Raw genomic sequence first — 56,475 nt, 5'->3', positions numbered from 1 at the left:
AGTAATTCCGCGCAAACGCGTTCGGGGACTGGAAATGACCTATTGCTGCGGAATCCTGGTTCGGGACGGTCTGGTGATGATCGCCGACACCCGCACCAATGCCGGCCTCGACAATGTCTCGACCTTCCGCAAGCTGCACATCTTCTCCAAGCCCGGCGAGCGCATCATGGCGATCGCCAGCGCCGGCAACCTCGCCATCAGCCAGTCGGTGCTCTCCACGCTGACCGAAGGCCTGGAGGACCCCAACACGGGCGAGCTCGAGACGCTGATGAACGCGCCGACCATGTTCCAGGCCGCCCAGAGGATCGGCCGGGCCATCCGGGCGGTGCACGCGACCGAAGGGCCGGCGCTGAGATCCGAGGACGTGTCCTTCGACGTCTCCTTCCTGTTCGGTGGCCAGATCAAGGGCTCCCGGATGCGCTTGTTCATGGTCTACACCGCCGGCAATTTCATCGAGTGCACCACCGACACGCCCTACCTGCAGATCGGCGAGCACAAATATGGCAAGCCGGTGCTCGACCGCGCCATGCATTACGACGTCGAGCTCTACGAGGCGCTGAAGACCGGCCTGATCTCGATGGACTCGACCATGCGCTCGAACCTCGGCGTCGGCCTGCCGATCGACGTGCTGGTGGTGCGCGCGGACGCCTGCGAGGCCGACCTCAACCACCGCATCGAGGCGGGCGAGCCCTATTTCCACGACCTGCGCTCGCGCTGGTCGGCGGCGCTGCGCGCAGCGCATCAGAACATTCCGCGCCCGCCCTACAAGAACGAAAAAGAACCCAAAACCTGACAGCTCAACAGAAAAGGCAGGAAACGATGAGTGAAGCAAAAAAGATCGCCCTGGTGACGGGCGCCGGCACCGGCGTCGGGCGCGCGGCGTCGCTGGCATTGATGAACACCGGCTTCACCGTGGTGCTGGTCGGGCGCCGGCTCGACATGCTCGAGGAGACCGCAAAGCTCGGCCCCGCGGGAAAGAGCCTCTGCGTCACCGCCGACATGACCAAACCGGACTCCATCGCCGCCCTGTTCGACAAGGTGAAGGCGACCTACGGCCGCCTCGACGTGCTGTTCAACAATGCCGGCATGGGCGCGCCCGCGGTGAACTTCGAGGACCTCAGCCTCGAGCATTGGCAGGCGGTGGTGAACACCAACCTCACCGGCCCGTTCCTGTGCACCCAGCACGCCTTCCGCATCATGAAGGACCAGAACCCGCGCGGCGGCCGCATCATCAACAACGGCTCGATCTCCGCGCATGCGCCGCGGCCGTTCTCGGCCGCCTACACCTCGACCAAGCACGCCATCACGGGCCTGACCAAGGCCAGTAACCTCGACGGGCGCATGTACGACATCGCGGTTGGCCAGGTCGACATCGGCAATGCCGCGACCCCGATGACCGACCGCATGGTCAACGGCCCCGGCGTGCTACAGCCGGACGGCACGACCAAGCACGAGCCGCGCATGGACGCCAAGGCGGTCGGCGATGCCGTGGCCTACATGGCCAGCCTGCCGCTCGACGCCAACGTGCTGACCATGACGGTGATGGCGACCAAGATGCCGTTCGTCGGACGGGGCTAAATCAAAAACACGAAAACAACCCCATGCACAGTAGGGATCTCATTGATTTCCCTATGCTCTGTCCGCGACCGTGCCCCGGACGCTGCGCGGCATGAAATGACGCGCTGCCGAGCCGGGGCCCACGCTGCCCCGATCTCGTTCTTGGCCTTTCTGGGTCCCGGCTCTGCACCGCAACACTGACGCGTTGCGGCTTGTCCGGAACACGAGACCATCTCGCCCTACTCCAAACTCTCCACCTTCCGCAGGCTCGGGAACAGCTTCATCCAGAGCAGCGCCACTGCGACCGTGGCGACGCCGCCGAGCACGGCGGCCGGCATGGCGCCGAGCAGCGCGGCGGCCACCCCGCTTTCGAACTGGCCGAGCTGGTTCGAGGCGTTGATGAACAGGAAGTTGACCGCGCCGACCCGGCCGCGCATCTCGTCGGGCGTTGCGAGCTGCACCAGCGAGAAGCGGATCACGACGCTGATCGTGTCGGCGGCACCGAGCACCGCGAGCGACAGCACCGACAGCCACATCCAGGACGACAGCGCAAACACGATGGTGGCGAGGCCGAACACGATCACCGCCTGGAACATGCGTAGGCCCACATGCCTGGAGATGGCGTGACGCGCCAGCACCATGGTCATCAGCAGCGCGCCGACCGCGGGTGCCGCGCGCAGCACGCCGAGCCCGACCGGCCCGGCCTGAAGGATGTCGCGGGCATAGATCGGCAAGAGCGCAGTTACGCCGCCGAACAGCACCGCGAACAAATCGAGCGAGATGGTACCGAGGATCGCCGGATTGCTGCGAATGAAGCGGACGCCGGCAAAGATGTTGTCCGTCTCCGTCCCCTCCTTGGCGATGGCCTGCGGGCGGGGCCGGATGAAGCCGGTCAGGATCATCCCGACGATCCAGAACAGCACCATCACGGCATAGGCCAGATGCGGGGCAACCGCATAAGCGAAGCCACCGAGCGCCGGCCCGGTGATGGTCGCGACCTGCGCCGCGCCGCTGGAGACGGCGGTGGCGCGCTGGAGCGATCCCTGCGGCGCGATCGCCGGCAGCAGCGCCGCCGTGGTCGGACTCTCGAACGCGCCGGCGATCCCGAGCACGAAGGTTGCGAAGAAGATCTGAACCTCGCCGACCGCACCGAGATAGGTGATGACTGCGAGATAGAGCGCGGTCGCGGCTTCCACGAGCTGGCAGAGCTGGACCACGCGCTTGCGCTCGAAGCGGTCCGCGGCGTGGCCGGCGACGAACACCAAAAGCGCGGTGGGCAGGAACTGGACGAGGCCCACCATGCCGAGATCGAAGGCCGAACCAGTGAGATCGTAGATCTGCCAGCCGATCGCGACCGCCGCGATCTGGCTGGAAAAGCGCGACAGGCTGCGCGAGAGCAGGAAGAACAGGAAGGCGCGGTGGACGAGAAGCGCGCTGGCGCTGACTGGTGGATGTCCGGATATTGGCTGCTCTGGCATCGCCGCTTCGACCACCCCTTGGATCGTCTTTTGGGTCACCCTCGGACCGCTCGCCCCCGTGATATCGGAGCTCCCCGCGTGGCTGAGGCGGACCCGCTTGTCAACAATGCGAGGCGTCCCGGATCTGTCGGCATTGCCTTTGCAGCGCAGGCACGGCCATAATCATTGAGGGTTTGGGGACATCATGCTGCGCTTGCAATCGGCACTCGGCATTTTCGCATTGCTGTTGATCGCCTTCGCGCTCGCAGAGAACCGGCGCGCCGTATCGCTGCGACAGGCGGCGATCGGCCTCGTCGTCACCTTCGCCACCGCGATCACGCTGCTGAAGCTGCCGGTCGTCGCGCATGCCTTCGGCGCCATCAACGACGCGGTCGCTGCGATCTCGGCGGCCTCGCGCGCCGGGTCCGCCTTCGTGTTCGGCTATGTCGGCGGCGGCCCCCTGCCCTTCGATGTCAAAGTGCCGGGCGCCGATTTCATCCTGGCGTTCCAGGCGCTGCCGATCGTGTTGGTCATGAGCGTGCTGACGACGCTGCTGTTCCACTGGCGCGTGCTGCCGCCGGTCGTGCGCGGAATGGCCTGGCTGCTGGAGCGGACGCTCGGCGTCGGCGGCGCGGTCGGCCTGTCGACCGCCGCCAACATCTTCCTCGGCATGGTCGAGGCGCCACTGTTCGTGCGGCCGTATCTGAAGCAGATGACCCGCAGCGAATTGTTCCTGGTGATGACCGGCGGCATGGCGGGAATCGCCGGCACGGTGCTGGTGCTTTATGCGACGCTGCTTGCTCCCCTCATCCCCGACGCCGCCGCGCATTTCGTCATCGCCTCCGTGCTGGGCGCGCCGGGTGCGATCCTGGTCAGCCTGATCATGGTGCCTGAAACCTCCGACAAGCGCACCGGCGGCACGCTGGAGGACCCCGAGATGGAGGTATCCGGCACGATGGACGCGATCGTGAAAGGCACCACCGCCGGCCTCGAGCTGCTGCTCAACATCGTCGCCATGCTGCTGGTGCTGGTGGCGCTGGTCTATCTCGTCAACGCCATCCTCGGACTGCTGCCTGATATCGGCGGTGCCGCGATCTCCCTGCAGCGCTTGTTGGGGCTGGCGATGGCGCCGGTGTGCTGGCTGATGGGGCTGCCGTGGGATCAGGCCGTCACCGCCGGCAGCCTGATGGGCACCAAGACCGTGCTCAACGAATTGATCGCCTATGTCGACCTCTCGAAGCTGCCGGCCGGCGCGCTCGATCCGCGCTCGCGCCTGATCATGCTCTACGCGATGTGCGGCTTCGCCAATTTCGCCAGCCTCGGCATCATGATCGGTGGCTTGGGCGTGATGGCGCCGGAGCGGCGCGAGGAGATCAACGCGCTCGGGCTGAAGTCGATCGTGTCGGGGACGCTGACGACGTGCCTGATGGGCGCGGTGGTGGGGGTGTTGGCGTAGGTCTCACTCCGCCGTCATTGCGAGGAGCCCTTGCGACGAAGCAATCCAGACCGTTTCCGCAGATGCATTTCTGGATTGCTTCGCTTCGCTCGCAATGACGGGTGGAGAGATGTGTGCGCATTTACGGCGTCGCCCTACGCCTTCAACTCCACCGTCTTGAACTCCGCTGGCAGGATCACCTCCAAGAGCTCGACGTCATCAGAATAATCCAGGATCATGTGCTTGATCTTCGGCGGCTGGGTCCAGGCGCTGCCTTCTTTCATCAGCGTCTCGCCCTGCCCGTCCATGTAGGTCTTCACCCAGCCTTTGAGCACGTAGACCATCTGGAATTCGACGTCGTGGAAGTGCAGCTTCGAGACCTCGGCCGGATTGCAGGGGCCCTGCAGGCGGATCACATGGGCTTGCGCGAGACCGTGGGTCGCCTCTGCAATGCCGAGGTCGCGGTATTTCGCGTAGGCGCGCAGGCCGTCGGCCTTGAAGTCTTCCTCACGGTGATGGCTGATCGCGATGCGTTGCCGGGGGCGTGCCGCCTTTTTCGGAGCCGCGGTGCGTGCCTTCGCCTTCACCGCTTTGCGCGCCGACGATCGCGCTGCGACCTTTGCGCCGCTGCGCTTCTTCACCGCAGCCTTCGTTGCGGATCTTGATGCCTTTTGCTTGGCCATTGTCTGCCTCCCTGATCTGAGCCGCGCCCGCCGGACGGGGAACAACCCGAAGGCAGATTATCCAGTCTTGGACGAGGCAGCAATTGCGGGACGTCCGGCTCGTCACTCGAATATCCGATCAAATCGTAGCTTGTCCCAAGCTGTCGTGGCGACCGGCCGGCGTCTCGTATTGGTTCTGCCGCTGAATTAGTCTCGCCGCAGGATTCTTGAGGGAATTGATTCATGGGCGGCAGCGTAGGCCAGCGTGCATTTCAAAATGCCCGGCTGCAGAAACGACAGAAGGCCGAAGTGTTGCCGTTGCTCGGGCACGCACTCCAGTTGCACAAGATAGGACTTTTGCCGGAGGCTCAGACCGCCTATCGCCAAGTCCTGCAGCTCGCACCCATGCAATTCATCGCGCTGCACATGCTCGGCGTTTTGGAGTCGGATGCCAAGAACTATCAGCAAGCCGAAATCCTGCTAAGCCGGGCAATTGCCGCGGATCCGCGATCCGCCGATGCTCACATGAGCCTTGGCGTCGCCCTCAACGGGCTACGGCGTCACGAGGAGGCCCGCGCGAGCTATCGAAAGGCCCTCGCCCTGCGGCCTGACCACGCCCTGACCCTGTCCAATCTCGGCAATGCGAGTGTGGCCCTCGACCTTCACGATGAGGCGCTGCATAGCTACGACAAGGCGCTCGCACTTAATCCGGACCTTGCCGAAGCCCATAACGGCCGAGGTTGGGCGCTCTGCCGTCAGCGCAACTATGACGAGGCCGTCGCAAGCTTGAACCGCGCGCTGTCGATCAAGCCAAGCTACGCGGCGGCGCTCGCGAACCGCGCCATTGCTTTACGGGAGCTTCAGCGATTTGACGAAGCCCTGGCAGACGGCAATCGGGCCATCGCACTGGCACCCGACGACGCGAATGGGTGGCTCGCGCGGGCCGGTGTCCTGCTCCAGATCCAGCAGATTGCCCAGGCGTCGCACGATTGCGAGCAGGCCCTCGTGATCGATCCCGGTTCCATTCAAGCTCACTTGGTGCTGGGCCTTTGCCTCGCCGGACTTGGCCGGGTCGACGAAGCCCTCGCCAGTTTCGACAGGGCCCTCGACATCCAGCCTGACCTGCAGAGCGCGATCTCCAACAAGATATTCACGCTCGACTTTGCGGGGGACGCCACCGTCGAACGGCATCAGCAGGCTCGTCAGGTGTGGTGGGAGCGTGTCGGCGCGAAGATCGCTTCAGGAGCGGCGCGACCGCATGACAACAATCGCGATCCGGATCGCCGCCTGGTGCTTGGCTATGTCTCATCGGATTTCAACGCGCATTCGGCCGCGCTGATCTTCATGCCGGTCCTTCAACACCATGACCGGGCACAGTTCGAGATCGTGTGCTACGCCTGCTCCTCGAAGGTGGATGCGACGACCAGCCAATTTCGGGAGATCGCCGATCGCTGGCGCGACGCCTCGCAATGGAGCGAAGATCGCCTCGCCGCCGAAATCCGCGCCGACGGCATCGACATCCTGATCGATCTGTCCGGCCACACCAGAGGGAACCGGCTCGGCGTGTTTGCGCGCAAACCGGCGCCGATCCAGGTCCACGGCTGGGGCCACGGCACGGGCACTGGGCTGCCGACGATCGACTATCTGATCTCGGACCCGGTCGCGATTCCGCACGAGGTTCGGCATCTGTTTGCGGAGACCGTCGTCGACCTGCCCTGCTTCGTGACGCTGACGCCACTGCCGGCCGAGATTGCGCGGGCGCCAACCCCAGCGATCTCGAACGGCTTCGTCACCTTCGGCGTCTTCAACCGCATCAGCAAGATCTCGGACGAGGCAGCAGACGTCTGGTCCAGGATTCTCGAGCGCGTGCCGGGTTCGCGACTGCTGATCAAGGATGTCGCGCTGGACGACCGGCTGGTCCGCGAAAATCTGCTGGCGCGGTTCGAGGCCTGCGGATTGCCGGCCGAACGCGTCGAGCTGCTCGGCGCTACCTTGCGAGGCGAACATCTGGCATCGTTCAATCGCGTTGATATCTGCCTCGACCCGTTCCCGCAGAACGGCGGCGTCAGCACATGGGAAGCCCTGCAGATGGGCGTGCCGGTGGTCGCCAAACTCGGCAACAGCCTGCCCAGCCGTGCCGCCGGCTCCATCCTCACGGCGCTTGGCCTGCCTGACTGGGTCACCGACAGCCAAGAGGCCTATATCGACGTCGCAACGAGCCGCGCCTTGCAGATCGGCGAGCTCGACAAGTTGCGCCTCGAATTGCCTGACAGTATCCGGGCCGCAGCCGCCGGCAACCCGGCCTCATACGGGCGAGCGGTGGACGATGCCTATCGCGCGATGTGGCAACGCTATTGCAGCAACGGCGCCTGATTGCCGCACACGCGATCACGGGAATAGCGCATCAGCCGGACGCAGCCGCAACGGAGATCGTATAGGGTGGGCAAAGCGACTTGTCCGCCGAAGCTCAAAGAGCGAAGGCGGAAGCGTGCCCACCTTCCGCGCACGATCCATGGAGAGAGGGTGGGTGGGCACGGCGCTTAAGCGCCTTTGCCCACCCTACGAGACCGGTCTCCCTCAATGCAGCCGGAACACGCCGTCCACGGCGCGCAGCTCGGCCGGCTTGATCAGCTTGGAATGCGCCACGGTCACCGAATGGAGGGGGCCGTCGAGCTTCTCCTGCCAGAACGCCAGGAAATCCTTCAGCACCGGGAATTTCGGAAACATGTCGTAGTTCTGCCAAACGTAGGTCTGAAGCAGCGAGGGATGATCCGGCATCCGGTAGAGAATTTGTGCCGTCGTCAGCCCGTAACCCAGCATCTGTTTCCGGAAATCCTCGGAAACGACCCCATTCCGCAGTCCCATGCCAACCTCCTTTGCAGGAGCGCATTCAAGGGGCGGCTTGGTCGGTGTGCGCCTTACGAGCCACCCGGTACTGATGCGCTCACATGAGAGAAATGTGACGCAAACTGACAATTCATCTCAAGCCCAAAAGTTTAACAAGCTGTTGAAATTCAATGCGTTAGCAGCAGAGAACGCTCCGTGCTAATACGGGTGCGAGGCTCGGTTAACGATGGCGAGAGAAGCTGGCAATCCGCGCTTCCGAGTGCTGATTTTTTTGCTACAAACCCTTGCCCCCGCAAAATTCCTGTCCTATTTCAGCCTCGCCCGTGCTAGCACTCGCGGGCAACGATTGCTAACAATCTCAAAATCCTCAACTCGTGCAAATGTTTAGGAGGACTGCATGAAATTCCGTCCGCTTCACGACCGCGTCGTGGTCAAGCGCATCGACGCAGAAGAGAAGACCGCTGGCGGCATCATCATTCCCGACACTGCCAAGGAAAAGCCCTCCCAGGGCGAAGTCGTCGCCGTTGGTCCCGGTGGCCGCGACGAATCCGGCAAGCTGATCCCGATCGACCTGAAGGTCGGCGACCGCGTGCTGTTCGGCAAGTGGTCCGGCACTGAAGTCAAGATCGACAGCGTCGATCTCTTGATCATGAAGGAAAGCGACATCATGGGCGTCCTCGACGTCCCCGCTTCCAAGAAGAAGGCGGCCTAAGAGCCCCTCTCTCCCTCCAGTCAAACACCTCAAGGAAAAATCCAGATGGCAGCCAAAGAAGTCAAATTCTCGGTTGAAGCGCGCGACAAGATGCTGCGCGGCGTCGACGTTCTCGCCAACGCGGTGAAGGTCACGCTCGGTCCGAAGGGCCGCAACGTCGTGCTCGACAAGTCGTTCGGCGCTCCCCGCATCACCAAGGACGGCGTCACCGTCGCCAAGGAGATCGAGCTCGAGGACAAGTTCGAGAACATGGGCGCGCAGATGGTGCGCGAAGTCGCCTCCAAGTCCGCTGACGCGGCCGGCGACGGCACCACCACCGCCACCGTGCTCGCCCAGGCGATCGTGAAGGAAGGCGCCAAGTCGGTTGCCGCCGGCATGAACCCGATGGACCTCAAGCGCGGTATCGACCTCGCGGTCGAAGCCGTGGTTGCGGACCTGCAGAAGAACTCCAAGAAGGTCACCTCGAACGACGAGATCGCCCAGGTCGGCACCATCTCGGCGAACGGCGACCAGGAGATCGGCAAGTTCCTCTCCGACGCCATGAAGAAGGTCGGCAACGAGGGTGTCATCACCGTCGAGGAAGCCAAGTCGCTCGAGACCGAGCTCGATGTCGTCGAGGGCATGCAGTTCGACCGCGGCTACATCTCGCCCTACTTCGTCACCAACGCCGACAAGATGCGCGTTGAGATGGACGACGCCTACATCCTCATCAACGAGAAGAAGCTCTCCTCGCTGAACGAGTTGCTCCCGCTGCTCGAGGCCGTGGTGCAGACCGGCAAGCCGCTGGTCATCGTCGCCGAGGACGTCGAAGGCGAAGCGCTTGCGACCCTCGTCGTGAACCGTCTGCGTGGCGGCCTCAAGGTCGCGGCCGTCAAGGCTCCGGGCTTCGGCGATCGCCGCAAGGCCATGCTGCAGGACATCGCGATCCTGACCGGCGGCCAGGCGATCTCGGAAGACCTCGGCATCAAGCTCGAGAACGTCACGCTCAACATGCTCGGTCGCGCCAAGAAGGTGATGATCGACAAGGAGAACACCACGATCGTCAACGGCGCCGGCAAGAAGGCCGACATCGAGGCGCGCGTGGCCCAGATCAAGGCGCAGATCGAGGAGACCACCTCGGACTACGACCGCGAGAAGCTCCAGGAGCGTCTCGCCAAGCTCGCGGGCGGCGTCGCGGTGATCCGCGTCGGCGGCGCGACCGAGGTCGAGGTGAAGGAGCGCAAGGATCGCGTTGATGACGCGATGCATGCGACCCGCGCGGCGGTCGAGGAAGGCATCTTGCCAGGCGGCGGCGTCGCCCTGCTCCGTGCCTCCGAGCACCTCAAGGGCATTCGCACCAAAAATGACGACCAGAAGACCGGGGTCGAGATCGTGCGCAAGGCGTTGTCCTACCCAGCCCGCCAGATCGCAATCAACGCGGGCGAGGACGGCTCGGTCATCGTCGGCAAGATCCTCGAAAAGGATCAGTACACGTATGGCTTCGACTCGCAGACCGGCGAATACGGCAACCTGGTCTCCAAGGGCATCATCGATCCGACTAAGGTGGTTCGAGTGGCGATCCAGAACGCAGCCTCGGTTGCAGCCCTGCTGATCACCACGGAAGCCATGGTCGCCGAGCTGCCCAAGAAGGGCGGCGCCGGTCCGGCGATGCCTCCGGGCGGCGGCATGGGCGGCATGGACTTCTAAGTCCGACATTCAGAGCTCGACAATAAGAAGGCTCGGCAGCGACGCCGAGCCTTCGCCGATTTCCTTGCGGTCAGATGGGGTCCAATCCTGGCACACGGTATTGCGCGAGCGCGTCGAAGCCCGCGCCGCCCACAAATGTCAGGCGGCGAGTTCGAGGGGACACCGCGAGCGACTGGTCGAGCACGAGTATTTATCGTAAACGGATGTGCCTGGTCCAGAAATCCTGAAATCGCAGATTGAAGACGCGCGAAGGAGCATCAAAGACCTTAAGCTCAGCCTTGAAGCCTATGTCGAAACGCAAGATATGTTTAAGCGCGCTGGCGCGCCGATGGCATCGATCCCCGCTCCGGCAAGCCTGTCTGCATCCACGTGATCGACATTTGCCGTTTCGACAACGGGAAGCTTGTTGAACATTGGGGGGTACCAGATCGGTTGCACTACTGCACCAAATCGGAGCACTTTCGCCGCCACCGAGATAATTGGTTTCTCGCCATTTGAAAGCGCTCGGCATAAGCCCTTTTGGTCCGCAACGGGTCAATCGCGTCGGTTTGACAGGACACCGAGGGCTTCCGGTCAAGCCTGGTGAACAGACATGGTCAGCACTGATCAGTTGTCTCAAACGGGCCACAAGCAGAAGACACAACAGATCTGTATCTGCGCGTCCGACTAGCAATGCGGTTACGGCTAGCGGAAGGGGTCTAATTGAGACCGTCACGTTCCTTCTTGATGATCGCTCGCAGAGCGTCCGCGTACTCTTCGACAATGGCCAACCGATCCCGCTCTGACTCACCAATCGGCGTTTTTTCGATAAGGCCTTCCCATTCGCGCCAATGCGTTGGAAACACATGCACTGGCGAACCGGTCTGTGAATTCACCCAGCCCCGTAGCACGCGGCGGCAGGGGAAAACTAGCGCATGTACCTGACCGGCAGTGTCGATTACTGCGAGTTGTAAATTGCGATCAAACGGTGCCGTTGCCGTGGATTTCCACATGGCGTGCTCCCTATCTTATGCAGGCGGGAGCGCAATCGGTCTCTCAGCCACCGACGCTACGGGCTGAGTTTCGGCCGGTGATAAAACTCAGTATATCTGGTTTCGGCGGGGACCTGTAGAAATTGTTCCGCTCGATTTGATTTTCGCGCGCAGGCGATGACAAAAATCTTCAAGCACCGTCCTCAAGTTTTCGCAGCTTACAAGCAGCTGCTCCGCTTGTTCGCGGTCCGTTGTGCCGAAGGGGTGCCTATCCCTCATATCCCTGACATGGTTCACTCTTTCACGGCACTCAACCGCTCTTTTCTCGATAAATTCGAGATGTTCGAGGTCATGCGCGAGCTTATCCAACTCGGCGATTAGCAGCCTGGTAAGACCCGCTCGTTTGTCAGCAGTCAGATCACTGCCGTTCAGAAGGCCGATAAAGTGATCTACGTTGGCTCTGGCGATAAATCGGTGCATTGGACCCCCCGTGATCCACGCCTTTGATGCATTTTGAACTCAATCCGAAGGGTAGGAAATATATTTCTTGGTCACGTCGGCGTGACGGTACAAAAAAGGCCGCCATGGGGGCGGCGGCCCTTTGTCGCTATGGGTGGGTGCTCCGCACTCAGGGGGATGAGTGCAACGCCTTTGTAGGGGACATCGCAACGGTCGTTTTGAGCAGGATCAAATTCGGACGATCATGTCTGCTCGGGGTCAACGGGCGCCGTCCTGACCGCCGCCGGTCACGTCCGGTCTACCGCGACAACCAGACGATTTCAGAGCCGGTCTGGGCTTCGCGTTCGGGCCAGAAGAGACTCATGCATTGGGCAGATTGCGAGTTGAATGACAGCGCCCCAGTTCATCGCACTCTCGTGCCGTGGAGGAGCTGTTCACAGGATTCAACCTCACATCGGCCCATGACTTGTGCGATCGCTTCGTTTCGAAAACGGCGTCAGCGTGGGAAAGCAGGAAAGACTTCGAAACAAAATGTCAGGCAGCACGCTGCCATTCGGTTCCATAGGGCCGGTTTAGAAGGACGTCTCGGCGAGAGCTGCTTCGGGTGTTGGGCTATTTTTCGTCGGCGAGCCACTTCCCTCACGACTTTTGTTTCAGGCTCATGTACGTGATGTACCGTATTGGGGCAGCGTCAGCCGCGGCGTAAATTGTGCAAGGTAATTTCCGGCGGACAATTGAGTCGCACGGGAACGACGCTCGAGCCCGCACCAACGGAAGTATAGCCGGTCATATCTCTGTACTGCCAAGGCCCAGCTCCCATCCGTCTTGGCAGCACCGCCTCGAGCTTGATGGGAATGGAGCCGGGGAGACAAATCTGACCACCGTGGGTGTGTCCGCTCAGCATCAGATCAAAGTTGGCATGCGCAGCCTGACGATAGACCTCCGGTGTGTGAGACAACAAGATCGAGAACTCACCGCGGGGTATTGAGAGAGCGGCCTTTTCGATGTTGTCCACTCTGAAGAAATGTGCATCGTCGATTCCCGCCAGATAGATCCGCTGGTCATTGCGAACGATTGTTTCGCATTCATTGAGCAGCACGCGAATACCCATAGCTTCGAGCCCGGGGACCATTTGAATCGTGTCGTGGTTGCCAAGCACCGCATAGATTGGCTTTTTCAGATGAGTTGCCACTCGCGCGACACCATCCAGCGCGGGCTGGAACGGCCCAACAGTCCGCCCCCGATAATCGCCAGTTAGGACGCACACATCGTACTGCATGCTGCCAACGAGCTCGATGAGTTTGTTCATGGCAACTTCATTCATATCCACGTGAAGGTCGCTAACGTGGAGAATGGTGAAGCCCTCAAAGAGGGGCGGTAATGTCTTGAACCTCATTTCGTTTCGTTTGACGAGAATGCGTTCTGCGTTCTGTCGTGCACGCCAGTAGAGCCCTGTTGCCTTCAGAACATTTCGAATGATCCACTCGGCCCAAGATGAGTTTTCAAGGTGAAAGAATGTGAGGCCCTGGCCAAATACCTGAGCTTCGTGATCTCTCTCGATCCCCAATCGCTGCCTGGCATGGAGCGGCCCGAGACGGATCTCGAGTTTGCGCAGAATGTCTTCGTCCACCAGCTAGTCCTTTTGAACGGCCTGAGGATAGATATAGCGTATTCTCATGAGGCCAAGGTCAACCCGACAGTGGCTAATTCCCACGCTTCCGCTGAATGTCGCGTTGGGTCATTTGGCTCGTGCACTGCAGCAAACTGCATCGCTATTCGATCACGTCGGCGCAGCCGAGCAGTCGACTTCAGGTTAATGGATGAGGCTCGACCGTGGTGCCTTGGATGACCGGCGCAAGACGTTCCACTGAAAGGCGTCCACAATAGTCAATGAAGATCGAACTAACCTCGGGTGCAACTATAAGCTAAGCTGAAAAAATGCAATTTCTGCATATTTTGCAATTATTGGTTTTAATGACGTTGGCGAACGGCACACCGATCGTTGCAAAGAAGATTCTTGGCCCACGTTTTTCCTTCCCGCTGGATGCCGGCACCGTATTTTTTGATGGGAGGCCGTTGTTTGGGCCATCGAAAACCATCCGCGGTATTTTGATTTCAGTCCTCATCACGACAGCAAGCGCCTCGCTTATCGGTCTGGATCTTACGATCGGTGCAATCGTAGCAGGCGCGGCTATGGCGGGCGATTTGTTCTCCAGTTTCCTGAAGCGCCGCCTAAACTATCCGCCGAGCAGCCAGGCACTCGGGCTCGATCAGATTCCCGAATCCCTATTTCCGATGCTGGCATGCCGCGACGCGCTTTCATTGACGATCGCAGACATCGCGCTTGGCGTCGGAATCTTTTTTATTGGCGCGCTAATTCTGTCTCGTTTTCTATTCCGAGCCCACCTGCGCGACGAACCATATTAGCCCGCCGTTAGCCCGAACGAAGGCGGTGCAGGGTGATTTCTGGTGGACAGTTGAGACGAACAGGAACGACGCTCGATCCAGCACCCACAGAGGTGTAACCAGCCATGTCGTGATACTGCCAAGCTCCCGCCCCCATCCGTCGAGGCAAGACTGCATCAAGTATGATCGGAATAGATCCTGGCAGACAGATCTGCCCACCGTGCGTATGCCCGCTCAGCAACAAATTAAAATCGGCATGAGCCGCCTGACGATAGATCTCCGGTGTGTGTGACAATAAAATGGAGAACTCGCCATACGGAATCTGCAACGCAGCTTTTTCGATATCGTCGGCCTTGAAGCAGTGGGCGTCATCGATCCCGGCTAGATAGATTTGCTGATCGCCGCGCACAATCGCCTCACTCTCGTTGAGCAGCATGCGTATTCCCATGGCTTCCAGCCCTGGAACCATTTGGATGGTATCGTGGTCGCCCAGAACTCCATAAACGGGCTCCTTTAGATGCGCTCGCACTCGTGCGACGCCGTTCAAGGTTGCCTCGAACGGTCCAAAGTTCTTCCCCCGATAATCGCCGGTTAGAACACATAGATCGTAGCGCATGTCGCCGACGAGTTCGATCAGGCGCTGCATGGCAGCTTCATTCATGTCCACATGCATGTCGCTAAGGTGGAGGATGGTGAAGCCGTCGAAAAGCGGTGGCAACTCCTTGAACATAGCGTCGTTGCGCTTAACGAGAATGCTTCCTGTATTTCGGTGTCCGCGCCAGTAGAGACCGGTCAGCTTAAGTGCATTTCGAATGACAGAATGGACTGGATACCAGTTCCTAATGTGAAAGGAGAGGAGGCCCCGGCCGAAGATTTGTGCCTCGTGGTCCGTCTCGATACCCAATCGCTGTCTCGCATGGAGCGGTCCGAGACGCTCCTCCAATTTGCGCAAGATCACTTCGTCCATCGAACAAGTTCCTCCCAAATTGGCTCGACCTTCCATGGACGTGCGGTACCGGCGCACACGGTTGCAGCGACCTTGAGCATGCCTCGGTTGATATAGTCACCGAGATTGCAAAAGTCGGACTCTCCATTCCGCGCAATAGACATCGCGAATTCATAAACCATCAGCTCCGGTCTGCGTTAGTTTACCAGATCCCTTAAGCTTTCTCGTCCGCGAGCATGCAATGGTGGCTGCAGATCGGGGACGAATCTCGACAGGGAAGCGTCAGGGTCGGGCCGCATGGCGGCCTGACCCGTTATCTCGGGAAGGCAATGCCTACAAAAACAACACACAAAGGCCAAAACGCAAGAAGTCAAAAGTGAACTCGTTGCCGTCCTCCGCGGCATCGATGCTATCGGTGGCCACGCAAGACCTAATTAGTATGGTCGCAGTATCCGCCGTCACGCGCACAGCTCTGCTCGGGCTTCTTGCCGTCAAGCATTTTTGAAGAGCAGCATTCGCGTATGCGTTGTTATGGAAGAACTCGGGCAAGGCCGACGCCTGTTTTGATCCGCTTAGCGGACTTGTCAACATCCAGAGAAGACGTCAGCAATGGGCCAAAGCGGACGCTTGTCTCAGTTGCACGAAGAGGTGGCCACTGACGCGGCCTTACTTTCCTTATTGGTCAGGTAGACGGTGAAGTTCCCTCAATTCGATGTGCAGTGGAGCCTCACATCGTGTTTGCCGAGATTGCTTGATGGCCTGCCGGGCCTCACTGATTGCCTCGTCGGTCTCGGGGCTGAACGGCTCCGGCAAGACGCGCACGTCGGGCTGAAACAAGCTTGGCCCGTCCTTCTAGCGCCGAACGCGCAGTTATCGCGGATGCGCCCTCAGCCGAACCCTGAGGCCAGGATCGAGCCTTTCGTAGGAAGTTTCGCCTTCCAGCTGTTGGGCGAGTAGCTGCTCGATTCGCGAGCCCAGTCCGCCCGGGTCTGCTCCCTCAGGCAGGCCCACGCCATTGTCGGAGACCGACAGCTCGATGCCGCTGCCGCTCGAGAACGTGACCACTATGTGGCCGGGTCGGTCGTCGGGAAAAGCGTACTTATCGAGTTCGTCACCAGCTCGTTCGTGATCATGCCGATCGCGAGCGCGTGGTTGCTGGCAAGGTCGACGTCCTCGCACGTCACCTGGAACGCGATCGGTCCGAAAGGCGCCAAAGATTGGAAGACCTTCTCGACGACGTCGTTCAGGAAGTAGCGCATGTTCACCGAGCGGGAGTCCCGCGTAGGGGATAGGTGGTCGTAGACCTCCGCCATCACCTGCAGCCGACGGGCGGTGGCTGCCAGAGCGGCCCCGACTTCCGGACCGCCGTGCCTCGCCTCCAACCTGATTATCCTGCCGAGTATCGCTAGGTTGTTCTTGGTCCGGTGAGCCATCTTCTGAAGCATCAAGGCCTTCGTCTTGTCCGCCAGGACTACCCGGCGCAGTTCGGCGCGTTGGAATTCCGCGACGGCGGCCGTCCCGTTCGCAGTGATAGCGAAGAGAGCATTGGTCGCCAAATAGTCTATCCCGTTACTGCCGCCAAAGCTGACGTAGGCGCCGACGGCGACGGCTATGACCGCTGCGAATATTCCGGACCCGCGGTCGAAGATAAGGCCCGAGAGAAACACGCCCGGAAGCAGCAGGAAGTACCCCGGCGAGCCGGTCTGCATCTCCATCGCCATCTGCAGTACGGCGCAGGCCAGCATGATGCTCGCGGAGATGCCGTACCGGACGGCAGTGGGAAGCCGGTGCTCCAGAACCAGCGGGTAGAGCCTGTTCATGAATTGTAAAACCACCTGTCCCGGACAGCCGTTCCTCGCCTTGGTACTCCAGGTCTAAGCAACGACCCGTCTGCAAGCCTCCATCGGATACCGGAACGACAGACCTGTTAAGCCGTTCGACTGGTTGATGACGCAAGCGACGCCTTGAGAGCCAACAGTGAGCATACTTCTCGTCGAAGACGATCCTCTGATCCGCGAATTCGTCGTCGAAGCCTTGCGCGAGGCAGGCTATCACGTGATCCACGCGAGCACGGGAGAGGAGGCGCTGGCCTGGTGCCAACGCCGCGTCGCGGATGTGTTAGTCACCGACGTCAGGCTACCCGGACAGATCGATGGGTGGCAGATCGCGGAACGCTATCGGGAGCAGTATCCGCATTTGCCGGTTGTCTACGCGACCGGCTTCTCGCCCGTCCCACCACGCCCAGTCCTAGGCAGCCGCATCGTGAGAAAGCCCTTCCACCCGGACGAGATCGTGCGAGTTGTCAAGGAGCTCGGCGAGGTGAAGGGTGCACCCCCGGTTTAGCGATTCTACTCGCGGCCGCACCTTTCACCGATCTCAGCAAGGACGATGCGCGCAGATCTAAACTTCCCTGCGCACGCAGGAACGAAGGCGCCAGTGCCAGGTTTTCCCAATGCTCCTGCCCCAGGGGCAAACCCCGTACGGGCCCCAGCTCATAGCCCCCAGAGCTGGGGCCTTCATCTCCGGCAGGATGTCCTTCGGAAAAGCTTCACGGAAACCGCTCGCTGAGCACTATTCGTCGGCCGCGGCAGCGGCGGAATCTTGGCTGCCGAGCAACTTTAGCGCCGTCTCGATCTTCGCAAGCAGCGCCTGGATTTCGGCCCGCTCGTTCGGACCCGGATCGGTCTCGAGGCGCGCGAGCAACTGCTCCTTCTGATTCAGGAGCCTGGCGACAGCAGACATCTCATTCCCGCACAGATGGAGCAGACGTCGAAGGGGCCGCTCTTCGAGCGGCCCCTTCTTGATTCACCAGCTTCGGGTGCCGAAGCTGAAACCGATGCTCGGGCCACCGCCATAGTAGCCGTAGCCGCGATCGTAGTAGCCGGGGCCGCCATAGTAGCCGTAGCTTCGGCGGACCACATAACCGTCATCCCCGCCGTAGTAGCGCTGGACATAGCGGGGGCCGCGGGTCCGGTAGCAGCGGCCATACTCGTCACAGACGAGCCGGACCTGCTCAACGCCACCGAGCTCGGTCGACGCGATGGCCGCAGGCGCGAGGGGGGCGGCATTGGCGGATGCCGCCATTAGGGTCGCCGTGAGCGCTCCCAGCACAATGGTCTTCATGATTCTTCTCCATACGTTGCGAGATCAATCGATCTCTTCGATGACACGACGTTCGTGGGGTTCGACGATGTAGGTGCGGCTGTCCCGGTTGATGTACCGGTACTCGCGAAGGGTCGGAGCATCCCGATAGACCTCTTCAGGGAACGCCTCGATCTCCACGCCCTCCGGCACGCGCTCACCGGTCCGGATCTCGGTCCGAACCGAGCTGCCGGTGGTCACCCGCTTCTCGCGCTCGACCGGGCGCGCCTTGGCGTGCTTGCGAATGACTTCGCGATCGCGGTCGCTGAACGTTACCTTGCGCTGCTCGGTGCGCGCCGGGGCCGATGCGGTCGACCGGCCGGAGTACGGCAGGACCGTCACGATCTTGTAGGTCGACGGTTCGACGATGACGATCTCGTCCTTCACCAGCACGAAGTTGTAACCGCGGTACTGCGGCACGATCTCGACGACCTCGGCCGGCAGCGGCTGCAGGCGGACGTCGCGCGGGACGACGGTGCCCACCGAAAGTGAGAAGTTCACGTTGGCGAGCGGCTGCACGTTCAGGTGCGAGATCGACGCGCTGATGCGGGTCCGCTGCTGGTCGTTTATGTTCACCGACGCGTTCATGTTGGTGTTCGACGAACGGTCCGCCGTGTTCTGCTGATTGTTCGGCTGCTGGGCCGGGTTGGTCGAACCGCTACCTGACGGCGACTGCGCCTGGTTCGTGCTCGAGGACGGCGGGTTGGCGCTCTGCGTCTGGTTGTTCGTGTTCGAAGGGGTGTTGGTCTGCGCCTGGTTGGACGGCGTCGTGCTCTGGCTGGAGGGACTGGTCTGAGCCTGGTTGGTCGAATTGTTCGAGGCAGGCGCCTGCGTCGTGTTGGTGCCGCTGCCGGAATTGGACGACTGGCCCGCCGCCGTCTGACCGGTCGAGGACGGAGACTGGGCGGAATTCGTCGAAGGACTGGTCTGCGCGGATCCCGAAGACGATCCGGGCGACGTGGTCTGTGTCGACGGGGACGTCGTCGATGTGGAATCCTGCTGACGCTGCGTCGCGGACGGACTGGAGCTCGACGTGCTCGGAGAAGACTGCGCGAACGCCGAAGTCGCGATGGCGACCGCAGCGGTCGTGGCCAAGAATAAACGCTTGTTCATCTGAAACCTCCCAAATGTGGACGCCGATCAACCCTCGGCGCGGCCTTCGGTTCCGAATCGGGAAATCTCGGCAATTGGCGCGAGAGATCGAAGCGGAGTCCCCCCAAGACCGGAGATGCTGCTTCGCCGAATGGCAAGCGAGCGTTAACCAAGAGGCCGCCGCTGCGACGCGCGATCGGATGCTCGGGGGCCGGTGTCTCACGGGCTCTGGAGCATCGTGGCCGGCTGTGTATCTTTTGATACTTTCGCGGCCCGGCCGAGCTGCTACGACTTACCAACACAAAGCGGCGCGCGGCCCATGAAACGACTGAAGGATTCCTTCGGGGAAGTCGGCAACCCGACCTGTCCCAATTGCCGTGTAGCCATGACATGGTTTCGATCCGAACTCGTTCGGGACAATCCCACGACGCTGATCGCGCACCTCTTCGTCTGCCCCAATTGCAAGCGCGCCCAACGACAAGACGCGGACTTCGCGCCGGTCGTCGTGCCGCCTGAGAAGCTGGCCGCCCCGCGGCTTCCGGTAATCGACTGGGGTAAGCAGGCCACCTGAAAGCCCGACGTTCCATCGGCCTGAGGAAGCGCCCCACGACCGGGAATAAGTGGAACTTCGGCCGAGCCCGTCTCGTTAGCAGTGACTTACAAACCGCTTGAGGAGGACACCATGAAGAAGCTAATCGTATGCGGCGCTCTGGCCGCTTTCGCCCTCGGCACCCAGACCGCGAGCGCCGCCGAGTTCTACATCGTCCGCGACGCGACCACGAAGAAGTGCACCGTCGTCGACACCAAGCCGACGACCACCACCACGACGGTCGTGGGTAACGGCGTCTACAAGACCAAGACGGAAGCCGAGTCCGCCGTGAAAACCACCAAGGTCTGCACCGAGCAGTAATCGCTCGGCGGCTATTCTGACAAGCTATTGGAGAACATGCCTGTCTTGATTTTATGGGCCGTTCCCGCCGTGCTCGTTGTCGGCGGCGTCGGCTATTTCCTGGTTCACATGCACTAAGCGAACAGATTCTGACGAACGGCTCGTCCGGTACGCCGGGCGGGCCGCTTTTCGTTTCGGCCATCCCACGAACGATTTCCTCGACCGAGGTCACCTGCAAGCGACCAGTTCGCGATACCGGTCTTCGTACTCTCTCGCCATCCGACTGGCGACGAACCGCTCCTCGAATCGGGCGCGGACTTTTCTTCGATCCAAGCTGACGGCTTTCTCGATCGCCTCGATCGCCTGCTCCTCGCCGTCCACGATGAAGCCGGTGACGCCGTCCTCCACGACCTCCGGCACCGATCCGGAGCGATAGGCGATCACGGGCGTCCCGCACGCCATCGCCTCGATCATCACAAGGCCGAAAGGCTCGGGCCAATCGATCGGAAAGAGCAAGGCGGCGGCACCAGCGAGGAACGGTTGCTTGCGGACTTCGTCCACCTCGCCGATAAGCTTGATCTCTTCGCCGTCGATCTCAGGCTCGAGCTTCTTTTTGAAGTACGCCGTCTCCGCGCGAGGAGTTTTGGCCGCGATCCGCAGCGGCATCCGGACGACGCGAGCGATGCGTATCGCAGCTTCTGGCCCCTTCTCCGCCGTCAGCCGCCCCAGAAAGGCCAAGTACGAACCGCTTTCGAAGGAAGGCCGAAACAGGCCCTTGGGGAGCCCATGCGAGATCGTCGCCACCCAGTTCGCCTGCGGAAGGGGTCGGCGCTGGTTCTCGGAGATCGAGACAAAGGGGGCCTGTGGGAAAGCCCCGATCACGTCGGACAAGCCTGGAAGGTCGAGCCGACCATGCATCGTGGTCAGAAACGGCACGCCGGTCCGGCTCAGGACGGGCAGCGGCAACCAGTCGACATGGGAGTGGATCACGTCGAACTCGCGAGCGCGCCCGGCAATGGCCTCGATCAGCAGTGCGCAGGCGGCGCTCGGATCGACGCCCCTCCGCCCCAGCCGCAACGCGCGCGGCCACACCGCGTGGAGCCTGCCGGTCGTCTTCGAATCCCCGCTCGCGAACAGGGTGACGTCGTGCCCGAGTTCGACCAACGCATCCACCAGCCAGGCAATCACACGCTCCGTGCCGCCATACAGTTTTGGAGGAACGCTCTCGGCCAACGGGGCAAGCTGCGCGATCCGCATCGATCAGTCCCCAAAGACGACCCGCAAGCCGATCACGACGACCGCGGAGATGAGAAACGAGATCGCGAGTAGCGTCCAAAAGGGCCTTGTGCTTCCGCGAGCTACGCGCGCGACGAGCATTTTCACGGTCCTCAACATTCGTCTCGGGGAAGCCGGTGCAGGTAGGCGATACCGAAGCTGGCGAGTTCTTCGGTATCGCTGTCGCGCGCTTCCCATCTCTTGTGCAGGTGGCGCTTCAGCAAACAGCGTCGGCTGTCGCGTGCGCCGACATCGGGGTGCCGCGCCCGGTAAACTGTCCAGGCGGTCTCCGTGGCATTCTTCAAGACGACATCGTCGACCATCTTTGAGACTCCCCTCGACCGATCCGATCGCTGGCAACTCAAGACGGTCAGCAAAGTTTCCAGTTTTTCCCGGTCGGGCGAAGTGAGTCGGAGAACACGCGCGTTCAGCACGCTTTGGCTCGGGCCCGTTCGCGTGCCGCGCGGCGGCGCTGCAGGCGCTGGCTTCGGCCGGAGCGCCTTGCGGCAAGAAGCGAAGACGCTTGGGCTGATGCCAGAGGCTCCGCTGCTGCGACAGGGCTCTCCGTCCGCATCTCGGCGGGCCTTGCTTCCATGAATTCGAGCACGGCACGACCCTTCTCAGTGATGCGCCATCCGCCATTCAGACGCTCGACCAATCCTTGCGAGAAGATATCGAGAGCGGGCACGCGAGCGGCGAGGCGCTTGGTCCGCTCGGCCCAGTCGCGCCCGCTCGTCGCCAGAATCGCCATATCGCGCTTGAGCTCCGCCATGACGGCGAATCCATCGGGATAGCTCACCAGGATCTTGAGCACAGTGACCTGGAAGTTCACCCCGCCTTCCTCCGCCTATCGCCACATGGTTGGCGCGTCGTGGAGGGCCTCGCGTCCCACCTGCTTCAGCTTCTCCGGCGAGCTGTCGCCGTCGGTCGCCGCTTCCAGAATGCTTGACGCTACATGGGTGCGTGCCTCGGTTTCGTAGCGCGAGACGTCTTCGCAGACCTCGTCGAATACGGCGCGCAGAAGCGCGGTCGTGGCCGGATCGAACACGGAAACCCCCAACGCAAGAAGAGTTAGCCTACTGCGGAAATGCTGTGCGGCGAATCAACAAAGTTAACGCGGCCATATGCGGCTATGCGTCCAGCGAGCACTTCTGCGGCGCAGTATGAACTGAACCTAGCCTAACGCCTTCGTGCCGGCCGTCCAGCATCCATTGCCCGCTCGCCGGGCCAGCGGCACGACCGGGACCGGCGAGAGCAGCCCAGCCGAAGTCAACCAAGATCGCCTCCAAGGCGCGGCCTTTTCCTTGGCCGCATCACGCGCCAGCACTCACCACCATCCGCCGGCAAATGGATCGGCCCGCTCGAAGGCGAGACGCCGGTCGGGTGTCCTTTTCTGCAGTTTTGCCGAGCGCTTAGGATGCATGCGGGCGGCCACGGAGGCCCGCACGGGCGACTCCTTCACCTCCGCGGCCGGCGCTGCAGGCATTGCGGCCATGGCCTCTCGCACTTGCTGCCGGGGGTCTTCAGGGAGCGGATCGGTCTGCGCAATTATCGGCAAATCGGCGCGCGGACGCGTGTCGAACACGATCTTCTCCGGAAGCGTTCGCGCCGAGGCGATCCGGATGATGGTCCTGTCGGGATCGGACGGGCCCGCGCGCTCGACGGGAGCCGGGAGGTACCGATCCGCAGCGAAGAGCAACGCCAGCAGCAGCCCGCCGACGAAGAGGAAATAACGGATGATCGGCATGTACGGCCGCTCGCAAATGAGAAAGCAGGTATCGGGGCGCCGGATCGGAAGAGCGGGCCGCTGCCTTCAGCGACCCGCCACTGAAAGCTCAGTCGATCTCCTGGACGACCGTGCGGGTCGACGGATCGATCAGCATCACGCGTTCGCCCGAGTAGACGAAACGATACTTGGTGAGCGAGGGACCCCAGTCGGCAGGCACGGCCTCGAGCTCGACCTCACGCGGCACCGGCTGGCCGACCACAATCTTCTCGCGGGTTTGCTCCGGGCGAACTTTGTGTTCGGTCACGAAGGTGCGGATCTTCGTGCGGTATTCCGGCTCGATCTGCACGGCTGCAGCATGGCTGGTGCCGGTGGTGACGACCGTGGACTGCGCCATGGCGCCCGTCGAGATCAGGGCGGCGGTAGCACACATCAGCATCAGCTTCTTCATCGAGATCTCCTGTCCGCAGAATGCGGCCTGCAAGAACCCGCGAATGATGGCAAGGTTCCGCAGTTGCGACGGGGCAATTGCCGAATTTTCCCGCGACCGGCGGAGCCAAGTCCGAACTCCATGCCGGAGCGATACTCCCGAAGATGGTCCCCTTGAGCCCCAGCCGAAATGGACGGATGCTAGACCTTGGTGCAGCAACGGTGGAGAGATCAGTGAAACGTCGTACCTTCATCGCCTCCGCGGCGGCCTCGGCCACCATGGTCCGAAGGCAAGTGCGTGCGGCATCCAGGCTCTTCCGGATAGGCTGGCTCACGGCCCAGCGGGAGGCCAGCCTAACCCCCTTCCTTGCGGCTTTCCGGGAGGGACTTGCCGAACTCGGCTATCGCGAGGGGGACAACCTGAAGATCGAATATAGGTATGGTGACGACGACCGGACACGAGTCGGGCCGCTGGCCGCGGAGCTTACCGGTCTTCCCGTCGATCTGTTGGTAGTCCAAGGAGCGGCCGTTCCGATCGTGTTCGGCTTGAAACTCTCCACGCCATCCGTTTACGCCTTCAGTGGAGACCCGGTCGTCGCCGGCTTCGCCGACAGTCTCTCGCATCCGCGCGGCGGCATGACCGGCCTGACCTTCATGGCGGCCGAGCTGAATTCCAAACGTCTCGAGATGCTGCGGGATATCGTGCCCGGATTGAAGCGCGTCGCCATCATCGCCAATCCCGAACATCCAGGGTCCCAGATCGAGCGGGCCTATTCCGAAGAGGCCGCGAAAAAACTCGGGCTGGCGCTCGAGTATTATGGGACGGGCACGGAGAGCCAGCTCGCAGACGCGTTGGCGACCATGGGCAAGAGCCCTCCGCAGGCCATGTCGCTCTTCTCCGACGGCTTCGCCATTCAGTACCGGCAACGGATCATCGACTTCGGAATTGAGCACCGCGCGCCTGTCATCTCGGGCTGGCAGGTCTTCGCGAAGAGCGGCGCCATCTGCACGTATGGACCCAACCTCTCCGAAAGCTATCGCAGATTGGCCTACTACGCCGACCGGGTCCTCAAGGGGGCGCCGACATCACAATTGCCAATCGAGCGGCCGACCAAATTCGAGACGGTGGTCAACATGCGGACCGCCAAAAAGCTCGGATTGACCATTCCGACTTCCATGCTCGCCTCCGCCGACGAGCTGATCGAATGAACGCATCGCGCCGCCCCGCGCTTCCCGCCTCTCCTGCAGACGGCGATCGAGAAGGCAGAGGGGAGGACACGCGGGAAATGGCACATTGTTGGCTCAATGGAGCAAGGAGCCGTGGACAACCGCCGGAGGACCGGCGGATGCCATTAGCCAACCTCAGTGGTGGTGATGCCGTCGGTTGCCGCGTCCGATGTACCATCCGTAGTGGTGGCCGCGGTTGCCGTGCCATCCGCGGTGGCCTCTCCCGTGACCGTGACCATGCCCGCCTTTCACCTGGATCAAGCTTTCGTCCTGCATCGCCGTGGGCGCCATGCCCAATCTCGCCGAAGCGACATCCGCGCCCCCCAGCATCGCTATAGTCAATACTGCCGCCGTCCATCCGAGCTGCTTCACCGAAAATCCTCCCGCGCGGGATCGCGCCCGGCATCAAGCAGATCTTGATAGATTTGTTCCCAACGCCGGGGCCCCGCGAAGTTGAGCTGCATCGAAGGAATTCAATTCCCACCGCGACCGCTGCGTCGCCGATCACTGAGGCGATCCGTCCATCCGAAATTTCTGCGCGTGACCTGTAGAATGTGTACCTTAGCTTCAAGAGCGGAGGAAACAATGCGAAGGCGCGATTTCATCCGAGCGTTTGCCGTCGCGGCCGGCCTGCCGGCAATCGCGCGGGCTCAGCAGGGGCAACCCGTCGTCGGATTTCTCAGCACTCGATCGCCCAAGGAATCCCAAACTCACACGAATGCCTTTCGGCGGGGACTCGAAGAGATGGGGTACGCCGAGGGTCGCAACGTCGTCGTCGAGTACCGCTGGGCGAAAGGCGATTACGACCAGTTGCCCCCGCTCGCCGCCGATCTCCGCGATCGGCGGCCCTCGTTGGTGGTGGCGGCCGGCGACCCCGCGGCGAAGGCCGCGAAGGCGGCGAACTTTCCGGTCCCGATGGTCTTCGTGGTCGGCGAAGATCCCGTGCAGGCCGGCCTTGTGAAAAGCATGAATCGTCCCGGCATGGCGACTGGCGTCAATTTCTTCACCGGCGACTTGGGAGGAAAGCGACTGGCGCTCCTGTGCTCGATGGTTCCTGCGGCCCGTGTGCTGGGACTACTTGTGAACCCGCGCTTCGGCGCCGAGGCGGCCGAAGAACATAAGCAATCCATCGCAGCCGCCGCCCGCACGCTCGGGCGCGAGCTCCGGGTCCAGCAAGCGAGCACCGATGCCGAAATCGACTCCAGTTTCGCGGAGCTGGTCAAGGCAGGGATCTCGGGACTCATCGTGCAGAATGATCCCTTCTTCGACAGCCGGCGCGAGCAAATCCTGACACTCTCGTCCCGAGATCGTCTGCCGGGCATCTTCCATATCCGGGAATTTCCGGCTGGAGGTGGCCTCATGAGCTATGGCGCCAGCCTTTCCGATGCCTATCGCCAGTTGGGCGCGTACGCAGGCAAAATCCTCAGAGGCGCGAAGCCCGACGAGCTTCCGGTGTCGCGACCGACGAAGTTCGAACTGGTCATCAACACCAATACGGCCAAGACACTCGGCCTCGCCGTGCCTCCATCCATTTTGATCGAAGCGGACGAACTGATCGAATAATCGCTTATAAGAGCCGATCCTCTCGCTACTCCTTCGAAGTGCCCGCTAGGCCAACCCCTCATCGCTTCTGCAGCACGGTCGAGAGCGTCGAACCGTCGTTCAAGATCGAGAGGACTTCCCGCGAAGACAGATGCGCCGCGGCTTCCTGGAAGGTATCGCTTGCATCGACTTTGGCGCGGCCGACCGCCAGGTTGGCGTCGACCGTGTCAGGCCGGGCGGCGCGAGGAGGCGGCAGCTGCGCCAGGTGGAAGGCAAGCAACGCGGAATCTTCCCGCAGCTCCATCAGCGCGGGCCTGGCTTCGAGATCCGCCGAAGCGCTCAATTCGTTCGCCCGGCGCAGGACCGGGGGCGGCTCTCGTTCTTCGGGCGTGACGAACAATCTGCCGGTTGCGGGCCTGGCGGTCAGCGCGCCGATAGGAATGGCGAACAGCAGCCCGACGATCACCGGCGACATCCAGAGCAGCAGGGGCAGCGAAACGGCGTAGGCGCTTGCCGCCATCGCGACGCCGCACAGGGTCGGAACGCCGTATTTCCGATAGAGCTCGCGGCGCTCCACCGTGCCATCGTCGCGTCTTTGCGTCTGCCAGCCCGCATCGCGGCCGGACAGTATCTCCACGACCGCGATCGACTGGAAGATCATCATCACGGGCGCCATCAGCGCGGACACGGCGATCTCTGCGAGAACACCGGCGGTGGCACGCAATGCGCCGCCAAATTGCCGTCTCACCGGTCGCTGCGTCCAAAGCAGGATGAGGCTGAAAAGCTTCGGCAGCAGCAGCAGACCCATGGTGGCGACGAACACCCAGATGGCGAGCACGGGATCCTGAGCGGGCCAGGTCGGAAACAGGGAGAAGCCCTTCGGAAAATACTCCGGACGCACGAAGCGGGCCTGCAGCGAGATCATCATTCCCAGCAGCAGGAACAGCAGCCACAGCGGCGCCGTCAGATATGCCCCGATGCCCACCATGAAGTGGAGGCGTGACACCCAATGGAGACCTCGCGCAGGGGCCACGGCCAGATGCTGAAGATTGCCCTGACACCAGCGTCGGTCGCGCGCCGCGAAGTCGAGCAGCGACGGCGGCACCTCCTCAAAGCTGCCTCCGAGCGTCGGCAGCATGTAGATGCCCCACCCGGCCCGCCGCATCAGCGCGGCCTCGACGAAATCGTGACTGAGGATGTGCCCGCCGAATGGCTTGCGGCCCCGCAGTTGCGGCAGCGCCGCCGCTTCGGCGAACGCCTTCACCCGGATGATCGCGTTGTGGCCCCAATAGTTGCCTTCCGAGCCGTGCCACCAGGCGACGCCGGCGGCGATCATCGGTCCGTACAGGCGGCCCGCGAACTGCTGGACGCGACTGAAGAGACTTCGCGCATTGACGATCATGGGGAGCGTCTGGACGAGCCCGGCGCTCGGGTTGCTCTCGATGGCATGGACCAACCGGACGATGGTCTGCCCGCTCATCAGACTGTCGGCATCGAGCACGATCATGAAGTCGTAGACGGCGCCGAACCGCATGATCCACTCCGAGATGTTTCCGGCTTTGCGCGCTGTGTTGTCGGCGCGGTGGCGATAGTACAGCCGCGTTCCTACCGCCTGTCGCAGCGCGAGGAGGGCCTTTTCTTCGGCGACCCAGATGTCCGGATCGGTGCTGTCGCTCAGAACGTACCAGTCGAACAGCTTTCCGTGAGAGGTCGCCTCCAAGGACTCGATGATCGCACGAAGCCGTGCCGTCAATCGGTGCGGGTCTTCGTTGTAGGTCGGAAGCAGCATGGCGGTGCGGCTCGATATGGCAGGCAATTCCGCGCCGGTCGCCGCGTCCGGACGATGCGCCAGCAGCACGAAGAAGCCGGCCAGCGCGGACGCGAACGAAAAGGCGACCCACGCGAGCAAGACCAGGAAGAGCGCCAGCACCATGGCTTCGAGGACGGTGACGCCGCCGACCTGCAGCACCCGATACATCTCGTAGCCGCCCGCACCCGTAAGCGCCGCGGTCGAGAGCAGGATGAGGCCGCGCCGCCAGGCCATCGCCGCGCCGGCCGGCGCAGGAACACGGTCGGGTACACGGCTTTTTCCGAGGTCGCCAGGAGCCATCGGAAGGGGCGACTCGCGCGGCAGCAGGCGCTGGGTCGCGATATCGCCGGCGACCGGGCGGGGCGCCGGGCTCACGGTGCCCATCGGTAGACCCACACTTCCGACAAGGGCTTGTCGCCCTCGGTCAGAAACGCCCGCAGCTCGATCGGCTCTCCCTTCACCTGGCACTGGAAGCTCAGCCGCCAACCGCCGGTGTAGGGATTGGGCTGCGTGACGATGTTCTTCACGTCGGACTTTTCCGCCGTCACCACGCCTTTGACACCCGCAGGATCGATGCCCTTGAGGTTGTCGCCGAGCAGATCGAGCACGAACAGGCGCGCGTCCTCACCCCTCGCCCCGATGCCGCTTCGCGTGAATCTGGCCAGCGAATGCGGTTTCGGGCTATCCGGTCCCCAATGCAGCCGATAGGTGTAATTGTGTTCGCCCTTGGCCTGCAGCGGATTCTTCGGCCGCCAGAATGCGGCGATGTTGTCGTGAACCTCTTCCTTGGTCGGAATCTCGAACAGGACGACCCCGCCATCGCCCCAATCGCCGATCGGCTCCATCCAGAGACTTGGGCGCTTTTCGAAGCTGGATTCGAGGTCCTGGTAAGCGAAGAAGTTTCTCTCCCGCTGCATCAGCCCGAAGCCGCGCGGATTGAGATCCTGGAAGGTGCTGATCTGGAGGTCGCGAGGATTGCTGAGCGGCCGCCACAGGCTTTCACCCTTCCCATTGAAGATCGCAAGACCGTCGGAATCGTGGACTGACGGACGGAAATCGTCGATGTCGTTGCGATCGTTCGGACCGTAGAAGAACATGCTGGTCATAGGCGCGAGACCGGCCCGCGGCATTTCGACGCGCGGATAGACCGACATTTCGACATCGAAGACCGTCGTTTCCCCGGGCCGCACGGTGAAGCGGTAGCTCGCCGCGCAGCTTTTGCTGTCGAGCAAGGCATGGATGACCATCGAGGTCGCACCCGGCACCGGCCGCTCGAGCCAGAACGCCTTGAACAGCGGAAACTCCTCCCCCTTGGCTTCGCCGGTGTCGATCGAAAGTCCTCGGGCGGAGAGCCCGTACGTCTGCCCCTTGGCCACGGCTCGGAAATAGCTCGCCCCGAGGAAGACGCAGACCTCGTCGTAGTAGTCCGCGCGATTCATGGGCGCGTGGATGCGGAAGCCCGCGAACCCGAGATCGACGTCCTCGAACGCGGGGACCTTCTCGCCGAAGAAAAAGTCCGCCTTGCGGTACTTGAGCTCGGTGGCCTTTCCGTCCGCGACCTCGAAGATGGTCACTCTGTTCTTGTAAAAGAAGCCGCGATGGAAGAACTGCGCTTCGAACGGAAGATTTTTGCCGCGCCAAAGCGCCCGCTCCGGCAAGAAGCGGATCGAACGATACTGATCGTAGTCCAAGTCCTTCAATCCGCTCGGGAGCTTCTCGTCCGGAGCCTCGTGCGGCTTGGCCGCCAGCATACGGGCCAGGTCCCTCACCGTTGACGGCCCAAACCCATCGTCCGACGCCGCGGCGAAGCCGCTGCGCGAGACGAGCAGCAACGCCGGCAGCACCGCCGACCCTTGAACAAGCTGGCGTCGGTTCACGTGCTCTCCTACTCGCTACTGCTGCCGCGGTCATGCAACGACCATCACGCCCGCGAGTTCCAGTGGCCGTCACCATTGGCCGATGGGTCGCCGGAGGTTGGGATTCAAAGAGGCCGGCAGCTGAGGCGGCGTTACTGCCGTTCGACGTTTGGAGGCCGTGTGTGGCTCTCCCGGCGGTGCGGTGTCGCGCGATGGATCAAATGACACCCAGCACAGGGAAAGCTCTCGCGAGCCCTAAGAGCCGACATCGAAGCGGGGCGACACGCCGGAGGGCTGTTCGCCAGCATCTAAGGAGATTCGGATATCAGCTGTTATGGAAGAACTCGGCCGATGACAGAGTTCTGAGCCAAAGCTTTCGCATCAACGCTCAAAACGTCCGCTTCGCTCGTTAGGCGGATGGATTGAGCTAGCCGCCTTTTACCCATAAGAGACATGCAGCGATCCGCGATTTCGATCGCCTCGTCGGCGCGGGCAATCGGCGTTGATCACTCCGGCAGTCCAGCTTTTTTGAGTCCCTCGTTGAATCTTAGCCCCCACATCAGAAAACGCGGACTATAGGATGGCAACGGTACGCCTTGCCTTCGAGCTTTCCATTGAGTGATGGTTCTGATAGGCGCATTGTCGTTCGCCAAATATCGCTGCATGGCTGCGCGCGCATCTGCCTCTTTACCCGCCAAGGCAAGCAGCGCAGACCGCACAAATCCGATCAGCAGAATCTCGGGAGAAGCAGCTTCAGCCCGGTCAATCCATACAAGCGCCTCCTCATAGTCCTGCAAGATGCTGAAGGCGAGAGCCTTGGCGAGATACAGCGGCGTGGAAAAGGGGTCGTGCGGGCTGAGCCGCATCGCCTTGTCGGCATAGGCGATGGCCTGTTCCGGCTCTCCGACATAACTGTAGGCCAAAGCCAATCCCGGCGGAATGCTGCCGGGAGCTAACATCAGGGCGCGCTGATAAGAATCGATCGCCTCCCGAGAGCGCCCCGCCACGAGTAGAACATCGCCTTTCGCCGAGTGAGCCAGGAAGTTGTCCGGATCGATCTTTATGGCTGAGGAGGCAAGTTCGTCCGCGCGGTGAAGATCAACTTGGCGATCGGGACTCGCAAAAACGTAAACGCGATGGCTGAACTTGATTGACAGGAGGGACAGTGCGCGGACATTTTCAGGGTCAATCTGCAACGCTTGCTCGCACAGGCGGTAGGCGGAATCGAGTACCGGCGTCAAGTACATGCGCATAATGGCCGCGGTGCAGCGCCACGAAAGGTCTTCCGCACTGGGATTGGCTGCGCGAGATTGTGCCCAGCGGGCTCTTTCTGCAGTCATCTTGATACCGATCGCGTGCGCGATCCGCGTAACGATGGCATCTTGCATCTGCAAGATGTCGTAGCGATTTTCGTCAAACTGGTCAGCCCAGAGGTGCGCATCGCTCTCGGTATCGATGAGCTGGGCATGCACGCGCAGCCGGTCGCCAGTCGGCTGCACGCTGCCTTCCAGCACATAGCGCACACCTAGATCCTTGCCGATCTGCCGCACGTCGATTGGCTTGCCCTTGTAGGTGAAAGCAGTCGAGCGGGAGATGACGAAATTGTCGCGAAAACGCGAGAACGCGGTGGTCAGTTCGTCACTGATGACGTCTGCCAGATAATCCTGGCTCGCATCGCCGGATAGGTTGATAAAGGGCAGCACGACGATGGAGAAGCGCTCCGAGGGCTTTGCCAGCTTGTCCTGCATGTGTGAGACGATGGGCGCTCGGCCGAGGTGGAAGTACAATGCCGCGCCACCAGCGCCGGCGATTAGCACGACTGCGGCTCCGATCGCCGCGAGGCGCGCACCCCACCTTTCGCGACGTACAGCCGGCGCCGTGCTGTGTCGCGGCCAGTTTGGCTCGGCGGGCCGCGCATCATCAAGAGCGACTCGGAAGACACGCACCGGCCGTGCGATGTTCTTGAGTTGCCGTTCGCCTGTATCCTCGAAGGTGACATCGAACTTGCCCCGAACCTGTCGGTGTGCGTCATCGGAGATGCAAATGCCACCGGGCTTCGCCAACCCCTCCAGACGCGCTGCCACGTTCACGCCATCGCCAAAAATGTCACCTCGATCGATGAGGATGTCGCCGACATTGATGCCAATCCGGAACTCGATGCGCTTCTCATCTGGCACCTCGGCATTGCGCTCGGCCATCCCGCGCTGGACATCAAGAGCGCAGCGCAGTGCGTCCACTACGCTGCTAAAGTCAGCCAACAGCCCATCGCCGGTGTTCTTGACAACACGGCCGCGGTGTTCGGCAATCTTGGGATCGACGAGGGTGCGTAGATGGTCCTGGAGCTGGACGTGCGTGCCCTCTTCATCCAGGCAAGTTAATCGGCTGTAGCCAGCAACATCGGCTGCCAAAATGGCAGTGAGCCGACGCTCGACGCGCTCGCTGGCCAAGTCATGCCTCCAAGATAGGTTGATGACAGTCTACGCCTCCAGGTTCCGAGAACCAAGTGATGGGAGATGGTGCTGGGCACCCACTGAGCCCAGCGCCGTGAGGCCCCCGTGGCTGACATGTCCGATGTGGCCCTACCGAGAAGTGCGCGACTAACATATCGTCCGCTTCGCGCCGACAGCGGACACTCCCGCTCTGACAAGCGAGCGAACTCGCCGATCCCGTTGCGCTGCTGCGGCCGGTATGATCGAAGGATTATCGCGTCCGTAGCCGAAGATGCGTTCGAGGCCGTGGGTTCCGCTGCGCAGCGGCCGCTCATGAAAAGCGAGGTGGATCACCCCTTTTCCGAAGGCAGATTAAACTGAAACACGGCGCCCCGTGGTTCATTCGCACGGGTCCAAAGTCGTCCTCCGTGCGCCTCGATGATCGATTGGCAGATCGACAAGCCCATGCCGGTCCCGTCCGGCTTGGTGGTGTAGAAGGGCTCGAACAGGCGGTCAATCATTGCCAGGTCAAGCCCGCGACCGGTATCCCGCACGGCGACAACAACGAGGCCTGAGGCATCTGCAGCCGTGCTGATCCGCAGCTCCCGTGGGCTAACGTCGAGGCAGTTCATTGCCTCAATCGCGTTGAGGATCAAATTGAGAACAACCTGTTGCAGCTGGACGCGATAGCCCTCCACGAGCGGCAGGCATGGAGCGAGGTCGGTCTGGATCAAGACATCATGTTTGAGCAGCTCGCTCCGGGCTAGGGTGATCACGTCCAGGATTGCACCATTGACGTCGACGCTCTCCTTCGGCGCCGGAGTTTTCTTGATGAGGGAACGGATCCAGCCGATGATCTCGCCGCCTCGCTTGGCTTCTGCGACAATGGATTCGAGCGCCTGCCGTGCCTTTTCGAAATTTGGAGATTGAGTTCCTAGCCAGTTCAGTGCGGCTTCTGCGTTGCAGAGTATCGCGGTGATTGGTTGGCTTAATTCGTGTGTCACCGAAGCCGTGACCTGGCCCATCGCCGCCGCGCGATTGGCGTGTGTAAGTTCAGCCTGCATCTCGCGGAGCGTCTCGGCGGTTCGCTTGCGTTCGGTGATGTCGCGGCTCAGACAAATGATCCGTGATCGGCCGCCTTCACAGAATTCTCGCATACGGACTTCGACGGGAAACACAGTGCCGTCCTTTCGGCAATAGTGACTCTCGAGCGTAGCGATGCCGCCGGCCTTGAGGCGCTCGCGGTTGGTCCGCCAGGTTGCTTCATCCATCTCAAGATCGAAGAAGGACGCTGTTGCCCCAACCAGTTCGCCCCGACTGTAGCCGAGGCTTTCGCAGGCATTTCGATTCACATCGAGAACGCGACCGTCTTCACTGTGGAGCATGAACGTATCGGTCGCGTGGTCCACGAAGGTACGGAAACGGGCCTCGCTCTCGATCAGCGCCTGTTCGGCACGCTTGCGCTCCGTGATGTGGCGCCCCACACCGCGGTAGCCCATGAAGTGCCCCGTCTCGTCAAAGATGGGCAGCCCAGAGACCGAAACATAGCGCTTGCCGCCGTCGGGCGTCGGCCGCGCGAGCTCGAAATCGCGAAACGGAAGGCGGGCATCCAATATCTCCCGGTGCTTGCGCCAACCCTCTGCATCAGGCTCCAGATAAGGGACCTCCCATCGTGTCCTGCCGATCTCGGAGACCGGCGGTTCGGGAAGTGTCTCAGCGAACTCCTGGCGGATGAAGCGATGCTGCGCATCAGTTTCCCAGTACACATCAAAGGAGAATTGCACAAGGGTGCGGAAGCGCTCCTCGCTCTCGCGCAGTGCCTCCTCGGGGCGCTTGCGCTCATTCGAATCGAGCGCGACCGACGGCACTTGACTCGGATGTTGCATAATCACCTCTTGCTCACGAGCGATGGATCAATAGACGCATTTTTCGTACCGGGTTGCGGGCCTGTCTGTCGCCCCGGAGTGGCAAATAGCGCCGGCGATCGCTAACGATGCACGACGAGTCGAACCTTGGCCTCGCAGAGCGCCAATGATCGATCGGGAATATGCCTTGTGACGACTATACTCAGGTATAGAAGGCTTCTCTATGGACTTATTGCTGTGACGACCCCGACGCCCGCAAACAACGAGAGCTGAACGCCGGTTCCATGAACCCATGCGTGTGAAAGGCGGAGCCCGCTTCTCGTGCCGTGGCCATCGACCAATGTCCGCCGAAGTGGCCGGTCCAGTAAGGTCGCCTGTTGGCCCGAACGCGGGGTCCGTACGATGACATTTCACAGGCCCGCGTTCGTAGTTTACACTATCGGACGCGCTGGCCGCTGTTTCAGGTACAAGACGCGGCACTTGGCACTCGACTGGCTATGGTGCCTCGACTGTCCCAACGCTCCGGCATGTGGTTGGAGAGATGACCCTGGGCTCACGTCTTTCGCAAGGTGGACAGCCGCACCTCAACTTTGACGGACCCACGACCACGCTGGTCCGCACAGTAACGGTTGTCGTGGCGCTGGCCACAACGCCCGCATGCGCAGCTGACGTTGGTTTCCTGGCCGCGCCAGGGATCCCTGCCAAAGAGTTTCCTTCCCCTCGGCGTCCGGTTGCAGCGATCGCCAGCCTAAGCCGCTCCGCCCATGACCACCGCGATCTCCTGAATGAGGCCGGTGAGGTCGCACGTCTTCTTGAGTTGAAACCAGGCATGACGGTTGGTGATATCGGAGCCGGCAGTGGCTACTACACCCTCCGTGTCTCGCAGCTCGTCGGTTCCAAGGGCTCCATCATCGCCCAGGACGTCAGGAGGGACTACCTCATCGAGCTCGGAAGGCGAACGGAAGAACTGAAGCTAACAAACATCATATTCGCGCTGGGGGAGCCACACGACCCCCGTCTACCCCCTTCGTCGCTGGATGCCGCCATTCTCGGGCACATGTATCACGAAATAGCCCAACCCTATGCCTTCCTCTACAATCTGGCGCCCGCTTTAAAGCTGGGCGCACGGATCGGAGTTGTCGACTTCGAGCGCCCGACTTCAAAGCACGGCACGCCGATTGAGCTGCTGCGTTGCGAACTAGCCGCCGTTGGCTATGACAAGATCGCCACATATCAGCTCGCAGGCGATGGCGGATATTTGGCGGTGTTCGTTCCACCTCAAGAAGCGACTCGAAAATCTGCCCGCGATATCGTTGCTTGCACGGATCGCGCTGGCTCTCGCTGATTTCCAATTGCTTGAGACCAGCACGTACTCGATGTCGTGATCAAAGATGCCGCGATTTAAGAATCCAAAATCCCATTTGCGCTCGATCGCCTAACGGTCGCTTTGCGTGAGGGTCCGGATTCGCAAATGAGATGTTATGGAAGAAGTCGGCCAACGACCGACTTTCAGTCTGCTCAGTTTCCTCGGTCAAGCAGCGGCAACCCACAATCCGCTAAGAACGCGGCCGTTCCTTCGTAGAAGGCTGGTGGACGGGTGGCGTCGATGGAGTCCCCCCTCGGAATGTAAATTACCATCCCCTGTCGCGCGCGCGTCAGCAGCACACGGTAAGCGTTGGTCAGATAGACCTTGCGGTTGTCATCATTGACGTTCTGCCACCGCGTGCCGGAAAACCGATAGAACTGCCACCTGCCATCGACCGACCGAAAATCAGCATCCCAGCACACACCCACCCAATCGAGCTCCAGGCCCTGAATATCGAACTCGGTCGCAGGATCCTCCATATAGTAGGACGAGCGGACATCATCTTTTCCGTTCAAGAACCATGTCGTTGCTTCGATCTTTTCGTGAACGTTGATTCCCTCGGGCTTCAGGCGCGATGCGCCCGACGAGGCCACCAGACCAATTCGTTCCGAACCCCTCCCACGATCTCGGAGCCATTGCCGCGCGTGGCCGAGCTCTCGCGTCAGGACGATCGGATAGGTCTCCTTAATCGCCTGGTAAAACGCTTTAGCCTCTTTGGCCTCCCCAGCGACCAGCGCGCCAACGAACGCAGAGAGCTTTTCGGCACGAAACGATCGCACAGAGACCGCCAAATGAAGCGCCGCCAGAGATTGGCTCTCAAGCCCTGCCAGAAGTGCCGGTAGATCTTGCCCCCAATGGTAGTCTCGATGGGCTAGTTGTTCCGACGTATAGACTTTCCAGTTCCGAAAACTTCGCTGGAGCGCGGAAAACCATTCGGTTAGGCCCGCTTCACCGGCATTGATCTCCTGTCCTCCGCCTATGAGACATATGATCGTGCACCAGCCTTCGTGCCTGTCCATAACGCTGATGAGAAACTCAGGTTCAGACATCTGGAAATTTGTCTGCCCCTTCTTCTGACTCATGAAGTTCGCCAGATGCTTGGCGTCCCATGCCCGCTGCGCCTCGTCGAACACCGCAACCCGCTCGATCGGAGGCTCAGAGGTGACGAGATTGCTGTCGCGGAAATGCATAATGTTCTGAACGAAACTTTTGACTTTCCGGAGCGCGTCGGACTTCTTACTTTTCTCGCCGCGCTCCTTTAATTGCGCGTGTTCGTCCCGTGCGAGTGCCTCGCGCAGCACCTCCACCAAGGGGCCGTTGCCGGACAGGAAGACGGCATGCTCTTCCTCGTGAGCCTTTGTCCGAAGTGTCACGAGATTGAGGCCTGCCAAGGTCTTTCCGGCACCCGGCACTCCCGTGACAAAGCAGATCGCCTTGCATCGGTGAGCCTTGGCATCCTCGATGATGTCGGCAAGGCATGCGGCCGTCTGACTTAGATTTTTAGCTCCAGCGTCGGAGCGCGTAATATCTTCGACCCGATGGCCCTGGTAGAGCGCCTGCGCGGCTTCAATGATTGTGGGCGTGGGCTTGTAGCCAGTCCGCGACCACTGGGCGCCGTCCAAGTCAGCCTGCTTTGGTATCTCACGCACGACACGCCCGAGGATTTCTCGCAGATTGTCCCCGTTCGATTTGACCGGGCTTGCGACTCCGTCATTTTGCCATGCGAGCTCAAAGGATGGTTTCGCCGCCATCGTCGCCACAACGATCGGCACGATGCGCCGATCATGGCTCCCAGCATGGAAGTTCTTGAGGTCGAGCGCATAGTCGACAACTTGATCGAGGGCGGCCGCATCGAACTGATCCGAGCCGACTTTGAATTCGATGACGAAAACGATTCCCGCCGTAGTCACCACCACATCGGCGCGCTTGCCCATGCGCGGGATCGCGAACTCAAATGCAATCCAACCATCGAGCCCACCAAATTGAGCCCGCGCGAGCTCGATCTGGCTCAGCCAGGCGTTGCGCTGCAGCGCATCTAGTGCAAAGGGATTCTGCTTGGCGAGACGTCCCAGAATAGCGTCTGGGGTTAGATCGACAAGAGCTTGGATCGAGCTAGAATAAAAGGCACCATTCATCGTGTTTCGCGCGCTTCCGCCTGATTTTGGTTGATTCTATGACGTCGAACGAGATCAATCTAACAGCAATAGCTGACATATTATCGAGGTCCCCGGACTATCGGGTCCTTCGTCGGCTCACGCCTCGGACAGAATTCGCCCCATGCGACGGGCAGGTAACAAAGACTGGCATTTTGCTGGATGTGGAAACCACCGGCTTGAATACAGCGCAAGACGAAATCATCGAGCTGGCGATGGTGAAATTCGACTATCTGCCAGATGACAGGATTGCGCGAATCACGGACGTCTTTTCATCGCTCAACGAGCCGCAGAATCCTATCCCTGTCGAGATCACCGAGCTCACGGGCATTGCGGACGAGATGGTGCTGGGACATCGGATCGATCCTGACGCGGTTTCGGCGTTTGTCTCCGATGCGGTGATCATCGTCGCCCACAATGCAAACTTTGATCGGAAATTTGCCGAGCGCTATTGGCCGGTTTTTGAGCGGAAGCCGTGGGCATGCTCTGCAACAGAAATCGAGTGGCGCAGACACGGATTCGACGGATCGCGCCTCGGCTACTTATTAGCTGGGGTTGGACTTTTTCACCAAGCCCATCGCGCAATCGACGATTGTCGGGCTTTGATAGAAATCTTGGCCACAGATGTACCAAACCAGGTTCGATCGGCTTTCGCCGTTCTCCTCGAACGTGCTCGACGCAAAACAATTCGGATCTGGGCGGAGCAGTCCCCGTTTGACTTGAAGGATGTGCTGAAGAGGCGGGGCTATCGCTGGAGCGACGGCTCCGACGGAAGGCCGCGGTCCTGGTACATCGATGTGGATGAAGCAAATCGGGTTGCGGAGGTCGAATTTCTTCAGACCTCCATTTATCTCAAAGACGTTGAGCCGCGCATGCAGATCATGAGCGCGATGAACCGGTTCTCCAGCAGACTGTAGCGCTGAAGACGCTGCGGTCTCCCAAGTCACTCCAGAACTACTGTGCTCTGTTGCTCTAAGGTCTCGGTGGCCAAGCGCACGAGATCATCTGGTCGCGGGAAATAAATAGTGAAAATCGGGCACTGCTCTGGCGATTGGCGGCGAGACGTCAAGTTCTGCGCCTGCTAGACGACTGAGGCATAACGGTTTTTTCCGATGCCTCATTGCTCGGGTTGGGACGACCAACGAAGGCGATCGCCAAAAACGCGCGCGACCGGGAAAAAAAATCCGTGAATGAGAGTGGGGCCGGTCCGCATGTGAGGGATCTCTGAGGAATTGACCACCCCCCATCCCCTCGTCCCATCGCTGGTGGCTTTTTGTATTTAATTCCAGAATTTTGCTTACGAACCAGGAAGACCGGTCTCCGCAGCATCGCTGCCAGACTTTAACCACCCCCACCCTGTCAACCCGACTGTCAACCGTGTCAACCTTGTCAACCTAACTTTTCAGTCCCTTCAGCTAGCTCGGTGGCGCGGTGCGAATTACCCGCGCCCGTTTCGCCCACCAGAAGGACCCCTGATTACTTGGTTAGCGTGGGGCGCGAACAATGACGACTAGGCGAACTAAATTTGGATGCTCCGGGCGAAAGCACTCCAAAACCTGCGGCTCGAACTGCTCCACGATCTTTGCCGCGACGAATTTCATATCGGCAGACAGTACAATTTCGTCCTTTCGCAGTTCCTCGAATCTCACCGAGTGAAACCATGATTTAAACCTTGCACTGCCAAGCCTCCGCTCGATCCGCGGCGCAACGATTTCGATGTAGTTCTGCGTCTCCTCACGAGCAGGTGGGCCATTCCTAACCTGACAAGCAGCGTTTGGTTGAGGATCGGAAGAGGTTAGTGGAAAGATGTTGGTAGGATAGGTTTGTGAGGTGATCTCGTGGCCGGTTGTGGGGCAAACCTGCCTCAATGAAGGGGACATTTCTGGCGAATCAAAGCGGCTCCTGTGTTTACGACGGTCAGCACTCCACTTCTCTTCGTCGGCTCGAAATCGATGCCAACACGGTTGGTAGGAATTACAATGCCAGCTACCTCGATGTCGCAACGAATTGAAGTAGCCCAACCTGACGATTTTCTTGATCGCTCGATTGACCGTTTTTCGGTCTACTCCCAGAAGAGCAGCTATTGTTTGTTGAGAGGGGTCGCATCGAGCGGTTTTGCGATTGAAATGATCGAGCAATGCGACGGCAACACGCTTTTCGGTCTTGTTGAGTTGATCGCTTAGGCCGATCGCCTTCAGCGCGAACGTCGTATCATATTTTTCCGGCAGCATTGCTAGACCAAGCCCGATCGCTGCCCACCAGCGATCATCCTGGTTCAGCCTACAAGAGCTTAGAAACTCAATCAGGCAAACTACCCGGCTATTTCTGTTGAGCTTTCTTGCTCAGCTTAGCGCTGCGGATTCGACTGTTGAGGATCTCCAGCGTATCGGCAGCCTCCTTCATAGTGAGGGCCAGCTTGTGTTTAGTTAGCAGATTAGAATGGGGGTCTGCCTTCAGCTCTTGATAGAGACTCTCTGCGGAGAGATATGATTCGGAGGCATCGTCTCGCTGGCGGAGCAGACTCGCAAGAGCCTTCACCCATGAACCAATGCTGGAGTGCCGTTCAGAGCTGCGGCCGGTGGCATACTTGAACACGTGCTTGAGAAACTCATGAAATGCGCCGTGCTCGGTGCCTTTCGCCTGCTTGTGCTGGAAGGTTTCAAAGATACTCCAACCCGAAATGACAAGATTGCGGTCCGGGGATCCGAACCCTTCCTTGAACAGGTTGGTGCGCCCTCCCTTATCAATCGGTGCACTTCGTTCCGCACCACGGCTCTTCTTAAATTCGGCTGCGACCAATCTCGCGCCCTGCCGCAGCTCAAGTAGATTCTGTATCCACAAACTCTCGTTGTCGTCGTCAGCAGGATCAGGATAATCGTCATCCTCTTCAACGTTATCAAATTGGCCAGAATAGCTGGGCAGATCCTGAACGGAGCTATATCTTCCATACTCCATGAATGCTTTTCGAGTGTAGTCATCAGTGCCCTTGATAGCTTTTAGTAGCTGATCAGCGCATTCGGCAACGAGATTTGCTCCATCAACGACGTGCTTGGCGCGCGGTGCATCTCGCTCCAGCAATTTGTTTTGGTTGAATTCGATGGCGAGCCGCTGCACTTCATTGGCCGCGCAAGATACGCAGGCGCAATGTTGCCGCTCACCGAACTCGCTTAGGCGGTGCATTGTGGAAATAGGTCGGAGGGATTGCACCGCCTGCTCGAAACTCTCGAAGGGCCCGGCCGGCAGCGCCGCTTCTGCCCGCGGCAATTTGAAGGACCACCGTCTTGGTCTTGAGGAATCCATTCGGCACCAACTAGTGGCCTGCGGGTAAAATACCGGATTTGGTGAACGGGCTTGATTGCCTGACATCAAGAAAGGTCGAGCTCATCCTGCCGAGACAATGTCTCATCCTCTCTCTGATTCGCCATCGGCGCAGGACGCAATCAACGAGTTGGCCACCATTTTGGCCACCGGCCTTCTGCGTGTTCTCGACCGGAAGTCCAGTCCAAATTTTGCTGGTCCCTCAAATTCTCTGCTCGACTGTACCGGTTCGTCTGGGGGTGATGTGGCCCGAAAAGCCGAGGAAGTTACCCCGTGAAAGAGTCCATTTTGTCGCAGTTGGCGGTCCTAAAGGGCGCCTCTGCCCCCGTTCTAAAGGCCCGCTGGCGCGAGCTTTTCGATACAGAGCCCCCTGCCTATAACCGCCGCTTCCTGGAGAGCCGGCTGGCCTACCGAATTCAGGAATTAGCCTATGGCGGCCTGAGCCGGGAAACCACCGAACGGCTCAAAGCCATGGCCAAGCAGTATGCCGATCAAAAACCGGCGGACCGCAAGGCTCGGCCGCTTTTGCGACCCGTCGCCGGGACGAAGCTGATCCGCGAATGGGAGGGCGTTGAGCACTGCGTCACCGTTCGCCACGACGATTTCGAATACCTCGGCCGTCCCTACAAATCCCTGTCCTCGGTCGCCCGCCAGATCACGGGCACCAAATGGAATGGGTGGGTCTTCTTCGGCCTCAAAAACTCGCTGGGCAAATGACCTCCCGAATATCGCAAAAGCGGCGAGTCAGCCCATTTGCCAGCTCTTTTGAGCGGGCAGATCCCGGCCGCTCCGCAATCCGTAAAGTCCGGTGTGCGGTGTATACCCGCAAGTCGAGCGAAGAAGGCCTCGACATGGACTTCAACTCGCTAGATGCCCAGAGAGAGTCTTGTGAGGCTTATATCGTGAGCCAACGAGCGGAGGGCTGGACCCCGGTTTCCGATCGCTATGATGACGGCGGATTTTCGGGCGGGACGCTCGACCGACCAGCCCTCAAACGACTCATAGCTGCAGTTCAGGCCGGCAAGATAGATGTGATTGTCGTCTATAAGATTGACCGGCTGTCGCGGTCGATGCTCGACTTCCTGAACCTCGTGGAATTGTTTGAACGTCACGGCGTGACGTTCGTCTCCGTTACCCAATCTTTTAACACCAAGGATGCCATGGGCCGCATGGCGCTCAACATCCTGGTGACCTTCGCCCAGTTCGAGCGCGAGCTGATCGGGGAACGCATTCGCGACAAGGTCGCCGCCTCTCGGAAGCGCGGCAAATGGATGGGGGGCTGGACACCCCTCGGCTATGAAGTTAGTGACCGCAAATTGCTAGTTCACCAAGCTGACGCCGAACGGGTACGAGCGATCTTCCGGCGCTTTGTGCAGCTCAAATCTGCAACCCTGCTGGCTCGCGAGCTTATCGCTGCCGACGAGCGCACCCGGTATGGTCACCTCATAGATAAGACTCTGCTGTATAGAATTCTCCGCAATCGGGTCTATCTCGGAGAGGCAGTTCACAAAGGCACCGCTTACCCTGGAGAGCATGAGGCGATCATCGATCGCAAGCTCTGGGATCAGGCGCACGGCATTCTCAAGGAAAGCCCCCGCAAACGCGCGAACAACAGTCGGGCGCAAACGCCTGCCTTATTGAAGGGTCTGCTGTTCGGTCCTGATGGCGCCGCGATGTCACCAACGCACACCCGAAAGTCGGGCCGCCTATATCGCTACTACATCAGCCAGACCGCCATGAAGCAGGGTAGATCCGATTGCCCGGTCAAGCTGGTGCCCGCGGCTGAGCTAGAGCGCATCATCATCGATCAGGTCCGTCGGCTGCTGCAGGCTCCTGAAATCATCGTCCAGACCTGGCGCGCCCTACGAAAGCAGGCCGCTGAGGTCAGCGAGGCGGAAGTGCGCAATGCGCTGGTCGGCTTTGACGAGCTCTGGGACGAACTGTTTCCGGCCGAACAAGCGCGCGTCGTTCAGCTACTCGTCGAGCGCATCGACATGCATGCCGAGCGAATGGACATCGCCTTGAAAATCCAGGGCTTGACCTCGCTCTCAGCGGAATTGCAGCCGCATCCATTCCAACAGGCGGCCGAATGAACCGACCGACCACACTTACCCTCGGCCGCATCGGCCGTCCGAAACTCAGCCGTGATGGCCGGACAATGGTGGTAAGCATCCCGATCTCGTTCCGCCGCCAGGGCGGACGCAAGCGCGTGGTTACCCCCGCAAACCAGGAGGCTTGGTCACCGCCGAGGCCGCAGGTCGACAACACGTTGGTCAAGGCCGTCGCGCGAGCCCATCGCTGGCGCAATATGCTTGAATCGAACCTATTTAGTTCGGTGCGAGAACTCGCCAAGGCTGAGAAGATCAACGAGTCCTATCTATGCCGGGTACTTCGGCTCACCCTGCTCTCGCCCACCATCACCGAAGCCATCCTGAACGGGCTGCAGCCAGACGGGCTTGAGCTGGCGCAGCTGTTGAAGTCTATCCCAGCTGAGTGGGACGAGCAGCGGGCTCTCTTCAGTTCATCCGCTCGGAAAGCCGGAAGCCGGTAAAACCCGTTCCAAGCCGGAACGGGTTCGGCCGGCGCGGATTCGCGAATCGAATGTTATGGAATGCGGCAGGTACAGTTGGGTGGGAACCGCGAACCACGTTTATCAGCGTTGAAAAACCTAGCGAATTTACGCTCGCTTCTATGAGTTTTGTAGCAGCGTTTTGTATTCGCACAAGGGACGAACGGGGGGAGCGCCACCGACCAGCGCACCCCGTTGATCCGGCCCCATGCGATCTCAACCGAACGATAGCAGCTCCAGCTGGATGAGACGCGCAACGTTCGCTATCTCCAGGGCGCAGGACCCTTCGCTATTTGGTCGAGCAAGTGGGGTGGTAGCCTCTCGGCGATTTTGGCACTTTTCCTGAATACCACCTTGTTGACTTTGAAGCCTTGCGCCTGAGCCGTACCGGACGCGGCGTGAAGGTACTTCTTCGAACAGAGCGCCCTGAAAGGGTCTTCGAAGATGCTGCCGTGAATGATGACGTTGGGGTTCTGCGAAATCCACCAAAGCGCTGCGGTCTGCCGGGGAGTCAACTCGTGCAACTTGTCCATGATGTTGCTGTTCTGGCGCCAGTGCCTGAATGCAGTCCAGCCCCAATCGGCGACTGCCCACGCAAGTCTGAAGCCATTGGCCAAAGCGCTAGCCACGAGGATGCCGTAGCCCAAGAGGGTGGCGAAGATGATGTACGATGTTTGGTCTGGTGCGAGCTTAATACTCCACCATTCGTACTTGTTACCCAAAATGAAAATAGTACCGGCAAATGCTAAGGCAAATCCAAACCGTGTGCTCTTGGCGACAATCTCGAACAGCTTGTCAAACATTGCTGGACCAAAGGGTTGAAATACGAGGAGATATCATCCTTTCCGTGTGGTAGATAGGGGCTTTCGGGGGATGGGGAATGGCGCGGCAGAAAGTCAGCAAGAAGGCGCTACGTGCGGAAGCGGAGGCACGGGTGGACCTCTTTCTTGCAATAGGAGAATTCATCTTCGAGTTCTCCCAGCTGGAGTTCACAATTCGGCACCTGCTCGCATCGGCGCTGGACCTGAAAGGCGACAAAAGCTTCGACACCGTCGTCTCACCATACGACTTCAGAACCCTCTGCGACGTAACGAGCAGCTTTGTCCGTGGACTGGAAGACTGCGACGACAACCTCGCCAAGCACGTCAAAAAGACGTTCGACGATTGTAAGAAAATCAATGATGACCGGGTCCGGGTTGCCCATGGAACGTGGACCCTTGGTGGGGGTGCGCGCCACGTCTCCCGGCAGACGCTGGAGGCAAGCCAATATTTCATCAAGCCGGTTGAATTGAGAGAGAAGACGAAGACGCTCGGCAAGCTCAAGAGCGCCGTCGTGGAGATATTGATCGGCGACAAATCGGAATGGGAGAAGTACGGCGCGAAATGACCATGGATAAGATTAGGGACATCTTCTCGTATTTTGTCGCGGCGATGGCGATTTTTTCGCTTCTAGGCGCAGTGTACCAAGCGTTTCAGAATGAAAAAGGTTCAGCGCTTACGCTCGGGACCTTGTTTTTGGTCGGCTCATTGATTGTGTTCCTGCCACAAGTCGAGTTCATCAAAACGCTCGGCGTTGAGGCCAGACTGCGGGAGACCTACAAGGAGGCGGTCGCGACCCTGGCGAACGTAAAGCGGTTGGCGGAAATTAGCGCCAGAGCAAGCTATCTCGTGATTGCGTGGGGAAACCGCTTTGATGGGCCAACCGCGAAAGAGCGCCAAGCCGTCCTCGACCAGATTGATGAGCAACTCGCCGAATTAAAAGTTTCACCCGAGCGGCAGGCTGAAATTCAACGCCCGTTCGTCCAAATGGTCCGGCTGGATTTCTTCTTCCTATTCCAGGGCGTCCTCAATCAATACGCCACGCACATAAATACCAAGTTGACCGAAGATGTACACAAAGCGCCAGACCCGAGTGCGGCAGCCGGGAAGGTCATGGAGCACTCAGAGCGCATCACGGCCTGGACGAAGAGGGTGCAGGATAAGAATTGGTCGGCCGAACTAGACAAGTATTCATTGGAAAACGTGCTCAATGACTTCGTACCCAAGCGTGGGGAGTGGCTGACCGACAAGGAGCTAGGGGTGTTTCACAAACTCAAAGACGAGGTTGTTCGCCTAAATACCGATTGCGAAAAAAAGGGCGGCTATACCCAAGAGGCCGCGACATACTACGACCGGTATTCAGGCAACCACAATGTCGATAAGGCAAACCAGCTTCGGGATGAAGTATTGCGATGAACCCGAGCACAGCACGCACTCACTACTACCACCTGCATCGGCTTGAATGTATCTTGGCCTCCCCTTCATACATGCCCGAGCCGCATCTCATAGAAGTGAAGGGAGCGTGGAAGTGAGCGCCCTGACGTACATTGCCGTTTGGCAATCGATATCGGCCCGGATACAGGGCCTCGCACGGGCTGCCGCCACACATGCGGGCTTTTTAGCGGCAAACGGCAAGTCGGCATATGGCGCAGACAAAGAACTGCAACGTCAGTGTGCAGATATTCTCGCTAGCATCGAAGACTTCCAGCGAGACTTCGGAAGCGTACTACCCACGTCAGCACACGCAGCCATAAACGCTTTCCAAGCCGACGCTGGCCAGCAAATCAAAGGCAATTCCGCTGGCGACGCAGCGCTCGTCCGGACCATCATGGTCAAGCTTATCGCTTTCGAGGCCGAGTTAACATATTGCTTGAGCAATCAGACAGAGCAAGTTCGGTCAGCATCTGAGCTAGCCTTCATGCATCTGCAGCGACTGATAGTTGCTGACGACGACTATCGGGCTAAATGGCAAAAAGCGCATGCGCACCACGAAACCACGTGCGAAAAGCTAGGTGCCACCCACCTGCTTTGGCACGGCATTTGGGCATTCAAGGTCGACGCCACGGTAGGAGGACAGACCGATCTAGTTTATCAGGAGCCATTGCGTACGGGCGCTACACCAGTTTCGCTCGGATTGGTCTTGACCGAGTGGAAGAGAGTGACCGGTGACAATGTAGAAACCGCCTATCGCGAAGCGCGGGCTCAGGCAGCTCTCTATAAAGGCGGTATACTTGGTGGGTTAGAATTGACCAGTCATCGCTATTTGGTCGTCGTGACCGAGCGACAGATCAATCCTCCAGCCGACGTCAAAGAGAACAACGTAATCTATCGCCACATCAATATTGCGGTGGATCCTCAATTGCCGTCCGTGGCGGCAAAAAGGCTATCGAAGTGAAAAATATGGATAGCCTCAGACGTATGCGCGCCCCCCCGTTCGCGTCAACGTCAAGCGGCTTCAAGCAGCAAAGCGCGCTCCTCGGCGCTATAGATCCAACCCAAATCGTGCTGCGGATCTTGCTCCACAATCTTAAAACGCCGCGCAATCTCTTGTGCGACCTCAAAGTTCGCATCCTGGGAGTTCATTCGCGCCCAAACATCGCGAGCTGTTGACATGCGCCCCGAAGCGGCGAGCGCGTGAAGTCGTACCACATTCGAAATCTCGTGCGGTTCAGCATCAATAACTCGAAGCGCAACGGAAGGCTCTCCATTCCTGAGCTTCTGTCTGGCCAAAGCTGCAGTGTACGCCCGCCGCATCTTGGCAAAGGGCGTCCCCTTCACTCCGGCTTCGAACATCCCCTTGCTTCTCTTAAAATCGCCCCTCGCTTGGAATAGCAGAGCACTCAGAAAGTGCCTTTGCCAGTCTGCAAAGCTTTTCGGGCGGTGAGGATGCTCAAGCAACGTCTCCGCAGAAAGAAAGTCGCGAGCGTCGATCAAAGCGGCGGCCTTCCCGAGCGAGGCCGGCACCGAATACGGTTGGGCTGCAAGAATAGCGTTGTATGAGTTGATCGCGTCCAGCGGCCTGTTGATCCTCAAAAGAATTCTTGCACGGGCCAGTCTCGTCGCTATGGACCGAGGGAAGTTCTTGAGAACGATGTCGTACTCGGAAAGAGCGGACAACCAATCGCCCTGCCCCTCAAGTATCTCGCCATAGGCAGAGGCCAGCAATGGATCGTCCGGAAATTGCTCTCGTGTCGACTGTAGGAATGTCGCCGCCTCTACAAGCCGCCCGCTTTCTCGCAAAACATCAAATTTGCCCCGGAAGGCTTGCGGCGTGAACGGATTGCGTTCAATCGCCAGCTCGTATGCACTTAGGGCTTTCAGCATATCGCCCTTAGCTCGGTAGACTTCCGCTTGTCCACAGAGCACGGCATTGTCGTTCGGGAATTCTCGGAGTAGCTGTTCATAGATGCGGATAGCTTGGTCAAATTGACCTGCGTGCTTGTAGGCAGTCGCCCTACCCGCCCGCGCAATCACCTCTGCTCCACGAAGCGCTTTGCCAAAATTTTGGATGGCTTTATCAAATTGCCCCATATCAAGGTGGACAGAAGCTAAGCCGCACCAAAACGCTTCTTCAGTTGGGTGGTCTCTGACCAGCTTACTGTACTCGGCTAGAGCTTGATCGTACCGTCCCATATCTCTTAGCGTGTCTGCCGCACCACCAAGCGACCAGAGATACTCAGGGTCATTTGGATCTCCGGTTACTCCCTTGAGATATAGTTCGCGGGCGGCTTCAAAATCGCCTCTCGCTCGCAATATACGAGCGCGGGAATTATTGATGAACAATCCCGGGTGCAGTTGCTCTGCTTGATCGACAACGACCGAAGCGTCGTGAAGACGGTTCTGGCGAACCAGCGCGTCGATCAAATGTGAATAGGTAAGAACATCGTTGGGATTGAAACTCACAGCGGCCTCGGCCCATTCCCGCTGTAGCTCAGGCACGCCGTTCTTTTTCGCAAGGTGCGACAATAGGCTGAGGCTTTTTGCAATTTGCTCTGGCGTCGAGTTCGCTTTTTGACCGCGAATAAGATCGTCAGCAAACTTCCGTGCAAATATTATGTCTCGCGATTTGAGGCGCTGCTCAATTGCGGATTGCTGACTCCTTATCTGCTCAAGAATTCCCCGCCCCCTAGTTGACGGATTTGATCGCTCGGGAGCTTCAAAATGGTCTTCATCAAGAATGACATGGTCCGGTAGGGGACGGCGTTTCTTTCGAAGACTGTACATCCATGTTTCAAGAGCCCGCCGTGAACCATGAATGCCTCTGAGAGCGGAGTTGAGTTTCATCAAGAGGAATTCGATATCCTTCCCCTCGCGCACCAGCCGCACTAGGTCTCTTTGGACGGGCAATCCGAATATTTGTCGACGAAACGCGCCATATGCATACTCGTCTTCAAACTCGCTTACATCAGCCTGATCGAAGAGTTTTCTTACCTTCCTTATCCAATCCTGATCGTCCAAGACCTCGCCGAGCAAGCCGGACAAGCGCGCGAAATGGGAATAATCGCTTCGTGCAGCTAAAGCAGTTTCGATGCTCGGAAGTGCATCGACATATAGGCTTGCGCTTACAAAATTGGCTGTGGTGTCCGTGACCAGCAGTTGCTCTATCGTCTCTGCAAGCTCGTCTCTATCTTCGCTGCCGTCCAAGAGATGAAGCGTAAATCTTAGTGCCCTATCCCTGTCCCTAAGGTCTCTGCAGGTCTCAAAGGCCTCGCTTTCTGACTTCACTTTTAGCTTGCGAACGTCGGTACAGCCTCGGAACGCCGACCACCAGTCACCCGATGATAGTTCGGTGACTCGCCCTTCTAGGTCGTGCAGAACAATAGGCTTCGCAATCACCGCGTAGGCGCCCGCCTGCCCCGAAATGACGGCCTCAATCATAGTTCGCGGACCTTCACGCTTTTATCTAACTTCCGTTTGACTTGTTTCCAGAGGAGTTTGTCCTCGCGCCCCTTCGGAACAGGCCCTGTTACGGCTTCGATGGCGTCTCGCCCGACCTTTTCATAGATATGAACCTCGATGAAATCACATTTGTCGCTATCGCGCTCGCTGCTCATCAAAATGGCAGGAAATTCGCTGGGATCCGTCGTGAAGAGTATTTTATGACCATATTTCGCTCTCGCTAGAGCAGCCCTATTTTGCCAAGTCGCGCGAAACCCTAGCGGCGGAGCGTCCCCAGAATAGACCGCATGCTTTTTGCAGAAAATGAATGGATTTTCCTCAAACACCGATGCGCGATTGGCAATCAACTTCTCTCGTAGAGTAACGCAGTACGGTCCATAATATTTCATACCGAGGTCGTCGAGACACAGGGCAGCGACTTGTAGGTCTTTAAAATAGATTGGATTGACGGTGTTCTCTGGCGAAGTCCTTTGCTCATCCCATCCGTTGTCTCTTGCCGCTATCGCGCCGTCCCTAATTTGGGAGTGAAAGGATGCAAAGAATGGGCTGGCGGAGACCGACCACGAATGGAGGTCATCTAGCCTTCGGTTCATAACGGCATGCGAGGTTGAAACCGCAACAGCAAACTCTTCTACCTTAGTCGACGCCCCCCGAGTTGCAGCCGCCACCTCGACGTCGTGAATTCGAGCCTCTAATGCAGCGCGCTCATCCGCCTTCTCTGCTCGACGCACGTTGGGAAAGCCTGCATCCCACTGACAGCTCAAGCAAACCCGCGTCTCTTGCGGGATCAAGGCTCCACAATTCTGACAGTTCAAGTTCGCCTCCCGGTCTCTGGTAACCGTGCGACGAACAGGAATTTGGGCAGCCAATCTACTTCGTATGGTCCCATCTTCCCCCCAGCACCAACAATAGTTCCGCAACCAGCAGAGGAAGGCAACCGTACTTTCGCCTGCGGGACTCCCCTTAAGGCTACGCGCGGCGGGTCGACCATCTGAACACTTCGAGCCGAGAAGCCTTGCAAATCCGGCGAGAGCTTGTATCTATTTCTCAAAAAGCGAATACTCCGGTCTCGCCCAAGCTTCTGAAATGTAACGGGAATCAGACTGGCGTCGGCTCGGCCCACGGTCTTCTCGGTTGAGCGAGACGGATTCAAACCGCCGCGCAGCCAAGCCCTTGATTTTCTGAGAAATGCCGTACTAGACCGATTTTGCGGGTTCAAAGATTCGGAGAAAATTCGGTTCTCCGGCTTCATTCAGGTCCTCGTTGGATAACCGCCGGGAGTTCTCCGCCCGCGAAAAAGCAGGAAAACGGCCGAGTTTCTGGCCTGTCTGCAGCTCCAAGTACGCGATCGTTTTTGCCGGGTGGCGGAGAGAGTGGGATTCGAACCCACGGTACGGTTTCCCGCACACACGCTTTCCAAGCGTGCGCCTTAAGCCACTCGGCCATCTCTCCGGAGCGCCCTCTCTTGAAGGGGCGCCGACGATTTTGCAAGGGATCGCGAGGAAAACGGGCGAATTTTCCGCAACTTCTTGTATTTACAGGATAATATTCGACGCTGCGGATGCCCTGATCGGCCTGCGGGCTGAACCCGTGATGGGTTTGGCGCGACGATTCACTTGAGGATACCGAGCACGACCGGGGACGCCATGACCATCCGCAAGACCATCGCCATCCTTGGCCTGATTTCAGCCCTCGGCTCCGCCCTCGCGGTGCCCGCTGCTGCCCAGGTCTGCACACGTCAAGGCGTCGACGTCAGCTGCAATGACGGGCGGCGCGGGGTGCTGTCGGGCGATGCCATCATCTGGCCGGACGGCACCCGCTCCAGCTCGACGCCGCATCAGAGCGTCATCATCGGCAACAAGAGCTCGATTCATGTCGGGTCCGGCGTGTTCGTCGGCCAGGGCAAGGGCGTGGTGCCAATGGACGATCCCAACGCACCGAACAAGCGGCAATGTGCGATCCTGGATGGGGTCTCGTATTGCTATTGACGTTCTCGTTTTCACCTCTCGCCGTAAGGACGGGGCGAGGGAGCAGAAAGTCAAATCAACCGCACGCCTGAGATCGCCGACTTCAGCCAGCGCAGCGCCTGCGGCGGTTGCGCGGCGAGCGGGGCGACGGCGGCCTTCTCGGTCCGGCACTTCTCGAGCTCGGCGACGAAATCGGTGGACCATTGCTGGATGGTGTGACCGCGCAGCTTCTTCATCATCGCCTCCCACCGCAACTTGCGCTCGGTGAGCGGCATTGCGGCTGCGACCGCGATCGCGCGCGCCATGCCGTCGATGTCGTGCGGATTGACAAGCAGGGCGGTATCGAGCTCGTTGGCGGCGCCTGCAAATTTCGACAGCACCAGCACGCCGGGATCGGCCGGGTTTTGCGCGGCGACATATTCCTTGGCGACGAGGTTCATGCCGTCATGCAGCGGCGTCACCACGCCGACCTGCGCTGTCCGGTAGAGACCAGCGAGCACAGCCTGGCTAAAACCCTTGTTCAAGTAGCGGATCGGCGTCCAGTCGACCTCACCGTGCCGGCCGTTGACGTCGGTGACGAGGCGCGCGACCTCGTTCTGCAGATTGCCATAGGCCTCGATCGCACCGCGCGAGGGATTGGCGATCTGGAGCAGCGAGATGCTGCGCGCAAACTGCGGCTGCTCGGTCCAGAGCCGGTCGAACGCGCTGATGCGGTTGACGAGGCCTTTCGAATAGTCGAGGCGGTCGACGCCGATCGCGAGCCGCTCGCCGTTGAGGCTGCGCCGCAGCCGCGACACGTCGGGATGCGTAGCCGACTTGGCGGCATAGGCCGCGAACTTCTCCGCATCGATACCGATCGGAAACACTTCACAGCGCGTGCGGCCATGCTGCGAGATCGCAACGCCGTCCTCGATGGCAAGGCCGAGCTCGCCGCCGACATAGGAGAGGAAGTTCTGGCGATCCTCCTCGGTCTGGAAGCCGAGCAGATCGTAGGCCAGCATCGCCGAGATCAGCTCGCGATGATTGGGCACGCCTTGCATCACCGCAGCGACGGGCCACGGCGTATGCAGGAAGAAGCCGATCGGATCGTCGACGCCGAGATCACGCAGCTCCGCACCGAGGGCGAGGAAGTGATAATCCTGCACCCAGAACGCGGTTTTTGTTTTTCGGAAGCGCATCAAGGCGCGCGCCATGAAGGCGTTGACCTCGCGATAGCTGACATAATCTTCGCGCGAGACGCGGATCAGATCGCTGCGCGAATGCAGCGCCGGCCACAGCGCGGAATTGGCAAAACCCTCGTAATAGCCGCCATAATGCGCCGCCGGCAGATCCAGTGTCGCGATGGCGCCCGTGCCGAGCGCTTCAATCTCAGCGAACGGTTGCTTTTGATGGCCGTCCCGTACCCGGCCCGAAGACCCCACCCAGATCGCGCCCGAATGTTCCACCACCGGCAACAAGGCCGCCGCGAGGCCGCCCGTCATGGGCTCGTTAGGCTTGCCGCGGGCGACGCGATTTGAAACGACGACTAAGTTCACAGGTCGTCCCCTCCTGTTTCATTCCACCCCGTTTAACTGCCGTTCATCAATATGGTTCCTGATCATCGTTTCAACCAATTGAAACCAAAATCGGGCGTGTGCGTTGGAACTGGTTTCGCTCGCGGAACCCGAAGATTTCGCTGCAAAGACAGCTTGTGCGGTCTGCTGCGCAGCAAGTATTGCGGCGCCCACTGCACCGTTCCGACCGACATTATGTCTGCGAAATGGCGCTGCCTTCGTTTCACCTTGGAGCGAGCAGGCGCGCGAGGAAGGCACGCACGTCGTTCGGCGTGTCGAAATGGCCATTCACGCCCATGGCACGACGACCGACCGAGAAGGCAAGCCCGTTCATATCAGGCATGATCGCGAATACGGTTTCATCGGTGACGTCATCGCCGATGAAAATCGGACGCCGTCCTTTGAATGGCTCCCGCTTCATCAGTTCGCGCACGCCGGTCGCCTTGGTGAAGCCGGAATGCTTGATCTCGCAGACGAACTTGCCGGGCAGTACCTCGATCGGCGCGTTGGGCAGATCGGCGCGGATCACCGAGACGGATTCGTAGATCGCCTTCTCCGCATGCGGCGCCAGGCGGTAATGCAGAGCGAGCGAATAGCCCTTGTCCTCGAGCAGGATGCCGGGCGAAAGCTTGGCGATGGCAGCCAGCCGCCGCTTCAGCTCCTTGTCCAGCGGCGGCGCGTGCACGTCATCGGCCTCACTGTCCACCGACAGCCGCATCTCGGCGCCGTGGCCGGCAACTGCGCGAAACACCTCGGGGGCGAAGATCAGGTCGATGTCGTTGAGCGAGCGGCCGCTGACCAGCGCCAGCGCGCCGGAGGTAAGCTCCGTCAACCGGTTCAGCGTGTCCGACAGGCCCGGCGGCACCCACACCTCACGCGGCGTCGGCATCAGGTCGAGCAGGGTCCCGTCGATGTCGAGCAGAATGGCGGTCTCGTCGAGATGCGGCACGAGCGCATGCGGCACCGGCACCGTTTCGGGCGCCTCGTCGTCGCGTACAATGGGCTGCTGGTCCAACGCCATTTCTGCAAGTTCCGATTTCATCAGTCTACTCCATAAAGGCGAGCGGCCGCGCGATTTGTTCGAGCGATTTGCGCTCCGCCGAGACGGCATAGCGCCACGCCACGATCGCGGCCGCGATCATCAGGACTGCCCCCAGCAAATAGCCGGCGAACACGCTGGTGCGTGATCCCGTATCGATCAGCGCGCCGAACAGCGCCGGCCCGATCACGCCGCCGATGCCGGTGCCGACCGCGTAGAACACGGCGATCGCCAGCGCGCGGACTTCGAGCGGGAAGGTCTCGCTGACGGTGAGATAGGCCGCGCTGGCGGCCGGTGAGGCAAAGAAGAAGATCACCATCCAGGCGACGGTCTGTCCCTGCGCCGTGAGCACGCCGATGGAGAACAGATAGCCCGAGAGCGCCAGCAAGAGGCCTGACACGCCATAGGTAAACATGATCATGGCGCGGCGTCCCAGCGTATCGAACAGCCGGCCGAGCAGCAGGGGGCCGAGGAAATTGCCGGCGGCAAAGGGAAGCAGATACCAGCCGACGTGATCGGCCCTGATGCCGTAGAAATCGGTCAGCACCAGCGCGAAGGTGAAGAAGATGGCATTGTAGAAGAACGCCTGCGCGCTCATCAGCACGAGGCCGACCAGCGCGCGCCGGCGGTATGCCGAGAACAGCGTGTGCACGACCTCGGGGATCGGCGTGTGATCGCGCATCTTCAGCCGAATCTTGGCGAAGTGCCGCTCGCTCGTATCCTGGTCATGGCCGATCACGGAGCACTCGATCTCGTCGACGATCGCATGAGCCTGATCGGGACGGCCGTGGATCATCAGCCAGCGCGGACTTTCCGGAATCCACATGCGCATCAGGAGCACGACGAGACCGATGCTGGCGCCGATCAGATAAGCGAGCCGCCAGCCGAGATCGGGCGCGATCACGGCGGGGTCGAGCAGGACGATGGCCGCGACCGCGCCCATCGCAGCGCCGATCCAGAAACTGCCGTTGATGACGAGATCAGTCCAGCCGCGATAGCGCGCCGGCACCAGCTCCTGAATGGTCGAGTTGATCGCAGTGTATTCGCCGCCGATGCCGGCACCGGTGAGGAAGCGAAACAGCGCGTAGCTCGCGACGTCCCACGACAGAGCGGTCGCGGCCGTTGCCGAAAGGTAGAGCGCAAGCGTGATGAAGAACAGCTTCTTGCGGCCGATGCGATCGGTCAGCCAGCCGAAGCCGAGCGCACCGAGCACGGCGCCGGCGAGATAGGCGGAATTGGCAATGCCGAGATCGAGATTGGAGAAATGCAGCGACGGACTCTGTTTCAGAGCACCGGACAGCGCGCCGGCCAGCGTCACCTCGAGCCCGTCGAGAATCCAGGTGATGCCAAGCGCGAGCACGACGCGGGTGTGAAAGCCGCTCCAGGGCAGCGCGTCGAGCCGCGAGGGAATACTGGTCTCGACGATGCGGTCGGTCGCGGCCGCCGAGACCCCTGGTGCATAGTTCAGCGCTGGGCTTTGTTGCAATTCCATCGGGCTGTTGCGTTCGATCAATGGCAGCGGCCCCGGTTTCACGGGATGTGAACGGGGTCGTTCCGATCATCGGGGTGCGGCATTCCGCCTGCCACCTGCGACAACGTCTGCGACGAGGTCGGGTTCCCCGGGGAACGGTCCTTGGGGCCACCCGTTTCCGTTGGTGCCGCAAGGAGTTGACGCATGGCTCACGTCAGAAAGACGACACAATCTCGCAAACCAGCGCATAAGAAGGCGAACGCAAGACGCAGCACCGCGCGCAAGAGCTCGAAGCGTGCCGCACCCAAGCGCTGGTCGCAACGCGTGACCAAGGAGAGCGACGCGCTCGACCTCAAGCAGGGTGTGTTCAAGCTGGACAGCCCGAAGAAGATCGCGACCTCGTTGAAGCGATCGGCCGAGCACAGCTCACGCCGCAAGACCGGCGCCTATCGTTCGGCGCTGTCGATGCTGACCTTCTACATCAACCGCGCCGGCAAGACCTTGCCAAAGACGCAGCGCGCGCGGCTGGAAAAGGCGAAGGTCGAGCTGAAGCGGGCGTTTGGAAGGGAGTGAAGACGAAGGATCGCGTCCCTTGCTCCGCTTTCGTCCCGGGCAAGCGTAGCGGCTGGCAGCGCGAAGCGCTGTCAGGCAAAGAGCGTCGATCCGGGACCCATAGCCCCGGGGGTGGTTTGGCGAAGACTCGGAGTTACCCGCTCGCTCCATAACCGCTCCCTGTGGTTATGGGCCCCCGCTTTCGCGGGGGCGACAGTGGAGAGTGGGGCACCAGCGGAGCGTTTAATTCACACCGAACCTACGCGACTTACGCCGCCCGGATATTGCCCATGAAGCGATCGAGCTCGGCGCGGAGGCGGGTGCTTTCGGACGACAGCGTCTTGGCCGAA

53 protein-coding genes and 1 tRNA gene are annotated in these 56,475 nt (G+C 60.2%); 23 read left to right on the top strand and 31 right to left on the bottom strand.

What is annotated here, in order from left to right:
- Positions 1-34: 34 nt before the first annotated feature.
- Both UNPA324_RS22645 and UNPA324_RS22640 read left to right on the top strand, forming a co-directional pair.
- Positions 35-793, top strand: coding sequence for a proteasome-type protease (locus UNPA324_RS22645; protein ID WP_063195258.1), 759 nt, complete (start codon positions 35-37; stop codon positions 791-793).
- Positions 794-819: 26 nt separating this feature from the next.
- Positions 820-1,578, top strand: a complete 759-nt coding sequence (locus UNPA324_RS22640; RefSeq protein WP_128920910.1) for an SDR family oxidoreductase — start codon at positions 820-822, stop codon at positions 1,576-1,578.
- A 218-nt stretch (positions 1,579-1,796) separates the two neighbouring features.
- Here the strand turns inward: UNPA324_RS22640 and UNPA324_RS22635 are convergent, their stop codons facing one another.
- A complete protein-coding gene (locus UNPA324_RS22635; RefSeq protein ID WP_128920909.1) occupies positions 1,797-3,035 on the bottom strand; it encodes an MFS transporter in 1,239 nt (412 codons plus the stop codon).
- 184 nt (positions 3,036-3,219) lie between these two features.
- Here UNPA324_RS22635 and UNPA324_RS22630 point away from each other — a divergent pair, with 184 nt between their 5' ends.
- Positions 3,220-4,470 (top strand): NupC/NupG family nucleoside CNT transporter, encoded by a 1,251-nt coding sequence (locus tag UNPA324_RS22630; protein ID WP_128920908.1) that lies wholly within the window; start codon positions 3,220-3,222, stop codon positions 4,468-4,470.
- 134 nt (positions 4,471-4,604) lie between these two features.
- Here UNPA324_RS22630 and UNPA324_RS22625 read toward each other — a convergent pair whose 3' ends face one another.
- Positions 4,605-5,132 carry a cupin domain-containing protein gene (locus UNPA324_RS22625; protein WP_128920907.1) on the bottom strand — a complete coding sequence of 176 codons (528 nt, stop codon included), beginning with the start codon at positions 5,130-5,132 and terminating at the stop codon, positions 4,605-4,607.
- Positions 5,133-5,354: 222 nt separating this feature from the next.
- Between UNPA324_RS22625 and UNPA324_RS22620 the strand changes: the two genes are divergently transcribed.
- On the top strand, positions 5,355-7,484 hold the full coding sequence (locus UNPA324_RS22620; protein WP_128920906.1) for an O-linked N-acetylglucosamine transferase, SPINDLY family protein: 2,130 nt from the start codon (positions 5,355-5,357) through the stop codon (positions 7,482-7,484).
- A gap of 204 nt (positions 7,485-7,688) precedes the next feature.
- Here UNPA324_RS22620 and UNPA324_RS22615 read toward each other — a convergent pair whose 3' ends face one another.
- Entirely contained in the window at positions 7,689-7,976 is a 288-nt protein-coding gene (locus tag UNPA324_RS22615; RefSeq protein ID WP_128920905.1) for an usg protein, read from the bottom strand.
- A gap of 379 nt (positions 7,977-8,355) precedes the next feature.
- Here UNPA324_RS22615 and UNPA324_RS22610 point away from each other — a divergent pair, with 379 nt between their 5' ends.
- From UNPA324_RS22610 to UNPA324_RS36195, 3 genes are all read left to right on the top strand, one after another.
- Positions 8,356-8,670 carry a co-chaperone GroES gene (locus UNPA324_RS22610; RefSeq protein WP_128920904.1) on the top strand — a complete coding sequence of 105 codons (315 nt, stop codon included), beginning with the start codon at positions 8,356-8,358 and terminating at the stop codon, positions 8,668-8,670.
- A gap of 45 nt (positions 8,671-8,715) precedes the next feature.
- A complete protein-coding gene (gene groL, locus UNPA324_RS22605; RefSeq protein WP_141936018.1) occupies positions 8,716-10,356 on the top strand; it encodes a chaperonin GroEL in 1,641 nt (546 codons plus the stop codon).
- A 333-nt stretch (positions 10,357-10,689) separates the two neighbouring features.
- Positions 10,690-10,854 (top strand): ester cyclase, encoded by a 165-nt coding sequence (locus UNPA324_RS36195; RefSeq protein ID WP_128919163.1) that lies wholly within the window; start codon positions 10,690-10,692, stop codon positions 10,852-10,854.
- 200 nt (positions 10,855-11,054) lie between these two features.
- Here UNPA324_RS36195 and UNPA324_RS22595 read toward each other — a convergent pair whose 3' ends face one another.
- The 3 genes from UNPA324_RS22595 to UNPA324_RS22585 all read right to left on the bottom strand — a co-directional run bounded on the left by UNPA324_RS22595 (position 11,055) and on the right by UNPA324_RS22585 (position 13,416).
- On the bottom strand, positions 11,055-11,348 hold the full coding sequence (locus UNPA324_RS22595; RefSeq protein WP_128919066.1) for a hypothetical protein: 294 nt from the start codon (positions 11,346-11,348) through the stop codon (positions 11,055-11,057).
- An 87-nt stretch (positions 11,349-11,435) separates the two neighbouring features.
- Positions 11,436-11,807: a hypothetical protein gene (locus UNPA324_RS22590; protein ID WP_164936209.1), complete on the bottom strand. Its 372-nt coding sequence runs from the start codon at positions 11,805-11,807 to the stop codon at positions 11,436-11,438.
- 670 nt (positions 11,808-12,477) lie between these two features.
- On the bottom strand, positions 12,478-13,416 hold the full coding sequence (locus UNPA324_RS22585; protein ID WP_128919065.1) for a metallophosphoesterase: 939 nt from the start codon (positions 13,414-13,416) through the stop codon (positions 12,478-12,480).
- 308 nt (positions 13,417-13,724) lie between these two features.
- On the opposite strand from UNPA324_RS22585, the gene UNPA324_RS22580 reads away from it, so the two are divergent.
- Entirely contained in the window at positions 13,725-14,213 is a 489-nt protein-coding gene (locus UNPA324_RS22580; RefSeq protein ID WP_128919064.1) for a CDP-archaeol synthase, read from the top strand.
- A 7-nt stretch (positions 14,214-14,220) separates the two neighbouring features.
- On the opposite strand, the gene UNPA324_RS22575 is transcribed toward UNPA324_RS22580, so the two are convergent.
- Positions 14,221-15,159 carry a metallophosphoesterase gene (locus UNPA324_RS22575; protein WP_128919063.1) on the bottom strand — a complete coding sequence of 313 codons (939 nt, stop codon included), beginning with the start codon at positions 15,157-15,159 and terminating at the stop codon, positions 14,221-14,223.
- A 1,043-nt stretch (positions 15,160-16,202) separates the two neighbouring features.
- The gene (locus UNPA324_RS35770) at positions 16,203-16,958 is read right to left on the bottom strand and encodes a histidine kinase dimerization/phosphoacceptor domain -containing protein (protein WP_246667198.1); all 756 of its coding nucleotides are present in this window, start codon (positions 16,956-16,958) and stop codon (positions 16,203-16,205) included.
- 157 nt (positions 16,959-17,115) lie between these two features.
- On the opposite strand from UNPA324_RS35770, the gene UNPA324_RS22565 reads away from it, so the two are divergent.
- Positions 17,116-17,481, top strand: a complete 366-nt coding sequence (locus UNPA324_RS22565; protein ID WP_128919062.1) for a response regulator transcription factor — start codon at positions 17,116-17,118, stop codon at positions 17,479-17,481.
- A 228-nt stretch (positions 17,482-17,709) separates the two neighbouring features.
- On the opposite strand, the gene UNPA324_RS35250 is transcribed toward UNPA324_RS22565, so the two are convergent.
- The 3 genes from UNPA324_RS35250 to UNPA324_RS22555 form a co-directional block, all read right to left on the bottom strand.
- Positions 17,710-17,880 carry a hypothetical protein gene (locus UNPA324_RS35250; RefSeq protein ID WP_181769482.1) on the bottom strand — a complete coding sequence of 57 codons (171 nt, stop codon included), beginning with the start codon at positions 17,878-17,880 and terminating at the stop codon, positions 17,710-17,712.
- A 63-nt stretch (positions 17,881-17,943) separates the two neighbouring features.
- On the bottom strand, positions 17,944-18,261 hold the full coding sequence (locus UNPA324_RS22560) for a hypothetical protein (protein ID WP_128919061.1): 318 nt from the start codon (positions 18,259-18,261) through the stop codon (positions 17,944-17,946).
- A gap of 24 nt (positions 18,262-18,285) precedes the next feature.
- Positions 18,286-19,392 (bottom strand): DUF1236 domain-containing protein, encoded by a 1,107-nt coding sequence (locus UNPA324_RS22555; protein ID WP_128919060.1) that lies wholly within the window; start codon positions 19,390-19,392, stop codon positions 18,286-18,288.
- A 298-nt stretch (positions 19,393-19,690) separates the two neighbouring features.
- Here UNPA324_RS22555 and UNPA324_RS22550 point away from each other — a divergent pair, with 298 nt between their 5' ends.
- Positions 19,691-19,942 carry a hypothetical protein gene (locus UNPA324_RS22550; RefSeq protein ID WP_128919059.1) on the top strand — a complete coding sequence of 84 codons (252 nt, stop codon included), beginning with the start codon at positions 19,691-19,693 and terminating at the stop codon, positions 19,940-19,942.
- Between the two features lie 111 nt (positions 19,943-20,053).
- On the top strand, positions 20,054-20,281 hold the full coding sequence (locus tag UNPA324_RS22545; RefSeq protein ID WP_128919058.1) for a hypothetical protein: 228 nt from the start codon (positions 20,054-20,056) through the stop codon (positions 20,279-20,281).
- A 207-nt stretch (positions 20,282-20,488) separates the two neighbouring features.
- Here UNPA324_RS22545 and UNPA324_RS22540 read toward each other — a convergent pair whose 3' ends face one another.
- The 6 genes from UNPA324_RS22540 to UNPA324_RS22515 all read right to left on the bottom strand — a co-directional run bounded on the left by UNPA324_RS22540 (position 20,489) and on the right by UNPA324_RS22515 (position 23,712).
- Positions 20,489-21,517: a glycosyltransferase family 4 protein gene (locus tag UNPA324_RS22540; protein WP_128919057.1), complete on the bottom strand. Its 1,029-nt coding sequence runs from the start codon at positions 21,515-21,517 to the stop codon at positions 20,489-20,491.
- 131 nt (positions 21,518-21,648) lie between these two features.
- A complete protein-coding gene (locus UNPA324_RS22535) occupies positions 21,649-21,858 on the bottom strand; it encodes a hypothetical protein (protein WP_128919056.1) in 210 nt (69 codons plus the stop codon).
- 104 nt (positions 21,859-21,962) lie between these two features.
- Positions 21,963-22,367, bottom strand: a complete 405-nt coding sequence (locus UNPA324_RS22530; RefSeq protein WP_141936016.1) for a hypothetical protein — start codon at positions 22,365-22,367, stop codon at positions 21,963-21,965.
- Positions 22,368-22,382: 15 nt separating this feature from the next.
- Entirely contained in the window at positions 22,383-22,583 is a 201-nt protein-coding gene (locus tag UNPA324_RS22525) for a hypothetical protein (protein ID WP_128919054.1), read from the bottom strand.
- A gap of 279 nt (positions 22,584-22,862) precedes the next feature.
- Positions 22,863-23,282 carry a hypothetical protein gene (locus tag UNPA324_RS22520; RefSeq protein WP_128919053.1) on the bottom strand — a complete coding sequence of 140 codons (420 nt, stop codon included), beginning with the start codon at positions 23,280-23,282 and terminating at the stop codon, positions 22,863-22,865.
- Between the two features lie 88 nt (positions 23,283-23,370).
- Positions 23,371-23,712 carry a DUF1236 domain-containing protein gene (locus tag UNPA324_RS22515; protein WP_128919052.1) on the bottom strand — a complete coding sequence of 114 codons (342 nt, stop codon included), beginning with the start codon at positions 23,710-23,712 and terminating at the stop codon, positions 23,371-23,373.
- Positions 23,713-23,924: 212 nt separating this feature from the next.
- Here UNPA324_RS22515 and UNPA324_RS22510 point away from each other — a divergent pair, with 212 nt between their 5' ends.
- Both UNPA324_RS22510 and UNPA324_RS22505 read left to right on the top strand, forming a co-directional pair.
- A complete protein-coding gene (locus tag UNPA324_RS22510) occupies positions 23,925-24,899 on the top strand; it encodes an ABC transporter substrate-binding protein (protein ID WP_181769481.1) in 975 nt (324 codons plus the stop codon).
- 603 nt (positions 24,900-25,502) lie between these two features.
- Entirely contained in the window at positions 25,503-26,480 is a 978-nt protein-coding gene (locus UNPA324_RS22505) for an ABC transporter substrate-binding protein (RefSeq protein ID WP_164936206.1), read from the top strand.
- A gap of 58 nt (positions 26,481-26,538) precedes the next feature.
- Here the strand turns inward: UNPA324_RS22505 and mdoH are convergent, their stop codons facing one another.
- The 4 genes from mdoH to UNPA324_RS22485 form a co-directional block, all read right to left on the bottom strand.
- Positions 26,539-28,653, bottom strand: coding sequence for a glucans biosynthesis glucosyltransferase MdoH (gene mdoH, locus UNPA324_RS22500; protein WP_128919049.1), 2,115 nt, complete (start codon positions 28,651-28,653; stop codon positions 26,539-26,541).
- Positions 28,641-30,146 (bottom strand): glucan biosynthesis protein G, encoded by a 1,506-nt coding sequence (locus UNPA324_RS22495; RefSeq protein ID WP_128919048.1) that lies wholly within the window; start codon positions 30,144-30,146, stop codon positions 28,641-28,643. Before UNPA324_RS22495 ends, mdoH begins: the two co-directional genes overlap by 13 nt.
- A gap of 485 nt (positions 30,147-30,631) precedes the next feature.
- The gene (locus UNPA324_RS22490; RefSeq protein ID WP_141936012.1) at positions 30,632-32,572 is read right to left on the bottom strand and encodes an adenylate/guanylate cyclase domain-containing protein; all 1,941 of its coding nucleotides are present in this window, start codon (positions 32,570-32,572) and stop codon (positions 30,632-30,634) included.
- Positions 32,573-32,904: 332 nt separating this feature from the next.
- Positions 32,905-34,440: a PAS domain-containing sensor histidine kinase gene (locus UNPA324_RS22485; protein ID WP_141936010.1), complete on the bottom strand. Its 1,536-nt coding sequence runs from the start codon at positions 34,438-34,440 to the stop codon at positions 32,905-32,907.
- 520 nt (positions 34,441-34,960) lie between these two features.
- Between UNPA324_RS22485 and UNPA324_RS22480 the strand changes: the two genes are divergently transcribed.
- Complete coding sequence (locus UNPA324_RS22480; protein WP_141936008.1) at positions 34,961-35,764, top strand: class I SAM-dependent methyltransferase; 804 nt, start codon at positions 34,961-34,963, stop codon at positions 35,762-35,764.
- A gap of 173 nt (positions 35,765-35,937) precedes the next feature.
- On the opposite strand, the gene UNPA324_RS22475 is transcribed toward UNPA324_RS22480, so the two are convergent.
- Positions 35,938-37,920, bottom strand: coding sequence for a DUF2075 domain-containing protein (locus UNPA324_RS22475; RefSeq protein ID WP_141936006.1), 1,983 nt, complete (start codon positions 37,918-37,920; stop codon positions 35,938-35,940).
- Positions 37,921-37,958: 38 nt separating this feature from the next.
- On the opposite strand from UNPA324_RS22475, the gene UNPA324_RS22470 reads away from it, so the two are divergent.
- Positions 37,959-38,855 carry a 3'-5' exonuclease gene (locus UNPA324_RS22470; RefSeq protein WP_141936005.1) on the top strand — a complete coding sequence of 299 codons (897 nt, stop codon included), beginning with the start codon at positions 37,959-37,961 and terminating at the stop codon, positions 38,853-38,855.
- 567 nt (positions 38,856-39,422) lie between these two features.
- On the opposite strand, the gene UNPA324_RS22465 is transcribed toward UNPA324_RS22470, so the two are convergent.
- Positions 39,423-40,169, bottom strand: coding sequence for a helix-turn-helix domain-containing protein (locus UNPA324_RS22465; protein ID WP_141936003.1), 747 nt, complete (start codon positions 40,167-40,169; stop codon positions 39,423-39,425).
- Between the two features lie 88 nt (positions 40,170-40,257).
- Positions 40,258-41,202, bottom strand: coding sequence for a hypothetical protein (locus UNPA324_RS22460; protein WP_141936001.1), 945 nt, complete (start codon positions 41,200-41,202; stop codon positions 40,258-40,260).
- 327 nt (positions 41,203-41,529) lie between these two features.
- Here UNPA324_RS22460 and UNPA324_RS22455 point away from each other — a divergent pair, with 327 nt between their 5' ends.
- The 3 genes from UNPA324_RS22455 to UNPA324_RS22445 are packed head-to-tail and all read left to right on the top strand — an operon-like array spanning position 41,530 to position 43,807.
- Positions 41,530-41,973 (top strand): DUF2924 domain-containing protein, encoded by a 444-nt coding sequence (locus UNPA324_RS22455; protein WP_141936000.1) that lies wholly within the window; start codon positions 41,530-41,532, stop codon positions 41,971-41,973.
- On the top strand, positions 41,970-43,349 hold the full coding sequence (locus tag UNPA324_RS22450) for a recombinase family protein (RefSeq protein ID WP_210246765.1): 1,380 nt from the start codon (positions 41,970-41,972) through the stop codon (positions 43,347-43,349). The genes UNPA324_RS22455 and UNPA324_RS22450 overlap by 4 nt, the downstream gene beginning before the upstream one ends.
- The gene (locus tag UNPA324_RS22445) at positions 43,346-43,807 is read left to right on the top strand and encodes a hypothetical protein (RefSeq protein WP_141935998.1); all 462 of its coding nucleotides are present in this window, start codon (positions 43,346-43,348) and stop codon (positions 43,805-43,807) included. Before UNPA324_RS22450 ends, UNPA324_RS22445 begins: the two co-directional genes overlap by 4 nt.
- 281 nt (positions 43,808-44,088) lie before the next feature.
- On the opposite strand, the gene UNPA324_RS22440 is transcribed toward UNPA324_RS22445, so the two are convergent.
- The gene (locus tag UNPA324_RS22440) at positions 44,089-44,628 is read right to left on the bottom strand and encodes a hypothetical protein (protein WP_141935996.1); all 540 of its coding nucleotides are present in this window, start codon (positions 44,626-44,628) and stop codon (positions 44,089-44,091) included.
- Positions 44,629-44,705: 77 nt separating this feature from the next.
- Here UNPA324_RS22440 and UNPA324_RS22435 point away from each other — a divergent pair, with 77 nt between their 5' ends.
- The 3 genes from UNPA324_RS22435 to UNPA324_RS22425 all read left to right on the top strand — a co-directional run bounded on the left by UNPA324_RS22435 (position 44,706) and on the right by UNPA324_RS22425 (position 47,039).
- Entirely contained in the window at positions 44,706-45,212 is a 507-nt protein-coding gene (locus UNPA324_RS22435) for a hypothetical protein (RefSeq protein WP_141935994.1), read from the top strand.
- A gap of 2 nt (positions 45,213-45,214) precedes the next feature.
- A complete protein-coding gene (locus UNPA324_RS22430; protein ID WP_141935993.1) occupies positions 45,215-46,060 on the top strand; it encodes a hypothetical protein in 846 nt (281 codons plus the stop codon).
- Positions 46,061-46,172: 112 nt separating this feature from the next.
- On the top strand, positions 46,173-47,039 hold the full coding sequence (locus tag UNPA324_RS22425; RefSeq protein ID WP_141935991.1) for a hypothetical protein: 867 nt from the start codon (positions 46,173-46,175) through the stop codon (positions 47,037-47,039).
- 50 nt (positions 47,040-47,089) lie between these two features.
- Here the strand turns inward: UNPA324_RS22425 and UNPA324_RS22420 are convergent, their stop codons facing one another.
- The 3 genes from UNPA324_RS22420 to UNPA324_RS22410 form a co-directional block, all read right to left on the bottom strand.
- Positions 47,090-49,288: a tetratricopeptide repeat protein gene (locus tag UNPA324_RS22420; RefSeq protein WP_181769480.1), complete on the bottom strand. Its 2,199-nt coding sequence runs from the start codon at positions 49,286-49,288 to the stop codon at positions 47,090-47,092.
- 230 nt (positions 49,289-49,518) lie between these two features.
- On the bottom strand, positions 49,519-50,358 hold the full coding sequence (locus UNPA324_RS22415) for a hypothetical protein (protein WP_181769479.1): 840 nt from the start codon (positions 50,356-50,358) through the stop codon (positions 49,519-49,521).
- Positions 50,359-50,905: 547 nt separating this feature from the next.
- Positions 50,906-50,995, bottom strand: a tRNA-Ser gene (locus UNPA324_RS22410).
- Positions 50,996-51,189: 194 nt separating this feature from the next.
- Here UNPA324_RS22410 and UNPA324_RS22405 point away from each other — a divergent pair.
- A complete protein-coding gene (locus tag UNPA324_RS22405) occupies positions 51,190-51,531 on the top strand; it encodes a hypothetical protein (protein WP_181769478.1) in 342 nt (113 codons plus the stop codon).
- 50 nt (positions 51,532-51,581) lie between these two features.
- Here the strand turns inward: UNPA324_RS22405 and UNPA324_RS22400 are convergent, their stop codons facing one another.
- The 3 genes from UNPA324_RS22400 to UNPA324_RS22390 form a co-directional block, all read right to left on the bottom strand.
- Complete coding sequence (locus UNPA324_RS22400) at positions 51,582-53,045, bottom strand: trehalose-6-phosphate synthase (RefSeq protein WP_128919036.1); 1,464 nt, start codon at positions 53,043-53,045, stop codon at positions 51,582-51,584.
- A 241-nt stretch (positions 53,046-53,286) separates the two neighbouring features.
- Complete coding sequence (otsB, locus tag UNPA324_RS22395) at positions 53,287-54,105, bottom strand: trehalose-phosphatase (protein WP_128919035.1); 819 nt, start codon at positions 54,103-54,105, stop codon at positions 53,287-53,289.
- A gap of 4 nt (positions 54,106-54,109) precedes the next feature.
- Positions 54,110-55,594, bottom strand: coding sequence for an MFS transporter (locus UNPA324_RS22390; RefSeq protein ID WP_181769477.1), 1,485 nt, complete (start codon positions 55,592-55,594; stop codon positions 54,110-54,112).
- Between the two features lie 183 nt (positions 55,595-55,777).
- Here UNPA324_RS22390 and UNPA324_RS22385 point away from each other — a divergent pair, with 183 nt between their 5' ends.
- Positions 55,778-56,146 (top strand): DUF3175 domain-containing protein, encoded by a 369-nt coding sequence (locus tag UNPA324_RS22385; RefSeq protein ID WP_128919033.1) that lies wholly within the window; start codon positions 55,778-55,780, stop codon positions 56,144-56,146.
- The last annotated feature ends 329 nt before the right edge of the window (positions 56,147-56,475 follow it).

It is taken from the genome of Bradyrhizobium sp. UNPA324, assembly GCF_006658635.1.
Classification (GTDB): domain Bacteria; phylum Pseudomonadota; class Alphaproteobacteria; order Rhizobiales; family Xanthobacteraceae; genus Bradyrhizobium; species Bradyrhizobium nanningense.
This window is presented reverse-complemented; position numbering and strand designations above follow the sequence as displayed.

Coding starts and splice junctions, on each gene's coding strand:
- UNPA324_RS22520 (WP_128919053.1), bottom strand. CDS start 23,282: ATGCCGATCATCCGTTATTTCCTCTTCGTCGGCGGGCTGCTGCTGGCG.
- UNPA324_RS22440 (WP_141935996.1), bottom strand. CDS start 44,628: ATGTTTGACAAGCTGTTCGAGATTGTCGCCAAGAGCACACGGTTTGGA.
- UNPA324_RS22385 (WP_128919033.1), top strand. CDS start 55,778: ATGGCTCACGTCAGAAAGACGACACAATCTCGCAAACCAGCGCATAAG.
- mdoH (WP_128919049.1), bottom strand. CDS start 28,653: ATGGGCACCGTGAGCCCGGCGCCCCGCCCGGTCGCCGGCGATATCGCG.
- UNPA324_RS22560 (WP_128919061.1), bottom strand. CDS start 18,261: ATGAAGACCATTGTGCTGGGAGCGCTCACGGCGACCCTAATGGCGGCA.
- UNPA324_RS22640 (WP_128920910.1), top strand. CDS start 820: ATGAGTGAAGCAAAAAAGATCGCCCTGGTGACGGGCGCCGGCACCGGC.
- groL (WP_141936018.1), top strand. CDS start 8,716: ATGGCAGCCAAAGAAGTCAAATTCTCGGTTGAAGCGCGCGACAAGATG.
- UNPA324_RS22505 (WP_164936206.1), top strand. CDS start 25,503: ATGCGAAGGCGCGATTTCATCCGAGCGTTTGCCGTCGCGGCCGGCCTG.
- UNPA324_RS22645 (WP_063195258.1), top strand. CDS start 35: ATGACCTATTGCTGCGGAATCCTGGTTCGGGACGGTCTGGTGATGATC.
- UNPA324_RS22540 (WP_128919057.1), bottom strand. CDS start 21,517: ATGCGGATCGCGCAGCTTGCCCCGTTGGCCGAGAGCGTTCCTCCAAAA.
- UNPA324_RS22485 (WP_141936010.1), bottom strand. CDS start 34,440: ATGCAACATCCGAGTCAAGTGCCGTCGGTCGCGCTCGATTCGAATGAG.
- UNPA324_RS22435 (WP_141935994.1), top strand. CDS start 44,706: ATGGCGCGGCAGAAAGTCAGCAAGAAGGCGCTACGTGCGGAAGCGGAG.
- UNPA324_RS35250 (WP_181769482.1), bottom strand. CDS start 17,880: ATGTCTGCTGTCGCCAGGCTCCTGAATCAGAAGGAGCAGTTGCTCGCG.
- UNPA324_RS22550 (WP_128919059.1), top strand. CDS start 19,691: ATGAAACGACTGAAGGATTCCTTCGGGGAAGTCGGCAACCCGACCTGT.
- UNPA324_RS22595 (WP_128919066.1), bottom strand. CDS start 11,348: ATGTGGAAATCCACGGCAACGGCACCGTTTGATCGCAATTTACAACTC.
- UNPA324_RS22445 (WP_141935998.1), top strand. CDS start 43,346: ATGAACCGACCGACCACACTTACCCTCGGCCGCATCGGCCGTCCGAAA.
- UNPA324_RS22450 (WP_210246765.1), top strand. CDS start 41,970: ATGACCTCCCGAATATCGCAAAAGCGGCGAGTCAGCCCATTTGCCAGC.
- UNPA324_RS22475 (WP_141936006.1), bottom strand. CDS start 37,920: ATGAATGGTGCCTTTTATTCTAGCTCGATCCAAGCTCTTGTCGATCTA.
- UNPA324_RS22535 (WP_128919056.1), bottom strand. CDS start 21,858: ATGGTCGACGATGTCGTCTTGAAGAATGCCACGGAGACCGCCTGGACA.
- otsB (WP_128919035.1), bottom strand. CDS start 54,105: ATGAAATCGGAACTTGCAGAAATGGCGTTGGACCAGCAGCCCATTGTA.
- UNPA324_RS22545 (WP_128919058.1), top strand. CDS start 20,054: ATGAAGAAGCTAATCGTATGCGGCGCTCTGGCCGCTTTCGCCCTCGGC.
- UNPA324_RS22635 (WP_128920909.1), bottom strand. CDS start 3,035: ATGCCAGAGCAGCCAATATCCGGACATCCACCAGTCAGCGCCAGCGCG.
- UNPA324_RS22430 (WP_141935993.1), top strand. CDS start 45,215: ATGGATAAGATTAGGGACATCTTCTCGTATTTTGTCGCGGCGATGGCG.
- UNPA324_RS22580 (WP_128919064.1), top strand. CDS start 13,725: ATGCAATTTCTGCATATTTTGCAATTATTGGTTTTAATGACGTTGGCG.
- UNPA324_RS22555 (WP_128919060.1), bottom strand. CDS start 19,392: ATGAACAAGCGTTTATTCTTGGCCACGACCGCTGCGGTCGCCATCGCG.
- UNPA324_RS22625 (WP_128920907.1), bottom strand. CDS start 5,132: ATGGCCAAGCAAAAGGCATCAAGATCCGCAACGAAGGCTGCGGTGAAG.
- UNPA324_RS35770 (WP_246667198.1), bottom strand. CDS start 16,958: ATGAACAGGCTCTACCCGCTGGTTCTGGAGCACCGGCTTCCCACTGCC.
- UNPA324_RS22620 (WP_128920906.1), top strand. CDS start 5,355: ATGGGCGGCAGCGTAGGCCAGCGTGCATTTCAAAATGCCCGGCTGCAG.
- UNPA324_RS22480 (WP_141936008.1), top strand. CDS start 34,961: ATGACCCTGGGCTCACGTCTTTCGCAAGGTGGACAGCCGCACCTCAAC.
- UNPA324_RS22515 (WP_128919052.1), bottom strand. CDS start 23,712: ATGAAGAAGCTGATGCTGATGTGTGCTACCGCCGCCCTGATCTCGACG.
- UNPA324_RS22630 (WP_128920908.1), top strand. CDS start 3,220: ATGCTGCGCTTGCAATCGGCACTCGGCATTTTCGCATTGCTGTTGATC.
- UNPA324_RS22615 (WP_128920905.1), bottom strand. CDS start 7,976: ATGGGACTGCGGAATGGGGTCGTTTCCGAGGATTTCCGGAAACAGATG.
- UNPA324_RS22470 (WP_141936005.1), top strand. CDS start 37,959: ATGACGTCGAACGAGATCAATCTAACAGCAATAGCTGACATATTATCG.
- UNPA324_RS22610 (WP_128920904.1), top strand. CDS start 8,356: ATGAAATTCCGTCCGCTTCACGACCGCGTCGTGGTCAAGCGCATCGAC.
- UNPA324_RS22465 (WP_141936003.1), bottom strand. CDS start 40,169: ATGCTGCCGGAAAAATATGATACGACGTTCGCGCTGAAGGCGATCGGC.
- UNPA324_RS22575 (WP_128919063.1), bottom strand. CDS start 15,159: ATGGACGAAGTGATCTTGCGCAAATTGGAGGAGCGTCTCGGACCGCTC.
- UNPA324_RS22590 (WP_164936209.1), bottom strand. CDS start 11,807: ATGCACCGATTTATCGCCAGAGCCAACGTAGATCACTTTATCGGCCTT.
- UNPA324_RS22390 (WP_181769477.1), bottom strand. CDS start 55,594: ATGGAATTGCAACAAAGCCCAGCGCTGAACTATGCACCAGGGGTCTCG.
- UNPA324_RS22405 (WP_181769478.1), top strand. CDS start 51,190: ATGACCATCCGCAAGACCATCGCCATCCTTGGCCTGATTTCAGCCCTC.